This window comes from Brevibacterium sp. 50QC2O2, from assembly GCF_024580675.1.
Lineage (GTDB): Bacteria > Actinomycetota > Actinomycetes > Actinomycetales > Brevibacteriaceae > Brevibacterium > Brevibacterium moorei.
Window position 1 is genome coordinate 1 of sequence record NZ_JANIJZ010000003.1, and the last position, 55,688, is coordinate 55,688.

A 55,688-nucleotide genomic window follows, 5' to 3' on the forward strand; every position below is an offset into this window, starting at 1 on the left:
GAGAGGTAGCGTCCCAGGCCGGTCTGATCGATCGTGTCGGTCAGGACCGTGCCACCGGCTTGGGTGATGGCCGGGATGGGGGAAGTGTCGATGTGCGGGTGCGGGTACAGGCCGGTAGACTTCACTTCGAAGGTGATCTTTCTTCTGCGGGAATTGAACTCTAGACAAGTCCTATTTTCCCAGGTCAGAGGTCACCTTCACCTATTCATCCACACCCCGGACACCCCACACCATGAAAAACCCAGGATAGTGCACTCGGATCGCGGCAGTCAATTCAGGTCACGAAAATTCCAGCAAGCACTGAAGCGGCACAAACTCCGTGGGTCGATGGGCAGAGTCGGGGCGGCTGGCGACAATGCAGCCATGGAAAGCTTCTTTAGCCTCCTGCAAAAGAACGTGCTCGACAGACAATCGTGGCGTACGAGGCGAGAGCTTCGCCTCGCGATCGTGACCTGGGTCGAGGGCAAATATCATCGCAAACGCCGCCAACGAGGTCTCGGGAAACTCACACCGGTGGAATTCGAGGCCATAATGAGAAGTGCAGTCGACTTGGCTGCCTAATTAATGGAAACCCGAGTCAACTAAACCTTCAGCAGACCCGTCGGCGCCGATGACGAAATCGAAACGCTGTGGGCGTGCGCCACGGAACGTGACATTCACGTAGTTCGAACTCTGCGCGAGCTCGGTGATGGTGTCGTTGAAGATCCACTCGATACCGTCACCGAGCTGTTGGTAGAGCAGGTCGACGAGATCGCCGCGGAGGATCTCGATCTCCGAGATGAATCCTTCTCCCGAACGCATCCGTCGGCATGGCGGCGCGTGTCTGGCCGTGTGCGTCGACCCAGGACATGCCCGCCTGCTCGAGGCCGATCGCACGCGCCCCATTGAGCAGCCCCATACGGTCGATGACTGTGCGTCCGGCGCCGCGCAGGTCGACGGCTTGACCGCCGGGCCCTGGGCTGGGAGCGATCTCGACGATCGTGACGGAGAATCCGTGCCTTCGAAGCCAGTAGGCGCATGCCAGTCCTGCGATGCTTGCGCCAGAGATGAGTACTCGTCGTTCATTCATATTCATGACGCCAAACCTAAGGAAGGCCTGAGATGGTGAGCAAGCTCGTACTAGTACAGCGATGCTGAGACCTGCTCCACTGTGACGGAATGGCAAGGTTCTCATCGCTTGCCAACGCTGGTGTTCTAGTACAGGATGGCAAGGGTGGGAACGTCATCTGCGGAGATCGCTGCCGAGCTGCGGGCGCAGATATTTGCTGGAGAATTGCGGCCCGGGGAGATGCTTCCTTCTGCCAGGGAGATCACTGGTACGTGGAATGTCGCAATTGCAACGGCCAGTCGTGTGCACGCACTACTGCGATCCGAGGGACTGGCGACACCGGTGCCCGGTGTCGGAACGGTCGTCGCGACAACGGCACCAGGGGCAAGGGGTGGGCGCAGCTCACGAGACGCACCCCAGCACCCACAACGGCGGCAGCATGTGCAGCGTCCGGTGCCGGAAGCAGATGATGCCGTTGCGGAACGCATCGTAACTGCCGCTGTTTCCATCGCCGATGTCGAGGGTATTGACTCGCTTTCGATGCGGAGGGTCGCGAATGTGGTCCATATGGGGTCGGCCACGCTATATCGGTTCTACCCGAGCCAGGAACATCTGCTTTTCGCGATGATGGATCGTGCGCTTCGCGATTGGTCTGCGGGTGATGAAGTCGGGACCTGGCGTGAAGATCTGATCCGCGGACATCGAGAGCTGTGGCGAGTGTTCCGACGGCATCCGTGGCTTGCTCCGCAGCTTTCCGTCACACGCCCGCAATTAGTGCCCGCAGCACTCGTCTTCGCAGAGTGGGTGATTCGAACACTCACTCGGGCGGGTATCAGTGCCGAAGAAGCGATGGAGACGCACATTCTGCTCTTCACGCAGGCGCGAGGCACGGCAATTTTGCTCGAGCCCGAAACAGAGGCAGAATCTATCACCGGTGTCGATGCAGATACCTGGATCGATGAGCGTATCGACAAACTCGAGCAACTCAGTTCGAATGAGAACCACGCCGCGCTGAAATCCTTGATCGGCTCGGGTTATGCCCTCGATCTTGATCGTGCCTATGAGCGCGGTCTGGCGCTTATGGTGGACGGGATCTTTTCCCGTCTCGCGCGAACCCGCTGAGCGTCGAATGAGGTCACGATTCGCTCGAGGTCAATGACGCTGTGCGGGAGTGAGAGAATCCGTCGATCAGTGCTGTCAGGCCGAAATCGAATTCCCGGTCGCGTTCAGGAACGCTCGCATTGCCGACCTCTGCGGTTTGCTCCTCCAGTACGACACCGACGGTGTATCGGCTGACCGCGATGAGCATGCTGATGGCTGTCTGTTCATCGAATCCCTGAGACACGAGAAGCCCGACTTGCTGACCGGAAGCCTCAGCTCCTTCGTCGGTGTCGTCGCCGGATGGTCTGCGGTGGTGCTCAGCGTGGAGACGCGCACCGTCACGGACCGCGTGTAGTGCGTGGCGGAAACTTCTTGCGTTTCGCAAGAGAAATGCGTCCCATTTCTCGTCGGACTCGGGGAAGGAAGCGTGATGCTCTCGGTCAAGCACGTCGCTCGCCAGCGCTGCGAGGAGTTCGGCCTTCGTGCGGAAGTGCCAGTAGAGGCCGGGCTGCTGTACCTGTAAGTGAGCCGCCAGCGCGCGAGTGGTGAAGCCATCGAGCCCAGTCTCGTCGAGCACCTGCCGGGCCCCGAGCAACACGGACGTGCGGTCGAGACGCTTCCGGTGGTGAGTCATAGTTGCACTTTATCATCGATAACTTTATCTTAGATAAAGTGACTGCTCGCTACTCTCATCGTGGAATCCTGACAGCCGTGCTCATCACGGCGACCCTCGATGCTGCAGGGCTGGGCCTCGTGATGCCGATCTTGCCTACCCTTCTCGACCAGGTCGGTGCCCCCGACGACATGATCCCACTGCACGTCGGACTACTGACAGCGCTCTATGCGATCATGCAGTTTCTTTGCGCCCCGATCCTTGGCCGACTCTCTGACCGTTTCGGACGCCGCCGCGTGCTTGTCGCCTCCCTCGCAGGCGCGACGATCGACTACCTCGTGCTCGCACTGACGGACACGCTGTGGGTCTTTTACCTCGCCCGCGCGGTTGCAGGCATTACCGGCGCCACGAACGCCGTCACCGCGACGGTGATCGCCGACATTACTCCGCCGGATCAGCGCGCAAAACGCTACGGGTGGCTCGGCGCATGCTACGGCGGTGGCATGATCGCGGGTCCCGCCATTGGCGGTCTTTTCGGCGGGGTCTCACCGCATCTGCCATTCCTCGTCGCCGCCGCGCTCGCCGGAATCACCCTCGTACTCAGCGCGAGTCTTCTGCGTGAGACGCGGCCACCGGGCAGCAACGGCTCGCACGCACAGCAACCCGGTACGGCGAAGCGAACCGCAGTGCCGGGGATGCTTATCCTTCTCGCAGTCTTCGGCATCGTGCAGTTCATCGGCCAAGCACCAGGCTCCACCTGGGTGCTCTTCACGCAGCAGCGCCTCGACTGGAACCCCGTCGAAGTCGGCGTTTCGCTATCCATCTTCGGAATGGTGCAAGTATTCGTGCAGGCGGCACTGACCGGACGCATCGTGTCCCGGATCGGCGAGACCCGGGCGATCCTCGTCGGTATCGCCGCAGACGCCATTGGGCTCATCGGCCTTGCCCTCATCGCCAGCACATGGGCGATGCTACCGATCCTCGCAGCGCTCGGACTCGGCAGCATCACGTTGCCCGCACTGCAGACGCTGCTCTCGAGACGCGCGCCCGAGCAGCAGCAGGGACGCCTGCAGGGAACACTTGCAAGCCTGAACAGCCTCACCTCGATCATCGGCCCGGTCACCTTCACCGGCATTTTCGCACTCACCCGAACGAATGCAGACGGCACCCTCTGGATCTGCGCCGCAGCGCTCTACGTTCTCTGCGCCCTCCTGATGATCCGTGAGACATGCGCCTCACGGCGATCTCGATAACCGCGCTAAGGTGCCATCCCGATGCGACGGGATCGCTCTGCCACCAGTCAAGTCTCCCGTAGCCGGTATGAGCTGACAAGCACGGATATGGTGACTCGCTCGGGCAGGTCGTCGTCCGAGACCTCTGCCGGGGTGATGTGCCGCGCACTCGGCGTCATTCCGAGCAGATCGCGAGCCGTTTGCGGTTCAATCTCTGCGATGTAGCCGACGTGTTGATCTCGCTCCTGTTCGAAGAACGGTGCCAGGGCGTCATGCAGGCGTTGCTCCTTGGAAACATCGATAGTCACCGAGTCGGGCACATCGCGGCGCAACTCGGCCAGGTGGTCGACCGTCGGACGCACCACGATCAGGCTGCCGTTCGGGCGGAGGACCCGGTGAAACTCGCCGGGGTTGCGCGGAGCGAACATGTTCAGCACAGCATCCACCGACTGGTCGGCCAACGGATACGGGCGGAACACGTCCCAGCTCGCTGCGGCTGCTCGCTCGTGGACGCGCGCAGCGACCCGCAGCGCACGCACCGAGGAGTCAAGCCCCAGGCCGCGAGCCCCGGTCACTTTGTCGAGCGCACCGGCGAGGTAGTAGCCGGTACCACAGCCAACATCGAGAACTATGCCATCACGAGGGATCGTATGAGACACCATCGTCGAGACGGCCCGGCGTATCGGCTCGTAGGCGCCGGTCGCGAGGAAACGTTCTCGAGCTTGGATCATCGGCGCATCATCCCCGCTGATCGCATTAGTCCCAGACAGTAGGCTGACGTAGCCGTGCCGAGCGATGTTGAAGGTGTGTCGCTGACGACAACGCAGTGCCCCCGGTGTCAGTTCGAGGCGACCGGCGCAGATCGGGCACCGGAGTGAGTCACGGATAGCGCTGAGGCCAGGTGCGGCCAGGGCTGACATGATGGTCTACCTCTCTTCGGTCGAACGACGGTGTCAAAGACGATCTCGGCCTTCTGGGGGCGAGACAACGACTCTCACACAGTCATCGGCGGTCTTGTGGGATCCGGAGTTGGAAAGTTGGTTGAAGTCTTAGGAGCCGTCTTGCACATTTACGGGTACAGGACTGCCTTACACGGGGTATCCGTAGCGAAGTAGCAAGATGATTCCGGACGCAATCGCGAAGACGAGAAACGTCAAAGCAATCCAGGGGCATGCCCAGCGGCTGGTCGCATACGTACCACGCTTCAGAGGTGGAAACATGGTGACGAGACCGGCGACTTGAACAACAGCGAGCACAAGGTAGGACCAGTCTTCGAATATCCATGCCAGGGGAATAAAATGCAACGCCACACATATCCCGATCCACCACCCGTACCAGCGAGTCAATCCCCGCCGGGCGAGAAAAATACATCCGACACCGATGAGCACAGCTTCAGCAAGAACAATGAGACCAAACACCCAATAGCGACCCTCGAGAGCAGTTGGTGTTGTCCAATTGCGCCATACGAGGAGCCCGGCAGCTATCGCGATAAGCATTCCCAGCACTGAACCCGTACCGAGGGCGCCTCGGAGCCGAGGTTTGGGGTCTTCCTGGGACCACCCGAGCCATGCAGCGGCCATCATGGACAACCAGGCGACCGCGAATGCTTGATCTCGTAAGAAATCCGTTAGCATGTATCTCCTCGTACACCACGGCGCCGTGAAATGTCGGTGTATCCAATTGTGTCACACGAAGTTGCCCGATCTCTTGCTCGACCGTCGCGCAGTTCAATTCGGGACAAGCTGATTTAGATATTCGACGAGCCCGTACCCGCGGGCGACTTCGTGCTCTGTTAGATAGTGCGAGGGCGAATAGCTAGCGAGCACGAACACGGTCAGCTGTTTGTGGAATCATTCGCTGGCAAGAGTCGTTCGCGTAGCTGTTCATTCAGCATCACCTCTTTGCGCTTCATCAGCGGCGTGAATGGACAATGTGGCGGCCACATCGACCGATGAGGGACCTCCGGGAAAACCGGCCTGGGAGATGATCACAGCCCCGAAAACGGCGCTCCAAAAGGTTTTCGTGGCGCGGTCGATGTCTTGGTCTATCGTCCAGTGCTGCTCCCATAGCTTTCTTACTAAGAACTGCTCTGACTGGCGAAACAGGACATTGAGTCCAGCTTCAACTTCTGGCTGCAGCGTGGGGTTCCCGCGCGCGAGTGCGAGGGCGCTCACTACAACCGTTATTGACGGCATGGTCAGAGCAGTTCGGGCAAGGACTCGCTTCATGGCATCCGGCGTGCTGGCTCTACGCCCGGCTTTCTGCAGCCGCTCCGTATCTCGCAGAAGCAACCCGAATGCGACATCAACGTACAGTGCATCCTTGGACCCAAAGTGATGAGTGATCTGGTTGGGATACACCCCAGCCGCCTTTGCCAACTCGCTCATTGTGACCTCTACAAACTTGCGGTCTGTGAAGAGCGTCATTGCTGCGGCACGAATTCTACGGCGCGTGCCCGCTCCTCGCACCACTTGCTTGCGCTGGTTCTTATCGCTCACGCATCAATTGTATGTGATACAGTTCAACTTGATCATCATACAAGTTAGGGAGAGTCTTGATGCGAATTGCAATGACGGGGTACGGGGCGGTAACCCCGCTGGGGGCTGATGTAGAAGCCCTGTGGTCCGGGTTGCTTGAGGGGCGCTCTGGCATTTGTGAACTCGACGGCCTCGGCGACACATGGGCCAGTCTCCCGGTGCGTGTCGCCGCTCCGGTAACGACTGATCTCGAAGTGGTGCTCAGTCGCGTTCGCGCACGGCAGCTTGACCGCAGCCAGCAGTTAGCGCTTGCTGCGACCAGAGAGGCATGGCTTGATGCAGGCCTTTGCGACATAGACCCCGAACGTCTGGCTGTCGCAGTGGGCACTGGTGTTGGTGGCGTAGAGACACTCCTTGAGCAGGATGACGTGCTCGAGAGCCGGGGTGCGCGTCGTGTTTCTCCACGCGCCGTGCCCATGCTGATGCCCAACGGTGCCTCGGCTCAGATCAGTATCGAGTACTCCGCGAAGGCCGGTGTGTACACTCCGTCTTCGGCCTGCGCATCCGGAGCCGAGGCTATCGCCTTGGGAGCACGACTCATCGAGGCTGGCGAGGCGGATGCGGTAATTGCAGGTGGTGTTGAAGCGGCAATCACCCCGCTTACTCTGGCGGGCTTCGCGCAAGCGCAAGCGCTCGCGAAGCCCGACGGCGGCGACGTCACGTGTCTTTCCCGCCCATTCGACGCCAACCGTAGAGGCTTCGTGCTGGGTGAGGGTGCCGGGATCGTAATCCTTGAGAGTGAGAGGCACGCTGCCGCACGCGGTGCCCGCGTCCACGCCTGGCTCGCCGGTTGGGGCATCACCGCGGACGCGCACCACATCACCGGCACCGAACCAAGCGGACATGGGCAGGTCCGCGCCATTCGCAAGGCACTCACAGTGGGTGATCTCACGGTGAACGACATTGACCATGTGAATGCCCACGCGACCGGGACAGTCGTCGGGGATCGCGCTGAAGCACAGGCGCTCGTTGAAGTTTTTGGGGAAGACATCAACGTCACCGCCCCGAAGGGTGCGCTCGGGCACTTGGTCGGAGGGGCGGGAGCCGTCGAAGCGATCATCACGGCACGAACCATTGAATCAGGGATCATTCCCGCGACTGCCAACCTTCAAAGTATTGATCCCGAGATTCATCTTGACGTGGTCACGGAGGCTCTCCGCACTCGGGTCGGGGCAGCGGTCAGCAACTCCTTTGGGTTCGGCGGACAGAATGTGACGCTCGCAATCTGCTCAGCATAGAACCATTCCTCCGAGGCAATCTTATGCTTTGCGGGGGCCGCACATGATGGAAGAGAGGTAGCCGATTCCTGCGAGGAGGTGGAGAGCTGCTCCGATGACGCAGAATGCTTGACCGGCGACGCCGAATAGATGGAGGTTCGGGATCGCTCCGAGTCCGACGAGCAGAATGCCTGCCATCAGGACGGCCGTGCGAATCTTTCCGATCCATGACACTTCGGGAGCATGGCTGGGGCGGACCATCAGGTAGGTCACACCCAGCGCTACATCTACCGCTGCGATGCCGAGCGCAACCCAGATGGAAACGTGGCCAGCCATGACAAGTGCCAATGCGATCACGGCCACACCGATACGATCAGCGACCGGGTCGAGCACGGCACCGGTCTTGCTGGTCTGGCCGAGCTTGCGGGCGAGGGCGCCGTCGACCCAATCACTAGCCCCGAAGATCGCCAGGAGTACCACGGCGAGCACTGGTCGCGAGCCGTCCACGAGGAGGACCGCGACCGGGGCGACGAGCGCAAACCGGAGCAGCGTGACGGCGTTGGGGATCGTCGCCCAGTCGCGAGGGCGCTTGCTGTCTGTGGTGCGATTCATGGGTGGACTCTCTTTCGGTAGCGAATAAGCAGCCAGCCCGTCACGACAATGGCGAGGACTGCCAGAGTTGGGAGTGTGAATTGTTCGACGGCGTCAAGGAGGGCGCTCCCGACGGCTCTGTTGCAAAAATCGTGAAGCTTGAGCATGCTTGGCGGAGATTGGACGGACGGAACGATGACGGATTTCAAGTGGCGCCATTTCCAGGGTGATGTGATCCTGTGGGCGGTGCGCTGGTATTGTCGCTATCCGATCAGCTATCGCGACCTTGAGGAAATGCTGGCGGAACGCGGCATTTCGGTCGACCATACGACGATCTATCGCTGGGTCCAGTGCTACGCCCCGGAGATGGAGAAGCGGCTGCGCTGGTTCTGGCGGCGTGGCTTTGATCCGAGCTGGCGCCTGGATGAAACCTACGTCAAGGTGCGGGGCAAGTGGACCTACCTGTACCGGGCAGTCGACAAGCGGGGCGACACGATCGATTTCTACCTGTCGCCGACCCGCAGCGCCAAGGCAGCGAAGCGGTTCCTGGGCAAGGCCCTGCGAGGCCTGAAGCACTGGGAAAAGCCTGCCACGCTCAATACCGACAAAGCGCCGAGCTATGGTGCAGCGATCACCGAATTGAAGCGCGAAGGAAAGCTGGACCGGGAGACGGCCCACCGGCAGGTGAAGTATCTCAATAACGTGATCGAGGCCGATCACGGAAAGCTCAAGATACTGATCAAGCCGGTGCGCGGTTTCAAATCGATCCCCACGGCCTATGCCACGATCAAGGGATTCGAAGTCATGCGAGCCCTGCGCAAAGGACAGGCTCGCCCCTGGTGCCTGCAGCCCGGCATCAGGGGCGAGGTGCGCCTTGTGGAGAGAGCTTTTGGCATTGGGCCCTCGGCGCTGACGGAGGCCATGGGCATGCTCAACCACCATTTCGCAGCAGCCGCCTGATCGGCGCAGAGCGACAGCCTACCTCTGACTGCCGCCAATCTTTGCAACAGAGCCCCTGGCACTGCGCCACCGTTTCGGAGAAGTCGTACATCTGCATGGGCGAGGTCTGGGAATCCGCGGGCAGCAGGGCTCGGGCCCGCCCGGTCTCGCCCGGGACCACCAGGAACACCATGCCGGTCGAGTCGACGGGAATGCGCAGGAAGTGCAGTTTGTCCTTCCCCGCCGAGTACGACAGGCCACGCGCATCCAGGTCCAGATTCTGCACCGTGCTCAGGTACTCCCCGTCCTCCTTGAGGACCGCGACCTTCGCCGAGTTGTCGTCCTCATCATGGAGGTAGAGGATCAGCTCCACCGCGCCCAGGACAGGGTGGTTGAATCGCACGGCGTCCACGATCGTGCACTGCAGATTGCTGCACTGTTCGATCGCGCCGTTGTCCGGCAGGCTCATCGCATACGTTCCCGGGCGCGAGGCCCCGGCCCGGCCCGCCGCATGCCGCTTGGCGGGCGCGCCGCCGGGGTAGGCTGCGGCCGGACCACCGTCGGCGGCGCGTGACGCGTCCTGCCCTGAGTTGTCGGTCGAACCCTGCGCGCTCGCGTCGGCACCGGGCTGCCCGGAGGCCTCGGGCGCGGCGGTGACGTGCGAGCCCCGGCCCGACAGATAGCCGATGCCCGTCGCGGCCAGAAGAAGCACCACCACCCCGGCGAGCGCGGAGACGAGGAGCAGCCTGCGGCGTTTGCGTGGTGCGGGGTCGGCGGGCACCGCGGACGTTGCCGGCACGGTGGTCGCCGTAGGGACGCCGGTCGGAGTTCCCATGCCGGTCGGTTGGAAGGGCCGCTGGGGAGAGCCGGAAGTCGGCGCGGCGGCATGGGGGTGGTCCGGAACCTCATAGTGTTCGGACTCGGACTGGGGCAGCGACCACTGTGGCAGCCCGGACCCGGCCCCCGGCTCTCCCGCAGTGCCGGTGTCGTCGTTATTCGAGGACATACGCCTTACCATTCCAGCGTGCGGTCTGCGAGTTCACCTTCAGCGTGTAATAGCCCCGATCGTCCAAGGGTCCCCACCGCACGTCGGAGTCCTCGTCCAAATCGTCGGCCTCGGGCAACTCGGAGATGTCCAGGGGCTGGAAGTAACCGTTCGCCATGGGGATCAGACCGTCGGCGGTGCCTCCGTCGAGCACGGGGGATTTGATGAACAGCCGTTTCGTGGCGTCGGCGGCGGGGGACAGGAAGTGGAAGGCATTGGCGAGTTCCGCGCCGGTCAGGTCGAAGGTGTTGCCCCACAGGATCGGCACGATCTGCACGGTCTGGTCATCGGCCAGGACCGCGATCCGGCACTTCTCGGAGGGGTCCACGCTCTCGCGCCCGTCGACGTAGAGGACCACGGTCAAGAGGCCCTTGGACTCGTGCTGGTATTCCACCGCATCGGCGAGCTCACAGCTGTCCTCCGTGCACCCCTCGATCGCCGAGGCCGCCGGCGGGTCGACGGGCCGCGCCTGCCCGGCTGTGGCCTCGACCCCGGCGGGACCGGCGACAGAGCTGATGGGCGAGGTCGCGTCGTCGGCACTACCGGTCGAGGCGAATGCACCGCATCCGCCCAGAGCCAGTGCCGGGGCGAGGAGGATGCTGGGCAGGCGGAATGCCCGCGTCGCACGACACAAAGGGTGGGGCTCAGTTCTCGAGGACATATCCATCTCCCTTCCTGTGCCAGATATAGGTCTGTGGATTCTCTTCCTTTGCCACGACCTTGATGCGGTAGTAGCCACGCGAATCGATTCCGTTCCAGTCCATGTCGGCTTCTCCCTCGAACTGGATCTGGTCCCAGTCGATGACGGTGCTGTCCGTCCTGGTGAAGTAGCCGTTCTTCTCCATCTTCAGCGACAGAGCCTGAGTGCCGTCCAAGTGCAGAGACTTTCCGAAGATCCAGCCGGATCTATCCGTTGCGGGGCGCATGAAGCGGAAGTCCTCGGCGACCTCGTCCAGGGGTGAGAAGCTTTCCATCGCCGAACCGGTGTCGCCAGGGTCGACACCGGCGACCTTCCCCTCCGTAGTCATCACCTTGCCCGCGGAGTCGACGACATAGATGGCACCGTAGGAACCATATGGCTCGCCGGCCGGACCCGTGTTGGACCGAGCCACCATCGCCAGCGTCAATGCGCCCTTGGACGGATGCTGCACCTGGATCGCATCGGTGACCCGGCATTTGTCCGCGATCGTGCAGCCGGGGAAGATGCTCACCGGTGGGGGAGCCACGGAGTAGGAGTCGGTGGTCCCGCACAGGCACAGCACGATCTTGGTGATCGTGCCGCTGGGCTTCTGACCCGCCTGGTGGGAATCCGCCCCGTCGAAGTACATGCGGTAGCCCAGGCCGTTGATCGGATCCGCAGCGTAGGTTGCTGCACCATCGGCCACGGGGGTGGGCAGATCGGGATCCTTGTAGAGTTTCTCCGCAGCCGAGATGTCGTCGCCGACCTTCACCCCGTCAAGGGTAGTGGCCTTATCGGTGATGATCTCGCTGAGCTTCCCGTCCACGAAGACCAGGGTGCAGTCACGCCAGACGATCTCCACCCTGCCGGAGCCGGCAACGTCCTCGTCGAAGTCCGCGGCCTGCTTCGCCTGGTCGGCGCTCATGCCCGGGCGTAGTCCACCATATCCATCGGGGGTGAGCTGTTTGGACGTCAGCCCCGGGTTCAGGGTGGCCGCCAGCCGGGTCGTCAACTGGGCGTCGTTGACAGCGTCCCAGCTGGTGCCCTGCGTCGCCTCGGACAGACACGACAGCTGCCTGCTGGTCCGTCCGTCCACCCGGAACCCCACGGTGTGGATGTGCAGGCCGCCGTCGGCGCCCAGGTCCTTGGCCACGGTGCACGGGTTGAGTCTCTCGCCCTGATCGGCGCAGGTGTCGATGCCATCGGACAGCAGCACGATGGAGCGCTCGCCGGAATCGGGCAGCTCCTTCGCCGCGGTCTGCAGTGCCAGGGCGATGGGAGTGTAGCCCGAGGGCTTGATCCCATCGACCTTCGCATCGAAGGCCCTCTTGTCGATCGCCTTGGCCTTCAACAGCGTCGTGACGTCCTTGCAGCCCTTGGCCTGTGCGGAATCCGCGTTCGAGGTCCCCGTCCCGTAGGTCAGCAATGCGGTGCTCTGGCCCTCGGGGATCTTCTCGATCAGTCCGTGCACGGCGCGCTTGGCTGCGGCGAAGCGCTGGCCGGGTGCGTCCTCGGCTTTCATCGAGCCGGATGCGTCGAGCACGATCGCGGTGGGGACCGGCTGGATCTTATCCTGCACGGGCCGGCCCTCGCCGGTTCCCCCGGCCTGGTCAGCGGCCCCATCGGAGGTCTGGCCGCCGGGTGGGAAGGGGAGGAGGGAACAGCCGGTCAGGCCCAGCAGGACGAAGGCCAGCGCTGCGGCGATGACGGCGCTGAGGCCCGCACGCAGGGGTTTGAAGTGAGGGATCACCCCGTGATCGTATTCCACCCCACGGCTGCGCCGACCGGGTTTCCGCCCGCCGGGGCATACTGGTTTTCCAAAGTTTTCAGAATCTTCAAAACCCCAGGTCACAGGCCTGCACAGACCATAGTCGACGGTCGCCCAGCTATTCGGTTACGTACCCATGGCCGTCGTAATGGTATGCGCGGGTCGTGCCATTCGCGGTCGCGTTCAGCACGTAGTGTCCGCTCTGGTCCACATCGCCCAGCGCCAGGGTGTCCCGGTCGAATTGGAAATCTGCGATGTCGGGAACGTCCAGCTCGTAGGTGGTCCCGTACCTGCTGGGTTTCCACATGATGGGGTTCTTCACGCCCGGTGCGCGGAAGAACACGGTGCCGTCGCGGTCGGTTTCGGGGGTGAAGAACTTGAACGAATCGCGGTGCTCGTCGACCTCGGCCGCATCCCAGCGGAAGGCCGGTCCCACTGCCTCCCCGCAACCGCCCTCGGCGTGCGGGTCGCAGTCGGCGACGGAGGCAGCGGGACTGCCCATCGGATCGGTGACCTTGCCATCGGCGTCGACCACCCATAGGAAGCCCGTGGCCGCGGTATCCCCGTACTTCTTCGATGACTGGTTGTAGACCATCATCATCGTCAGTGTCAGCGGACCCTTCTCCGGGTGCCTGACCTGGACTGCGTCCACGGTGCGGCAGGTGTCGCCCGTGAGGTGTTCGCATCCGGGGAACATCCGCAGGGGCGGAGGGGCGACGGAGTAGGAGTCGTTCGTGGCGCAATCGCACAGGGTGATCGAGGTGATCTTGCCGCTCGGATTGGCGCCCGGAGTGTGCGCATCGGCACCGGTGAAGGCGATGCGGTAGCCGGTCCCGGTGATGGCATCGGCGGTGTAGCGCGCGGACCCGTCGACCACCTGGGTGGGCAGGTGCGGGTTCTTATACGTCGACTCCGCCTGCGAGATATCGTCTCCGGGGGCGAGGCCGTCGATGGTGCGGGCGGTCGACGTGGTGATCTCGCGCAGTTTTCCGTCCTCGAACACGACTGTGGCCCCATGGTAGGCCAGTTCGGCGCGGCCGGTGGCAGGTATTTCGCCTTCCAGCCCTGCGGCTGTGGCCGCCTGTGCGGTCATCCCCGGTGTCAATCCGTGGTACCCGGCGGGCGAGAGCCTGGTGTCGGCCAGCGGACGATTCAGCGCGGCGGCCATGCGCGCGCTCAGCTGTGGGCCATTGAGCGCATTCTGGCTGCTCCCACCGGTCTCATCGGCCAGGCAGGTCAGCTGCTTGCTCGTCGGTCCATCGGCCCGGAAGCCCACCGCATGAATGTGCAGGTCTCCGTCGGCGCCCAGCTCCTGGGCGACCCGGCAGGGGTCGAGGCCCTCGGCGTCGTCGGAGCAGGTGTCCACTCCGTCGGTCAGCAGCACGATCTGTCTGGGTCCGCTGCCCGGCAGCTGTGCCGCGGCCTGTTTGAGCGAGTAGGCGATCGGGGTGTAACCGGCCGGTTTCAGGTCGGTGATGGCGCGTTTGACCCTGCCCTTGTCCACCCGGCCGAATTTCGCCAGGGTCTTGACGTCCCGGCAGCCGGCTGTCTTCTGCGCGAAGGAACTGTCGGTGCCGGTGCCGTAGGCCAGCACTGCCGCCTGTTGTTCCGGTGGCAGGGAGTCGATCAGTTTGGTCACGGCACGCTGCGCGGCGGTGAAGCGCACCCCCGGCGCATCGTCGGCCTTCATCGAGCCCGAGGCGTCGAGCACGATGGCAGTGGGGATCGGCTCGGGCGGCGGGGCGGTCTCCTCCTGCGCCGAGGTTCCCGCCTGCTCGTCCGCCGAGTCGCCGGATCCTCCGCCGCCGAAGGGCAGGAACGCGCAACCGGTTAACCCGCAGATCAGGATGAGGATGAGGGCTGCGGTAACGGTGGCTGAGAGGCCCGCGTGCCGCGTCGTTGAGTCGGGGGTCACATGATGATTCTATTCGGTCGGCCGGGACCAGCGGTCCGAACCGTTCACTGCGCCGCCGGTACGCAGAGGATACTGCCGGCCGGGCGGAGCTCGCCGTCGACGGTGACGCTGCCCAGACCGCACACCTGCTGTTCGGTGCCGGTCATCACCAACATGGGGGAGGTCACCTTCCGCCTGTTCTCCACCTTCCGTTCGAGCGCACGGGCATCGGTGGAGTTCGCTCCGGGGAAGATGCGCATGATCACCCGCTGGCCCGTTTTCATCCCGATCTGATCGAACCGTTCCACGGTGCCCCAGTAGGCGTGGCAGGCGGCCGAGTGCACGAGCTTCACCTCGACCTGTTCCTCATACGCGGACTGCCTCTTCACGACCACGGCATCGCCACTGCACGTGGTCATGCTCGGATCGGCGCCATCCTTGGGGTCGATGTGCCGGGTGAGGCCGACGGCCTCCGAGTGCTCGTCCGAATCCCGGGCAGTCCCGGGGCTCAGTGTCATGGCGGTGATTCCGCCGATCGTGGCCGCGGTGACCAGCCCGGCGGCGATCGCGGTGCCGAACAGGAGCCTCGACCGCGGTCTGCGCCCGTGTGGTTCGGGCTCTGCCGGTTCCGGCGGTGTCTTCGGCAACCCGTTGCCCTGCGCACCGTCGCCGGTGTGCTGGGCCGGTGCCGGACCGGTCGGCTGGGCCGGCGGCGCAGTGGCCGGGTCGATACCCGGCTGGACACCTTCGGCATCCGTCTGCCGGGTCCGTCCCTCTGCGGCCAGGATTCGGGCGCGTTTGCGCAACAGTGGTTGTGGACTCACCTCGAAGTACCGGGCAAGTCGGTAGAGCGTCTTCTCCGAAGGCAGGGAACTACCGTTGAACGCAGCGGAGAGCGTGGCGTTCGACAGCTCGACCTTGGTCGCGATCTTCGCGAGTACGGGGTCGCCGCCCCTCATCCGCAGCACGCGCAGGTCGTAGGCCAGCGAGGCTCGGTCGTCTCTGCTCGCCTCTGGGGTATCCGGGGTCGAAGGTCGTTGCTGTGTCATCGCGGAGGTCCTTGGGCCTGAAAGTGGTCGGGGTGGATGGGGTGAGTAGGGGTTCAGGCGCATACAGGGGGCCCGAGTTCCACCTTCTTCCCCGCGATCCCCACCGTGGCGACACCACAGACCGTCCGGTCGATCTCCGGTTCGACGATCATCGGGGTGTAGACGCTCTGGGCGTTGTCGAAGCGCCTGGTCTGGGCGCGGTCGCTTGTGGGATCCCCCTGCGGGTAGATCGTCATCTCGACGAAGTTCCCACCCGACTTGCCGTCGTAACGGGTGACCCGGCCCCACATGGCCATGCACTGATTCGAGTAGAGCATTTCGATCAGAAAATCCTCGCCGCGCCGCTTCTCCGACAGGGCGATGATCTTGTCGTCCTTGCACCTGGTGGCCATGGGGTCGGCCCCATTGGCGCGTTCCAACAGTGGGTCCGTCGGAGCGAACAGATTCGTCCCGGGGCTCGGCGCGGAGACCAGGCGGCTGCCCAGGACCGAACCCCCGACGGACAGGACTATGGTGAGGATCAATGCGAGGAGCGCCGGACCCGCTGTCAGGGGACGGCGGTACCACTTGGTGGGGGCCGGGTGCGCGGCTGCGGGTACCGGCCCGGCCGAGTGCGCGGGCCCGGCCGGCGGGGTCGGCCGGGCCCGGGACTCCGGCGGGACTTCGGTACCCGTGCTATCGCGTTTGCGCCGCAGGTCATCGTAATCGGCGTTGAAGTACTCGACCAGACGGTAGAGGGTGTTGTCGGAGACACTGCCCTTGCCGTTGAAGGTGTCGGACAGGACGGTACGGGACAGCCCGGTGGCCTGCGCGATGTCATCGAGCCGGGGATTGCCCTTACTCAGCCGCAGTTCTCGCAACTCGCGTGCCAGGTCTTTGTGAGTAGATGGCTCTGTCATGGTGCGTCCTGGTTATGCGTTGCTGTTAGGAAGTTCGAAATATCCGAACCTAACCGATTATTCCGGATTCTGTTCCCTTCGTCATCTCCCCAGTTCCGGGGATTGTGCTGGGCAGGGCAGCACACCGTCCTGGACTGCGCGCTGGTAGAGGGCCACCTTGTCGTGTGCCGGCCGCCCGGCCTCGCGGTATTTTCTCCGAATGTGTTTGACATGGTCGGAGACCGTCCCCTCGGAGATACTCAGCGTATGGGCGATCCAGGCTGCGGTGTGTCCCAGCGCGTAGTGGGCGAGGACCTCGGTCTCCCTGGGGGACAGCCCCGCCCGGGGCCAGCGCTCGTCCGGAGCCGGCGGACGCGGGGCACGTGCGTCTTCGCGGCTGTCGGTCGAGGCCGCCCTCTGCAGGGCAAGGGTCAGTGCGGTCACGGGTTCGGCCTTGCTCACCACCCCGATCAGATCGCAATCGCGAAGCGCACGCCGCCGGTAGGGATCCTCATCGCCGATCAGTGCGATGACCACTGCGCCGGCCCGCCGCAGTCTGCTCACATTGTCCTGCGGCAGGATTTCGTCGTTGACATTCAAACCGAGGACCACGATGCCAGGGCACGGGGAACCGGCCAGGAGTTCGGCCACGGTGGGGAAGCCACCGATGAAGGTCAGCTGCGGGAGCTCGCCGGCGGCGGCAACGACGGCTGCGCGGATATACGAATGGTGGGTGTCGACGAGTGCGATGTCCATGGTGGCCTCTCGGAGGTGGTGCCGCTCCTGCCAGGACGGTGGAGACTGCGAGTAGTGCTGGTGTAGGGCCAGTGTGTACCCGGTCGAGTGCTGGAACGCCTGAATCCGCTTCGAATCGGAAAAACCGAAACTATTGAAACTGCGAACGGGGATATATGTGGATCGTTCGTTAAGCTGAGGACATGAATGATGCTCGTGCGGATGCGCACCCCCTTGACCGGGTCATCGGGACGTCGGACGTCGATGTCGATACTGTCCGGGCAGCCACTGATCCAGCGTTTGCGAACATGGTCGGACCCTATGGCGGAGCGACCGCGGCCACCGTCGTCGCGGCCATCGAACGTGATCAGCGGGTCCACGGCAGACCGGTCGCGCTGACCCTGAACTACGCGGCGCCCGTCGCCGATGGCTCCTACGAGCTGCATCGGACGCCCGTGCGCACGAACAACTCGAACCAGCACTGGACGTGCACGGTCGAACAGAACGGGTCCACCGTGCTCACCGGCTCCGCTCTGACCGCTGTCGAACGGGGTGGCTGGACGGACTTGGAGGTAACCGGACCGGTGGCACCGGCGCCCGCGGAGGTCCCCGTGGCGAAGCCCGTGCGCGGCCTCGCCTGGCTGGACAACTACGAGATGCGCTTCGTAACGGGAGCGTTCCCCGTCGACGGCGCCGAGGCCTCGCCCGATTCGACCACCACCGTCTGGGTGCGCCACGCCCGTCCACGGGGCTGGGACTATCCGGCCCTGGCCTCGGCCTGCGATATCTTCGGACCCCGGATCTTCAACCGTCTGGGCCGCGCGGTCCCCGCCGGCACCGTCACCCTGACCAGTTACTTCCATGCGGGCCCGGACGTGCTGGCAGAGCAGGGGGAGTATCTGCTGTGCACGGTGCGGGCCACCCAATTCTTCTCCGGCCTGGCCGATCAGCGCGCGCAGATCTGGGGAGCCGACGGCAGCCTGCTGGCGACCACTACTCAACTGTGCTACTACAAGGCCTGAAGAACCCACGGGCTTGGCGCGGCCCCCGGGTATCCACGGTGGCCTCGCGCACATAAGGGGAACGGCCAAGTAGGCTGGGGCCATGACCGCTTCCGCTTCGAACTCGCAGGCCTCACCCGAATCGACTACGGATGCGCCCTTCGCCCGTCGGGCGAGGTTGTCTGCGTGGGCCTCCTTTGCGCTCGCAGTGGTCTTCGTCGCGCTGGGCATCGGGTGGGCGGTGATGGCCAGGCCGACGGCAGCGCCCAGTTCAGTCGAGGTGGTCGAACAGGCTGATGCAGCGGATCCCACCCTGCTCAAGGAAGAGGTCGGGAAGCTGCGATTCCACCGGCCGGTTCGTGTGGTCGTCTGGTTCCGCACGGGGGATTATGCGGACAAGCTCAACGAGGAGACCCTGAAGTGGGCCCGCTCCAATCCCGATATGAATCTGCTGTCACCGGACGGGAGGAAGTGGGCGGACGGCACCTTCATCCTCACCGTTTCGGTGGAGAGCAATGAGGTGACCGGCTCCGGCCAGGTCGGGACCTACTTCGGCGAGGACGTTCGGGTGGAGTCGGGCGACGGGCACGATCGGGAGAAGAAGATTCAGCAGGCCGGATCGGATGCCTTCAAGCGGATGGACTGGACCGAGGGCGCCGTGCAGGTCACCAGGGCGGCAGCGGACTTGATGGCCCGGCCCTGGTATAAGACGCCACTGTTGGCCCTCATCATCCCGGGTATCTTCGTCGTCGCCTTCGCCCTCAACGGTGCGGGCACGCTGCTGTTGCGCAAGGGCTTCGTGATGGCGGCCGGGAAGTTCGACTCCACCACGGTCGGGGTCAACGACCGGGTCACCGCCGCGCAGGAGATCCCCGACGTCGGCCTGGGGGAGAAGATCCGCGCCACCGCCGGGGAGGTTCTGCGCATCTACGATGACAGCCTGAGCCAGCGCACGGCACTCAACTCCTTCGCCTGGCCCGTGATCAGTCCCGTCAACGGCCGGATGACCTCGCGGCTGAAGGATTTCGCCGGAAACGTCGACACCATCGTGGATGCCACGCATATGCTCCAGAACGCCATCGTGCTCTACAACCGCGACTCCAGCTGGGAACAGATCTGGACCGAGGAGATCAACGAGACGGGCCGGGCCCTGCGCGGTTTCGCCGATCCGCGGTTGGCCAACCGCGTCGGCGTGCAGCGGGCGGAGGAGTTCAAACGCTTCGGAGCCGCCGGCGAGGCCGAACTCGAGGACATCAGACGCTCCGGAATAGAAGGGGGCGGCGAGAACATCGTGCAGTGCCTGGACCGGATCGCGGATCTGCGGAAGCGCTTGAGCGCACAGACCCAGGAACTACAGGCGCGGGGCACCGCATATGCGGGAGGGGCCGGCCGCTACATCTCGAAGGCGATCGACAAGGAGCAGAGCCGGGCAAATGGGGCCTCGCGGTCGATCACCGGCTATTACGACCGTCCATACTTCTCCACCCCCACTGCCTTCATGATCGGCTACGTCAACGGTCAGCACAACTATCAGCGCGCGCAGCAGAGCTCGTCGTCCTCATCGGGTTCGTCAACCGGCTACGGCTCCTCCGGCGGCGGTTTCTCCGGTTCCGGCAGTTCTTCGAGGTTCTGAGCACAGTGCGGGGAATGAGAAGGGGTGCCGCGGCGGTGGCCGTGCTGGTCCTGGCAGTGCTGACCGGCTGCGCGGGTTCCGGTGAGCCCGGTTCCGGGCGAACGGGGGCGGGGGAGTCCACGGCTGCATCGACTCGGGCATCGTCCGCGCCGGCCACGCCCACCGCCGCGGCCCCGACGCCCGTTGCCGCGCCGAAGATCCCGGCCCACGGCAGCGGCAAATGGCAGGCGGTGCACAAGGGCTCCAAGGCCAGGGGGAAGGGTCGCCGGGTCGATGTGGCCGTCCGCGTGGAGTCGAATCTGCCGATCGACGGGGCCGAGGCCACCGGCTTCATCATGGCCACCCTGCGCGATAAGCGGAGCTGGCAGCAGCTGGACGGAGTGCGCTTCGCCCTGGTGCCCAAGGCGGCAACAGCCGATGTCGTGGTCAATATCGCCAGTCCCGACACCACCGACCGGATGTGCCTGCCATTGAATACGGTGGGCAAGCTGTCGTGTCGCAACGGCCGCAATGTCATCTTCAACGCGCGCCGGTGGGTTGGAGCCGCAAAGGGGTTCGGCTCCTTGACCCAGTACCGGCAGTATCTGGTCAATCACGAGGTCGGCCACGCCCTGGGACATGGCCACGCCTATTGCGGAGGCAAGGGCCGGACCGCGCCGTTGATGATGCAGCAGACCAAGGGGCTACACGGATGCAAGCCGAACGGCTGGCCCGCAGTGAAGTAGGAGAAACCTGTGGTGCAGGAGGCGGAAATGAAAATGGGCCCGGTTCCGAAGAACCGGGCCCATCGTGAAATGGCGACCCTGAAGGGACTTGAACCCTCGACCTCCGCCGTGACAGGGCGGCGCGCTAACCAACTGCGCCACAGGGCCATTATTCACTTGTGCCCACAAGGGGCGATTGCTTCGAAGAAGCAGTGGCTCCGACCGGCGTCGATCCGGTGACCTTTCGATTTTCAGTCGAACGCTCTACCAACTGAGCTACAGAGCCATATTCAATTTTCTCGTGAAAACGAGCTCTTCTGAAGAAGAACCACGTCTTCGCGACCCTGAAGGGACTTGAACCCTCGACCTCCGCCGTGACAGGGCGGCGCGCTAACCAACTGCGCCACAGGGCCATTATTCTATTGTCTGGAACTTCCGTTCCAGTCGTACCCCCAACGGGATTTGAACCCGTGTCGCCGCCGTGAAAGGGCGGTGTCCTAGGCCGCTAGACGATGGGGGCCCGGATTTCTCCTGTTCGAGCTAACCAGGCATTTACGCCCTGTTCGCTTGAACCTCCGTAAGCTTATCCCGAAACGAACCGCTAATGCAAAATCGATCGGGGGTGAGCTCTGTCACCACTCGTGTAGGGGTGTTTCAGGCATCAGGTGAGTGCCGCCCGTAGACTGATCGGATGGATCTTGACGCCGTCTCCGATGAGCTCTTCGACGACCTGGTGGCCCACGCCATGGATCGCCTGCCGGCGGAGGTCGCAGCGCATATGGACAATGTCGCCCTGTTCGTCGCCGACGATGCTCCGCCCGAGGACCCCGAGCTGCTGGGCCTTTATGACGGCATCGCCCTCACGGAGCGGACGGGCGATTACGGGTTCATGCCGCCGGACACCATCAGCCTGTTCAAGAACAACCTGGTCGCGATGTGTGCCGACGAGGGAGAACTGGCCGATGAAATCTTCATTACCATCGTCCACGAGATCGCCCATCACTTCGGTGTCGACGAAGACCGCCTGCACGAGCTGGGTTGGGGCTAATACACCGAATGACGCGATTTTGTCCGTGTCCGCCACGTCGCTTAGAGTTTCAAGCAGCTAGGAAACGAGTGATTCTACATTCGGGCCGAAAACCGGATCGCCGAGGCGGCCGAGTAATCCGAGCCCGAAGCGGAGGTAGCCAGTGACTGCAACACGATCCCGCGGGGGAGCCACACCCGCTCTGCGCATTCTCAATGCCTCGGGAATGGCCTATGAGGTGCATGAGTTCGAGCACGATCCGAATGTGCGCCAGTACGGGCCGGAAGCCGCTCATGCGCTGGGCGTGTCCGCCGATCGCGTGTTCAAAACGCTGGTCATCTCCGTCGACGGCGCACTGGTCAACGCGATCGTGCCGGTGTCGGGTCAGCTCGACCTCAAGGCCCTGGCCCAGGCGGCCGGCGGCAAGCGCGCAGAACTGGCGGGTCTGGCCGAGGCCGAAAGGACCACCGGCTATGTGGCGGGCGGGGTCAGCCCGCTGGGCCAACGCAAGCAGCTGCTGGTGGTGGCCGACCACACGATCAAGGACCATGAGACGATCTTCGTGTCCGGGGGCCGGCGCGGCCTGGACATCGAACTGACCCCGACGGCCTTCCTGGAGATCACCAACGCGACCTGCGCGAAGATCGCCACGCTCGACTAGGGCCTGGCACAGCCTCGCTCGAGCTCAGGGCTCCTCGCCCTCCAGATGGGCCAGTAGGTCGTCGAGTGAGTCGAAGACCAGGGTGTCGTCTTCGTCCTCGTCCTTCTCATCGAGCATCGCCGCGAAGACGTCGAGGTCCTCGTCCAGCTGCACCCGCACCCAATGATCCGGGAGGGTTTCCTCCGCGGCGAACTCGAGCAGCACCGCCTCGTGGAGCACCGCCACGCTGGTCAGCTCCATATCGTCGCGCAGGGCCGCCATCAGGTCCTCGTCCTGCGCGGATTCCTCTTCGAATTCCTCGGCTTCGATCAGTTCGTCGATCGTGGCCTCGACGATGGCCTGCCAATCCTCCGGGGTCTGGGCCAACAGCCCCTTGATGTGTCCGATGAGCACCGCGGAGTCGATTTGCGCTGCGGTGCGCTCTTCCAATTCCGGGTCCACATTGACGATCAGCTGTGCGTCGACGGCGGCTAGATCGGCCAGGCCGAACACGATTCCATCCGCTGCGTGCACATTGCTCAGTGCACCGGACGACTCGAGCGCCGTGCGCAGCGGTTCGAGGGACGGTGATTCGAGGGGATCTGCGGCGTTGTCGGCTGCGTTCATGTTCCCCAGTCTAGGGGAGTGGAGCCGGCTTGTGTGGGTCTGCGCGCGATCGGTTCAGAGCCAATCGGCCCGGCCCTCCACGGGCTCGATGCGCCCGGCCGACAAATCGGCCACCGCGGCCCTGGCGTCGGGGACCGCATCCCGCGGTACGGCGAAGGTCAGGGTCACCTCGGCGGCGAACCGCTGGTCGAGCACCCGCCAGCCGGCCTGCCCGATGCGGGCGCGCAGCAGCTCGGCCAGGGCGTAGGGGACGGTGACGGTCAGCGGGACCAGCAGGTCCCTGGTGGTGATCACCGCGTCCTCGAGTGCGGCCGAGACCGCCCCGCCGTAGGCGCGGACCAGACCGCCTGCGCCCAACAGGGTCCCACCGAAGTAGCGGGTGACAACGGCGACCACATCGGTCAGTTCACGGCCCACCAACACATCGAGCATCGGGATGCCGGCAGTACCTGAGGGCTCCCCGTCGTCGCTGGACCGGCGCACCTGCGGTGCGGGGCCCAGGACGAAGGCCGAGCAGTGGTGGCGCGCCTTCGGATGGTCCGCGCGCGCCGCTGCGACGACGGCCCTGGCGGCGGGCTCGTCGGCCACCGGCGCGACCACGGTCAAGAAGCGGGAGCGCTTGATCTCCAGTTCGGCTGCAACGGGTTCGGCCAGGCTGTACAGGGGCATACCGGCCAGCCTAGCGGGTGCACACGGACAGGATGCGGACAGGGCTTCACGCTGCCCGGCGCTGTGATCTACGATGTCCTCGACGGTGGTTCTGTGAGCCGCGTCGCAAACCCCGCCCTTTCCACCAGAAGGAAAAAGATAGTGTGACCGCTATGCCCGCCAACGCCCCGGAACTGTCTCCGGAGGAAACCGCAGCCATCGTCGCAGAATCCCAGCGCGCCTATGAGCTGGACCGTGCACATGTGTTCCACTCATGGTCGGCCCAGCAGCAGATCACCCCCATGGTCGTCTCCCGCGCACAGGGCTCCTATGTCTTCGACGGCGACGGCAAGCGCTACCTGGACTTCACCAGTCAGCTGGTCAACACGAACATCGGCCACCAGCACCCGGCAGTCGTCCAGGCGATCAAGGACCAGGCGGACCTGTTGTGCACCATCAACCCGGCCCACGCCAATGCCGCCCGCTCCGAGGCCGCCCGGCTCATCACCGAACGCACCCCCGCCGGGCTCGACCACGTGTTCTTCACCAATGCCGGCGCGGACGCCAATGAGCACGCGATCCGGATGGCCCGCCAGTTCACCGGCCGGCGCAAGGTGCTCTCGCGCTACCACAGCTACCACGGTGGGACCGACCTGGCCGTCAACGTCACCGGCGACCCCCGCCGGATCCCCAGCGACACCGCCGACTCGGGCGTTGTGCACTTCTTCGGCCCATTCCTCTACCGCTCCGAATTCGATGCGCAGACCGAGGAACAGGAGACCCGCCGGGCCCTGCACCATCTGGAACGGACCATCCAGCTGGAGGGCCCGGAGACCATCGCCGCCATCATCCTGGAGTCGATTCCCGGCACCGCCGGCATCATGATCCCCAGTGACGAGTACATGCAGGGCGTGCGCGAACTGGCCACGAAGTACGGCATCGTCTACATCGCCGACGAGGTGATGGCCGGGTTCGGCCGCGCCGGCAGCTGGTTCGCCTTCGAACGCTTTGGCATCGTGCCCGACGTCATCACCTTCGCCAAGGGCGTGAACTCCGGTTACGTGCCCCTGGGCGGAGTCGTGATGAACGATGCGATCTACTCCCACTTCGGCCAGCGCTCATACCCCGGCGGCCTGACCTACTCGGGCCACCCGCTGGCCTGCGCCGCCGCCGTGGCGACCATCAACGCGATGGCCGACGAGGGCATGGTGGACAATGCGGCCAGACTGGGCGAGGAGATCGTGGGCCCGCGCCTGGAGAAGATCGCCGCGAACGCCAAGCACGTGGGCGAGGTCCGTGGCACCGGCATGTTCTGGGCGATCGAGCTGGTCAAGGACCAGGAATCGCGCGAACCGCTGGCACCCTACGGCGGCGGCTCGCCGGAAGTCGCGGACATCCTGGCCAAGATCAAGGCCGCGGGCGTCCTACCATTCAACAACTTCAACCGGATCCACGTGGTTCCGCCGCTGAACGTCACGGAGGAGGAGCTCAACGCCGGCCTGGACGTCATCGAAGAGGTCCTGACCCAGGCGGACTACTCCGTCTGAGCCGATTCCGAGCCCGCTGCTCCGCAGGCTCTGGACAGCCGAGGCCCCGGCCCGGATCCGTATGTGCGGAACCGGGCCGGGGCCTCGGCTGTGTCGGGCGTCAGCGTGTGGGCAGCGGGACCGTTTCGAATGCCGCAGCAGCATGGCCGGCCCGCACGACCACGAGGAGCTCCGGATGCACGCGCCTGCGCGTCAGGGAGATCCGACCGCTGAAGGTGCCCGGCGAGCCGGCCACCGGGCGCAGGATGTGCCCGTCGGCCCACACCTGCGCGGTCCCGGCAGCAGGGGCCCCGGCCACAGTCACAGTGATGAGCCAGGAGCGCTCATCGGAGTCGATCGACACCGCGAAGTCCGGTGCGCCCGCCGGTTCCGGTCCGGTCGTGCCCGGTGCTGTTTCGGCCGCCGCGATCACATTGCCGGGCAGACTGGGCGTGAGGAAGGCCGGCACACGCCGGTGGGTTGCGGTCTCGAAAGCATGGGCTAAGTCCAAGAGGGCATCGTCTGTGTAGGCGGGCCCGGCAAAGGTCACATTGACCGGCATCGAGGTGTCGGCGATGAGGCCCATCGGCACTGACACCGTGGGGATGCCCAGGTGCCTGAACACGCGGTTGCCATTGGAGTACACGACGCCATTGCGCGATGCATCGGCGTGGCTCTCCGGCCGGGTGAACAGATCGTCGCGGCCCACGTCCCCGGCGGCGGGGAATGCGATGGCGTCCAGGGCGAGCCCGTCCATCCAGTCCTCCAGATCGACCCGGCGCACGGCTTCGAGTCCGCGGAGGACCTCCGCCAGCTGCGGCACCTCGTCATAGGATTCCGGGAGTCCTGCTTTGACGAGTTCGGCTAGGCGCTGGAAATCGTAGCCGCCGCGGGCCATTGTGATCCACACGGGTATGAGTGGGTCCTGGGCGGGGAACACGTCATCGCCGTCCACATCGGCCCAGCTGGTCAGGGCCGGGTCGCCATTGACGGCCAGGAACTGATCGAAGGCCATCGCGGCCACGGTACCGGTTTCGATTGCACGCCAGTCCGGGGGCACCAGGCCGCGCTCGGCCATGCCCCTGGCGCTCGGCCGGTCCTCCTCATAGTTCGAAACAACGGGGAAGTCGACTGCCACGACGGTGGCGCCGAGCCCTCGCAGATCGGCAGCTGCGCGGTCCCACAGGGCGCGCACCGCGGGGTTGATGACCGGTGGCACTTCCGCGGTGGGGTCCTCGCCGATGTACATCTTCGGCACACCGATGCGCAGGCCGTCCAAGCGTGCGGGCCGAACCCGTTCGCGCGGGGCCGGCAGCACGGTCGCCGGTGCGGGGAGTTCGACGGCGCTCTGCTGGCGCCAGAAGTCGCCGGTGGTCTGCGGGTCGTCCACCGCCAACACCTCGAGCAGCCGCAGCAGGTCGTCCACCCCACGGGTGTGCGGGACGACGACATCGCAGGTGGGGCGCAGGGGCCAATTGCCGCGAATGGACAACACCCCGCGCGAGGGAGTGTAGGCCACGAGCGCGTTGTTCGAGGCCGGCGAGCGGCCCGAGGAGACCGTCTCCTCTGCCATGCCGAAGGCGGCGAAGCTCGCCGCGGTGCTCGTGCCGGAGCCGTTGGACGAGCCCGAGCCGTAGGCCGCGGTCAGATAATCGGGGTTGTACGGGCTGCGCGCGTAATCGTAGAGCCCCGGCTGCACACCGCCGGCGGCCATCGGCGGCATATTCGTCTTGCCGATGAGCACGGCGCCTGCGGCACGCAGCAGTTCGACCGCGCGGGCGTCCTGTCCGGCCACCAGGTCGGCCAGCGCGGGCGACCCCGAGGCCACGGTGAGGCCGGCGACCTTGTAGCTGTCCTTGACGGTGAACGGAACGCCCTCGAGCGGTCCCACGGTGCCGGCGGCCCGCCGGGCATCGGAGGCGCGCGCCTCCTCCAGGCACTCGGGGTTGAGGACGGGGACGGCCTTGAGACACAGTCCTGTGCGGTCGTAGTACCCGATGCGGTTGAGATAGGCGCACACCAGGTCGACGCTTGTGACCCGGCCCGCTGCGAGCGCCTCCAGCAGCTGGCCGATCGACTTCTCGACGACGTCGAATCCTGTGCTCATGACTTCTGCTTCCTCCAACTTTCCGATTGTCCACGCGATCCGCCCCGGCCGGAGCCGGGGCGGATCAGCGGTTCTGTGGTGTTCTCGATTGCGCTCGATCAGAGCGTCGTGTGGGTCTCCACACCGCCCACGAAGGTCGCCAGCACTTCCGTGGCGGCGATCGTCGTGGGATCGACGGTCAGCGGATCGGCGCCCAGCACGACGAAGTCCGCCAACTTGCCCGGTGTCAGGGTGCCCTTGAGGTGGCCCTGGCCCGAGGCCTGTGCTGCGATCGTCGTGTAGGCCTGGACGGCCTGCAGTGGGCTCAGCTTCTCCGCTGCGGATCCCATCACCGCGCCGGAGCGGGTGGCGCGGTCCACGAAGGCCTGGATGCCGCGCAGCACATTGCCGTTGGCACACGGCCGGTCGGAGGAACCGGGCAGCAGGATGCCGGCGTCGAAGAAGGCCTTGGCGCGGTACAGCTGGGCGGTGCGCGGATGGTCCGCGCCTCCCAGCACCGTGTTCATAGAGTCGCCGATGTTGTCGGCGAAGGCCGACTGCGGGGTCACCGCGATGCCGTACTCCTTGATCCGCGGCAGCAGCGCATCGGGCACGATGGCGGCGTGTTCGATCCGGTTGGGCACGGGGTGGGCGTTGAGTGCCGAGGCCCGGCCGCCGGCGGCGGCACCGCCGTGGCCGGGTGCACCGTAGGTGTCCACGGCCTCGGCGATGATGTCCACTGCGCCCTTGACCGCCAGGTCGCCGATCGCATGGATCGCCAGCGACCAGCCGGACCGGTAGGCGGCCAGTGCCTGGGCGCGCAGCACCTCGAACTCGTCCTGCAGATAGCCCTTGGTGTCGCGGCCGGCGTAGTTCTCGCTCATCGCCGCGGTCTCGCCGGACAGGGCCCCGTCCATGAACATCTTGGTCGGGCCGATCGACAGGTAGTCGTCGCCGAAGCCGGTGACCATGCCCAGATCCAGTCCCGTGCCGAAATCATCGGCGGAGTTCGCCGTGATCGGGTGCAGGGTCTGGATGGCGGGCAGCAGCTGGGCGCGGGCCTTGAGCGCACCCGAGGTCCGTGCCCGCATATAGGCGCTGACCTCGACGGGGGAGTGGCCGATCCAGCCGCCGCAGATCCCCGCCTCGCCGAAGCTGGTGATGCCCTCGCGGGCGTATTCCGCGGTGGCCAGGCCCAGGACCTTCTCGATCTGGGCCTGCGAATAGGGCCGGATCAGGTCCTGGACGAGGTTCTGGGCGGTCTCCTCGACAAGTCCGGTGGGCCGGCCGGAGGAATCGCGGACCACCAGGCCGCCCTCGGGGTCGGTGAACCCTGGCGCGAGCATCCCGGCCTTGTCCATCGCCAGGGTGTTGGCGATTGCGGCGTGCCCGGAGACCTTGCGCAGGAACAGCGGGTGGTCGCCGCAGATCCGGTCCAGGATCTCCAAGTCCGGGTACTGGTCGGCGTAATCCTGCTGGGCGAAGCCGGTGGCGTTGATCCATTCGCCCGCGGGCAGGCGGCGCGCCTCGGCCTCGAGCTTGGAGTACAGCTCGTCCATGCCTCCGGGCAGGTTCTCCACGTCGACACTGTCGAGCGTCAGACCGAACCAGGTGGTGTGGCAGTGGACGTCGTTGAAGCCGGGCAGCACGGTCGCCCCGCCCAAGTCCAGCGTGCGGGCGGCCGGCAAGCCGGCCACGTCCTCGTCCAAGCCGATGATCCGCCCGCCCCATACGCCGATGGTGTGTGCAGTGGGCCGGGCCGGGTCCATGGTCTGGACGCGGGCCCCGGTGATGAGCAGATCGAGTTTCATCAGTATTTGTATCCTTCCACTTTGACACTGAACTTCGGCGCCAACGCCGAGCAGATCAGGGTGATCGCACCGAAGACGATGAGCATGATGGGCGCGGGCCACCAGGCCTCACCCGATGCATGGAGTAGCGCGGTGGCGATCATCGGCGTGAAGCCGGAGACGATGGAGCCCAGGTTGGCGGCGATCGCGACCCCGGACAGGCGGTGGGCCGGCGGGAACAGAGCGGTCATCAGGGCGCCGTTGGCGGCGTAGGGCACCGACAGGCAGGCGACGCCGAAGGCCACGCCCAGGATCACCAGCACCGGATTGGTGGTATCGACCATGAGGAAGACGGGGAAGGCGCACAGGATGGTCAGCACCCCGCCGATCACGGACACGCGGGCAGGGCCGTACTTCTGGCCGAGCTTGCCGCCGTAGACCAGCACCAGGATCTCCAGGGCCGCGCCCACCAGGGTGGCAGCCAGCAGCAGGTTCTTGTTCATGCCCAACTGCTGGGTGCCGTATGACACGACGAAGGTGGTGACCAGGAAGAAGCCGGCACCGCCGGTCAGATTGGCGCCGAAGCCGATGAGCACCTGCAGGGGCGAGTGCTTGAAGACCTGGATGATAGGGGCCGATTCCTTGGCCGATTCCTCTTCCAGCTCCTGGAACACCGGGGTTTCCTCCAGGTGCTTTCGGATGTAGACGGAGACCAGCAGCAGTGGGATGGCCAGCAGGAACGGGATGCGCCAGCCCCACATGTTGAAGTGCTCGTCATTGGTGATGATGATGCCGACCAGGAAGAAGAAACCGGAGGACAAGATGGTGCCGATGGGCGAGCCGATCTGGGGGAAGGCGGCATACCAGGCGCGCTTGTGCGCCGGCGCGGATTCCACCGCGGCCGTCACAGCGCCGCCCCATTCGCCGCCCACGGCCAGGCCCTGGAAGACGCGCAGGATGATGAGCAGGACCGGGGCGGCCATGCCGATCGCGTGGCGGTCAGGCAGCAGGCCGATCAGGCCGGTGGCGGTGCCGATGCCCACCACGGTGATCATCAGGACGGTCTTGCGGCCGATCTTATCGCCCAGGTGGCCGAAGATCAGGCCGCCGATCGGGCGGGCCACGAAGCCAACGGCCATGGTGGCGAAGGACGCCATGGTGGCCAGGAAGGGGTCGGAGGAATCGAAGTAGAGCACATTGAAGATCAGTGCGCTGGCGGTGGTGAACAGGAAGAAGTCGTACCACTCCATGGCGGTGCCCACCAGGGCCGCGATCGCGGCCTTCTTGGCGGTCTGTTCATCGACGTGGTGGGTGGTCTCCACCTTTTCGCGCATTCCGGGCGCGGTTGAGTCGCTCAAGGGTCTCCTTAGTCGCTATTCCTGGGCCCGCGAACGGGGCCGAGGCCGTGGCCGCGGCGGTGGCCGGGCTCACGAAGGGGAACAGGGACATGTTACATGCGGCACTGTGATGCCTAGAACACGAATGCCCGGAAGGCGAGCCTTCCGGGCATTCGTTCACACAGGTTTTACATGGGCCGAGGTGCGCCCCCGGGTTTCAGGACCCGCTCAGCGGGCCGGTCAGGACCGGGGCTCCGTGGGGTGCAGGACGCGGGACAGGAAGCTCCTGGTGCGCTCGTGCTGCGGATCGCCGATCACCGCCGAGGGCGGCCCGGCCTCGACCACCACGCCGCCGTCCATGAAGACGACCCGGTCGGCGACCTCGCGGGCGAATTCGATCTCGTGGGTCACCACGATCATCGTCATCCCCTCATCGGCCAGATCGCGCATCACGCCCAGCACATCGCCCACGGTCTCCGGATCCAGGGCCGAGGTGGGCTCGTCGAACAGCATCAGGCTGGGGTTCATCGCCAGGGACCTGGCGATGGCCACGCGCTGCTGCTGTCCGCCGGAGAGCTGTTCCGGTTTGGCGTCGAGCTTGTCGGTCAGCCCGACCAGGGCGATCTGCTTCTGGGCCTCCGCGTCAGCCTGTTCCGCTGTGCGCTTGAGGACCTTGCGCTGGGCCACGGTGAGGTTCTCCCGCACGCTTAAGTGCGAGAACAGGTTGAAGCCCTGGAAGACCATGCCGATGCGCCGCCGTGCGGCGTCGATGTCGAGGTCCGGATCCGTTATGTCCATTCCGTCGACCACGATGGAGCCGTGGCTGGGCGTCTCCAGTAGGTTGATGCAGCGCAGCATCGTCGACTTACCCGAACCGGAGGGGCCGATGACGCACACGACCTCGCCCCTGGTGATCTCCAGGTTGATATCGCGCAGCACCTCGTTGTCTCCGAAGGATTTGCCCAGGTTCGTGATCGAGACGATCGGTGTTTCCTCTGACGTGCTCATCTCATGCCCCCATTCCCGCGGATCCGTACTTGCGTTCGAGCCTGCGCGAAAGATATGACAGCGGCAGGGTGATGATCAGATAGCACACGGCGATCACCAGGAACGGCGTCAGACTCGCCGATGACACGATTTCGGAGCGGGCCAGCATGGCCAGTTCGCGTTCCGTCACGGACGCGCCCAGGATGTAGGCCAGGGACGAGTCCTTGGTCAGCAGGATCAGCTCGTTGGTCAGCGGCGGCAGGATGATCCGGAAGGCCTGCGGCAGCACGATCGTGATGGTGGTCCTGGTGTGGGACATGCCCAGGGACCTGGCGGCCTCGATCTGTCCGCGCGGGACCGCCTGGATGCCGGCACGGATCGTCTCCGCCATATAGGCCGAGGACACCAGCCCCAGGGCGATCGTGATCGACACGAGCCGCGGGATCTGCGCATCCGGGAAGGCCGCCGGCAGGCCGAACCCCATGGCCAGGAAGACGACCAGGGCCGGCAGGCCGCGGAAGAACTCGATATAGGCGAACGAGATCCCCCGGTAGACGGCCACCGAGGACAGCCGCATGAGCGCCAGGACGATGGCCGCCGCCAGACCCACGACGAAGCCCAGCAGGGTGAAGATCACCGTGTTCTTCAACGCGACCGTGATGACCTGCGGGAACATCCCGGCGGCCACCTTGGGGTCGGCGAAGGTCTCCAGCAGGGTCCGCCAGTCGGCCGCGAAGGCCAGGACGATGACGATGACGATCAGGATCGCGTACTGGATCCCGCGTGAGAGTCGTTGTTTCTGACGTCTCTTCATGGGTGTCACTTATCGGTCGCGGCAGCCGAGGCCGCGGCGGTGGGCGCGTCCACGCCGAACCACTTCTTGTAGATCTCGTTGTAGGTGCCGTCGGACTTCAGTTCGGCCAGGACCTCGTTCGTGGTCTTGAGCAGTTCGGCATCGCCCTTCTTCACGGCGATTCCGTAGTGTTCGCCGGTGGCGATGTCGAAGGCGACGTTGAAGCCCGAGTTCTGTTTGGCGTAGTCGTAGAGCACGCCGTTGTCGTTGACCACGGCGTCGACCTGGCCGTTCTTCAGGGCCTCCAGGGACAGGGGCAGATCCTCGTAGGTGGTGTTGGTCGAGTCCTTGAAGTTCTCATTGGCGTACATCTCACCGGTCGTGCCCTGCTGGACCGCGATCTTCATGCCCTTGAGGTCGGCTTCCGCCGCCGGCTTCTTGTCCTTGACGAGGACCGCCTGGTTCGCGTCGAAGTAGGAATCGGAGAAGTCGACCTTGCCCTTGCGCTCATCGGTGACCGTGGTGCCGGCCGCCGAGATATCGCAGGTCTTCTGGTTGAAGGCCGCACCGGTCGTGATGGTCTCGAAGGGGGTGTCGACGACCTCCTGCTCCAGGCCCAACTTCTCGGCGACCTTGGCGACGATGTCGACATCGAAGCCGACGATCTCCCCACCCTTCTCGTACTCGAAGGGCTGGTAGGACAGGTGGGTGCAGTTGGTCAGCTTGCCCTCGTTGATCGGGGTGAAGCCGTCGGCCGACTGGGAATCCTTCTCCGAGGCCGAACCGCCGCAGGCGGACAGGGTCAGGACGACGGCGGCCAGTGCCGCCGCGATGGGGAGTGCTTTCACGGGTATGTTCCTCCTGGGTGTCTCCGGTCACGTAACCGGGGGTGGAAGGAACTATACCGACAATATGAGAAGAACGTGTAACGCACGTAACAGGTATCGAAAAGGCCTGTGGCCCCGCTGCATTGCAGCGGGGCCACAGACGGGATCTGCGGGCGGGTCAGTCGTCGACCAGGACCACGTCCAGGGTGCGGGGGCCGTGCACGCCGGCCACCCGCTCCAGTTCGATGTCCACGGTGGCCGACGGCCCCGACACCCAGGTCTGGGGCCAGGTGGCGAGCTCGCGTTCGATGAGGATCCCCACGGCCTCGGGCACCAGCTGCACGATGTCGGAGACGAACACCAGGCAGATGTGGTGATCGGGCACCAGGGTGATCGCGCGGCGCCCGCAGCCGGGGCCGGACAGGCAGATCGTGCCGGTGTCGGCGATCGCCACCTGGGAACCGGTGACCACTGCGTCGATCACCGTGTTCAGCTCCTCCTTGGGCGTGGGATCCGAACCGGAATCCTGGCGCACCTCGGCGGTGACCTCGGACAGCAGGGCGTCGTCCAGATCATCGGGCACCACGATCCGCTTGGCATCCCCGAGCAGGCGCGCCACGGTCGCCGGGACCTCGGCCTCGGACACGCGGGTGACACCGGCGTCGTAGTCGACCAGCCGGTCGGTCAGCAGCGCGACCAGACCCTCGCGGTCCAGCTCGCCGGTCACGGACTGGTGCGCCGGGATCTCCGGCGGTTCGTGATCGGCCGGTACGAAGCCCTGCTCGCCCACGGTGCCCTCGCGGCCCAGGGCCGCGGAGATCCTGGCCAGGACTTCGGAGCGGGCGTCGGGGAAGGACGGCTGCGGTTCCGTTTCCGGGTCGGCGGCCGGTTTGGTGCCCAGCATCCTCTTGAGCGGATTCGAGGTCATTTCGCATCTCCGTTCCCACGGGCGGAATTCCCGCGTTCCCTGGCCCACCACGTCCGGAACGATTCCTTGGGCGGCTGGGGGACCGTGCGAGTCTTCGTCCACTTGCCCGCCACGCCTGGGGCCTTCTTCAGGCCCTCGGGGGAGACCATCAGCTTCGCCAGCGGCAGGCCCTTCTCGACCGCGGCCATGCGCTTGCCGTCCGACATCATCCAGGAGGCCGCGGTCAGTGCCGCGTCCAGCTGGCTGTGCGGCAGCTTGCCCAGCACACCGGCCTTCTGCTCTGCCTTGCGCTCCTTGTTCTCCACGTCCTCGGCGCGCAGGCGCACCAGCATCTCCGGGATGTTGATCTTCACGGGGCAGGCGTCGTAGCAGGAGCCGCACAGGCTCGAGGCGTACGGCAGGCTGCCGTTCTCGCTCTCGTCCACACCGGTCAGCAGCGGGGTCAGGATCGCACCGATCGGGCCGGGGTAGACAGAGCCGTAGGCGTGCCCGCCGGTGCGCTCGTAGACGGGGCAGACGTTCATGCAGGCAGAGCAGCGGATGCAGTGCAGGGCCTGGCGGCCGTGCTCATCTGCCAGCGCCCTGGTCCGCCCGTTGTCCAGCAGCACGATGTGCACGTTCTGCGGACCGTCGCCCTCGCTCACGCCCGTCCAGTAGGAGGTGTACGGGTTCATCCGCTCGCCGGTGGACGAACGCGGCAGCAGCTGCATGAAGGTGCCGAGGTCCTCGAACTTCGGCAGCAGCTTCTCGATGCCCATGACGGTGATGAGGGTCTCCGGCAGGGTCACACACATCCGGCCGTTGCCCTCGGACTCGACCACGCCCAGGGTGCCGGTTTCGGCGATGCCGAAGTTGGCGCCGGAGATCGCGACCTTGGTGGACATGAACTTCTTGCGCAGGTGCTTGCGGCTGGCCTCGGCCAGATCCTGCGGATTGTTCGACAGGTTCGGGTCGGCATCGTCCATCTCGCGCAGGAAGATCTCGCGGATCTCGTCGCGGTTGCGGTGGATGGCCGGCACCAGGATGTGGCTGGGGCGGTCGTGGCCCAGCTGGACGATGAGTTCGGCCAGGTCGGTTTCGAAGGCGTCGATGCCGTGGGGCTCGAGGTATTCGTTCAGGCCGATCTCCTGGGTGGCCATCGACTTGACCTTGATGACCTCGCGCCGGCCGTTGTCCAGCACGGGTGCGTTCTGCTTGACCAGGTCCTCGACGATCCTGTTGGCCTCGTCTGCGTTGCGCGCCCAGTGGACGTGGCCGCCGCGGGCGGTGAAGGCGGCTTCGAACTGGGTCAGCAGTTCGGGCAGCCGGTCCATCACATAGGACTTCACGCCCGAGCCGTTGTCGCGCAGGTCCTCCCAGTCGGGGCGTTCGGCCACGCGCAGTGCCCGCTTGCCGCGGATCGTGGTGGTGGCCTTCGTCAGGTTGGTGCGCAGCTGGACATTGCTCAGTTCGTGTTCGGCGACCTGCGGGAAGGGCGCGCCCTCCTTCAGGAAGCCCTGGCCGGCGACCGGCCGCAGGGTCACGCCGTCCTTGCCGAGGACCATGGGGGTTCCGATGTTGACGGCGGTCATCGCAGGGCACCTCCGCTCACGAGCTCTTCGTCGAGGACCAGCGGGTTCTCCTTGGTCGAGGCCAGGATCCGGGCCAGGTGGACCGTGGCGGGCACGCTGCCCTGGGCCGGCAGCAGTTCCGAGGTGCGCGAGAGGCCGCCGCCGATGTGCATGAGGCAGCTGGCGTCGCCGCCGGAGCACACCTGTGCGCCGGTTCCGATGATCGCGTCGACCTTGTCCGAGAGCATCGCCGAGGACACCTGCGGGTTCTTCACGGAGAAGGTGCCGCCGAAGCCGCAGCAGGAATCCCAGTTATCGGCCTTGACCACTGTGGCGCCCTCGACGGTCTCCAAGAGGCGCTGCTGCCGGTCGCCCAGGCGCAGCAGCCGCATCCCGTGGCAGGAGGGGTGGTAGGCGATCTTGTACGGGAAGTACGAGCCCAACTGTTCGGCGGCATCGGTGATGCCCTCGACATCGGTGAGGAACTGCGCCAGTTCCATGGTGCGCCCGGCGATGTCGGTGGCGCGCTTGGACAGCTCGTCGTCGTTGTTGTATTCGGCGATCATGGGGTGCTGGTGGCCCAGTGAGGCCACGCAGGAACCACTGGGGGCCACGGCATAGTCCCAGGATTCGGCCTCGAATGCCCGCACGTGGTTCTCCACGACCGGGTAGGCCTGCTTGAACTTGCCGGAGTTGATGTGCATCTGACCGCAGCAGGCCTGGCCGGCGGGGAAGATGACCTCATGCCCCAGTCGTTCCAGAATGCTGACGGTCGCGCGTGCCACCTCCGGGTACATCGCATCGACGATGCACGTAGCGAAAAGCGCGATTCTCACGGTGTCTCCCAATAATCCGCAGTGTGTCGATTGGCAGGCCGGTCGGGTTCAGCGGTTTCCGCCTGCCGCTGGAACTACCGTACGCACGATGGGCCGTCCCGGCTCGGCGGCTGGCCCGACCGTGTTCTGCGCAACGTCGTGACGCCGGTTATCCAGGCCACGACACCCCTGACCTGCGATGTTTTAAGATCGGCTGGGATGAAATCGCAAAGCTGTCCTTGCGTTAAGGTGAGCGCTCACACGGGCACTACGTCGCGGGCCCGGGTCCGTCGGCGCCGGTAGCCGATCACGGCGGCCAGGATGAAGCAGAAGCCGATTGCGGTCAGCCCGACCCCGGTGAAGGCCGGCGCCCGGTAGCCCAGTCCCGCGTCGATCACGACCCCGCCGAGGAACGCGCCCAGGGCATTGGCCAGATTGAACGCCGATTGATTCATCGCGGCGGACATGCTGGGGGCGTCGTGGGTTTCGCGCATCAGGCGCACCTGCAGGCCCGTGGTGAAGATGGAACCGCCGATGCCCAGGAGCACCATGCACACCACGATCGCCGGGAACAGGTGGGCCAGGGTGCCGAAGGCGGCCAGGACGATGCCCAGGCCCGCCACTCCGATGATGACGGCGCGTTCGATCGACTTGTCGATCAGCGGGCCTGCGATCAGCGAGCCCAGGGTCATCCCGACTCCATAGGCCACCAGCACCCAGGGGACCACGGAGTCCGCGGCACCGGCCAGATCGGTCACCGTCGGCGCGATATAGGTGTAGACGGCGAACATGCCGCCGAACCCCAGGGAGCCGGCCAGCAGGGTCAGCACCACCTGTGGGCGGGCCAGGGTGCGCAGCTCGGCCCGGGTCGAGGGCCGCTGGGCCGGGGCGGGGTCCCCCGTGGCAGTGTTCGTCCCCGTGGCTCCGACGGCGGGCACGAACAGGGCCACCGCCAGGAAGTTGACCACTCCGACGGCTGCGAAGACGAAATAGGAGGTGCGCCAGCCCAGCTGGGCGCCCAGCACGGTGGCCGCCGGTACGCCGACGATGTTCGCGATCGTCATGCCCAGCATCACCCGCGCCACGGCCGTCCCCGAGCGCTCAGGGCGGGTTAGGCGGGCTGCGACGATTCCGGCGACTCCCAGGTAGACGCCGTGGGGCAGCCCGGAGACGACGCGGGCGATGAGCAGCATCGACATACTGGGGCTGGTCGCCACCAGCAGGTTGCCCAGGATGAACAGGCACACCATGGCCAGCAGCAGCGGCTTGCGCGGGACACGGGAGGTCAGGGCGGTGATGAGGGGTGCGCCCACCACCACGCCCAGGGCGTAGGCGGAGACCGCATGGCCGGCCTCGGTGATGCTCACTCCCAGGTCCGCGGCGAACTGGGGCATCAGCCCCATGGTGGCGAATTCCGTCAGGCCCAGTCCGAAGGCACCGATGGCCAAACAGGCATAGGACACGGGGACGGGCAGTGAATGGCGGCCAGTGGGAAGCAGTGGGAGAGCGGGCACGGGGTGTAAGCCTAGTGGCTGGGAGGCGACCCGCATAACGGTACTGGGGTGTGCTTTTCAGTTTCGTATAGTGAGTCACATGGATCTCATTAAATGAGATTTCGTGAGATTTTCCCTTGTCCTCGGGCGTACTGTCTTCTTTGCGCGAGTGCCACAGCAATCGCGCAAAGAACACTCAGGCTCACCCATGGCCCGGCCGTTCGCCGTTTCACCATTCGGAATCAAGAATCAAGGGATCATGTCCACCCACACCAGTAATGCCGCGGCAGGCGCGGCTCATGGCGGTCAGGCGGTCGACAACATCGCACTGGCCCGCAAGACGAACACCCGCGGCAAAGTCCTGACGGCGTCGATGATCGGTACGACGATCGAGTTCTTCGACTTCTACTCGTACGCGACCGCATCCTCGCTGGTCTTCCCCGCTCTGTTCTTCCCGCACCAGACCTCGACGACGCAGCTGCTGAGCTCCTTCGCCGTGTTCGGCGTCGCCTTCGTCGCGCGCCCGATCGGCTCGGTCCTCTTCGGCCACTTCGGCGACCGGATCGGCCGTAAGAAGACCCTGATCGCCTCGCTGCTCATCATGGGCATCGGCACCTTCCTGATCGGTCTGCTGCCCACGGCGGAGACCCCCGGATGGATGATCCTGGCCCCGCTGTTCCTGGTGCTGCTGCGTTTCTGCCAGGGTGTGGGCCTGGGCGGTGAGTGGTCCGGCGCGGCACTGCTGGCGACCGAGAACGCTCCGCAGGGCAAACGGGCCATCTGGGGCACGTTCCCCCAGCTGGGCGCCCCGGTGGGCTTCATCATCGCAAACCTGTTGTTCGTGGGAATCAGCTACGGGATCTCGCCCGAGGCCTTCCTGAACTGGGGCTGGCGCATCCCGTTCCTGCTGTCGGCCATCCTGGTGGCCGTGGGCCTGTGGGTCCGCATGTCCCTGATGGAGACCCCGGCCTTCCAGCTGGTGGAACAGAAGCAGCAGATCGCCAAGGCCCCCATCGCCACGGTCTTCAGGACCAGCTGGTGGCAGATGGTCCTGGGCACCTTCATCATGTTGGCGACCTATGTGCTGTTCTACTTCATGACCGCCTTCACCCTGACCTACGGCACCTCGCCCGACACCACCGATAAGGCGGCTGCCGCTGCGGCCAAGGCCGGCAAGGCCTTCGATCCGGCGACCTTCGTGCCCGGCCTGGGCTACACCAAGAACGAATTCCTGGTCTACCTCATCATCGGCGTGATCTTCTTCGGCGTCTTCACCGTGGTCTCCGGACCGCTGGCGGAGAAAATGGGCCGGCGCAAGATGCTGAGCATCGTCACCGTGCTGATCGGGGTCTACGGCCTGTGCCTGCAGCCCCTGTTCACCGCCGGCACCGCAGGGGTGTTGGCCGGTCTGATCATCGGCTTCACCCTGATGGGCCTGACCTTCGGGCCGATGGCGGCCTATCTGCCTGAGCTGTTCCCCGCGAACGTCCGGTACACGGGTTCGGCGATCTCGTACAACATGTCCTCGGTCATCGGCGCGGGTCCCGCCCCGTTCGCCATGGTCGCGCTGTGGCAGCACTCGAACGGCGGTTCGATCTTCACCGTCGGCCTGTACATGCTGGTCGGTGCGGTGCTCACGGTGATCGCCCTGCTCCTGGCCAAGGACACCACGCACGTCGATATGGAAGCCGAACTCGCCTGACCCCGGGCGGGTGCCGGCAGCGCATCCCCGCAATACACGAGGGCGGCGCCCGCGGAGATCATCCGCGGGCGCCGCCCTCGTGTGTGGTTCCGGTGTCTAACTCACTTGCGATCCGACAGTGCCCATGCGGCACCCGCGGCCACAGCGGTGACGACGCCCACGGCGGGCCAGGCGCCGAGCTTCTTGGCAAGCGGATGTGACAGGCCGAAGCCCAGCAGGTACGTCGCGGCCAGCGCCGAGGTGGTGGCCGGGTTGGTCTTCTTCAGCCAGCTGCGGCCGGCGTAGGCGCCGGCGGCGGCCAGGACGACTCCGCCGAGGGGGCGGATAAGGGTTTCGCGGGCGGTCAGATAGCCGCCCACCAGGCCCGCGGCGACGACGGCTGCGGTGTTCACTTCTTCAGCTGCTTTCATGTGTGCGATCCTACTCCGCGGGTCTTCGGCGGTCTCACCGGCGGCCTCGGACCAGGCCGGCGAGGACCAGCACCACAAGCGAACCTCCCACGGCGAACAGCCAGGTGCTCCAGGAGAAGAACGCCAGGTTGGGGTTGAAGCCCAGGGCACGGCCGATGAAGCCGCCGACGATCGCACCGACGACGCCCAACAACAGGTTGCTGAAGAAACCACCGCCGTGGTCCCCCGGCAGCAGGAAACGGGCGATGGCACCGGCCACCAGCCCCACGATGATCCACGCCAAGATACTCATGTGGTCAGCCTAACAAGCATCGGTGGAACCGGGCTGGGAAGAGACAGGGCGAATGATGGGCCAGGAGCCGGGGCAGAGGGGACCCACACTACCACGACCAGGTGCCTTGCCGGTATCCTGGTGAGTCCGGATGCCGAAGAGGCGACCTACCCGGTGAGGAACCGGGCAATGAACGAGGAAGACGGAGGCCCTGTGTCCCAGGAGTCGGACGAGTCGAGTACCGAGTCGAGGAAATGGCCGCGCACCCTGCGAGCCCTGCGTGTGGCGGGCCGCTGGAGCGCGCGGATCGGTGGTTGGCTGCTGGTCTGGGTGGGCCTGACGCTGTTGGCCGCCGGATGGAACATCCGCCAGGTCTGGGGCGATATCACCGTCGACCAGATGCTGACGAACATCACCGGCGTCCGCCGTGACGGCGGGGGCGGCGACCTGGCTATCCAGGCCGTCTGGTGGATCGGCGTCGTACCGCTGGTCGCCACGGTACTGCTGGCCGTCATCGTCTATCTGCTGCGCCGCCCCGGCCGCAAGCGTGCGGGCCGCACGTCCAAGGCCACGGGCGTCCGCCGGATCGCGGCCGTGCAGAGCCCCACCGGGAGGGGACTGCGGCGCTTCGGTGCAGTGGTGCCGATCGCGCTCGTCACGGCCATCGCCGTGACCGGCACGGCGACGTTCTCCTCGGCTGTGAGCATGCCGGACTACATCCGTGCGGTGCGCTCGAACCTGGACCTGGGGCCCTATTATGCGCAGCCCACGGTTGACAGGGCCGCTGCGAAGAAGGTCGCCGGGGGCAAGAAGAACCTGGTGTTGATCTACCTGGAGTCTGGGGAGGCGACGCTGGGCGATGACAGCGTGTTCGAGAAGGACATGCTGGCACCTGCCAAGGAGGCCACGCAGGGCTGGGCCGGGATCGACGGCCTGCAGCAGTACCACGGCGGGGGCTGGACCATGGCCGGAATCGTCTCCAGCCAGTGCGGCATCCCCCTGCGCGGCAAGAGCGCTGCGACCGGCGACAAGATCATGAACGAGCTGGGAACGGAACTGGACAGCTTCATGTCAGGGCAGACCTGCCTGGGCGATGTGCTGGCCGACAACGGGTACACGAACACCTTCATAGGCGGGGCGAACGCGGACTTCGCGGCCAAGGGAACGTTCCTGCGCACCCACGGTTACGACACCATCAAGGACCTCAAGACCTGGCGGGCCGCCGGCGAGGCCTCCAAGGACATCCGCAGCGACTGGGGCCTGAGCGATAAGCGGCTGATGGAGCACGCGAAGGACGAGGTCGACCAGCTGCACAAGAAGTCGCAGAAGACCGGCAAGCCGTTCAACCTGTCGATGCTGACGCTGGACACGCACGAACCCGTGCACGTCTACGACTCCTGCAAGGTCGACACCCAGGATCAGCTGGCCTCCGTGTTCTCCTGCTCTATGGCCACCGTCGCGGGCTTCCTCGACCACATGAAGGACAAGGGGTACCTCGACGATACGACCGTCGTCGTAATGGGCGACCACCTCAAGCACATGGCCGGGTGGAACGCCTACCACGAGGAACTCGACGGCCGTGACGACCGCACCGTGTTCAATCGCATCTGGGTGCCGGGGACGAAGAACGGTAAAACACCGTTGGGCACCCCGCGCGCAGGCGTGGACCAGCTCAACTGGCTGCCCACGATCATGGACGCCGTCGGAGTGCCGGCCACCGGTTCCCGGGCGGGCCTGGGCGTTTCGGCCTTCGCGCCGGAAATCCCGGCAGAGTCCGCGCAGGCGTTGGATGAGAACAAGTACAAGGAACTCCTGGATGCCAGGTCCGGCGACTTCTACGCCAGGGCCTGGGGCGAGGCGAAGTGAGGCGTGCGGATTTTTCCAAACCCACCGACAGGCGTTAGGATGTTCGGGTGTGTGGCGGTCGCATGATCTCCCACGCACGGGCCTCTAGCTCAGTTGGTAGAGCAGCGGACTTTTAATCCGCGGGTCGAGGGTTCGATCCCCTCGGGGCCCACCAGAAGTTGGTTGTTCAAACCGCCGACATTTCCGGTTTGACCTGCGTGGACTGCCGTCTCCCCGTCTGGGGAGGCGGCAGTTTGCTGTACTCCGGGGTCGAACAGGATGTGGAACGGCTCCCCTGCCTGGCCGTCGATGCCGTCGTTTGTGACGAGCAGGCGTTCGAAGAACGCCTGGTTCGCGATGCGACGCAGGGAGTCGTCCACGCTCATGTAGATCTTGTGCGCGTTGCCTGCCAGGGCAAGGCAGTCGTCCAGGTGGGCGCGGGCCTGTTCGTACTCGACGGAGCTGGCTTCGATGCGGGCGTCGAGGAACCCGATCTGTCGGGCGATGCGGTCCTGCTCCGACTTGAGCAGGTCGATGGGCACGGCTCCGGCGTAGTGGGCTTGCAGGAGCTTGTGGCGCTCGTCATGCAGCCGGTCGCGTTCGGCGATCTGGCTCTTGCGCTCGCTCTTCGCGGTGGCGTAGAGCCGGTCGAACTCGGCGTGGATGAGCTTGCGCAGCGGCTCGATGACGTGGGCGGGGATCTGCACGCTGCGGTAGTAGTCTTCGACGGCGGCTTCGACGTCGGGCACGTACATGGCCTTACGGTCGCAGGCGGTGCGCTTCTTGTGCCGGCCGGAGCAGATGAAGTACGGGTAGATCACCCCACGGCCGCTCTTGGCGTTGGTGAGGATCAGCCGCGACCCGCACGTACCGCAGAAGATGCTGCCCTTGAGGTAGTGGTCGTGGGCCTGGGTCTTCTCCCCGGAGATGCGGTGCGAGGCGAGCACGGTCTGCACCCGGTACCAGACCTCGGGAGCGACGAGGGGTTCGTGCAGGCCGTCGTACATCGCGCCTTTGAACAGCACGTTGCCCTTGTAGTACGGGCTGGCGAGCAGCTGCTGGATCGTGGACAGCCCGGGCGCCTTCTCGGGTCGCTTCGGCGTCGGCACGGTCGTCAGGCCGCGGTCGATGAGTTCTTCGCGGAGGGTGATGGTCGAGTAGTTCCCCGTCGCGTACGCCTCGAACGCCCACTTGATGAGCGGGCCGCGCTTCGGGTCGACTTCGATGCTGCGCACCTCCCGGCCCAGTTCGTCGCGGTGGGTGGCGTTGAGGTAGCCGATCGGGGCCTTGCCGTTGGTGCCGCCGGTGATGGCCTTCTGGGTCATGCCCTTGGAGACCTCGTTGGCGAGGTTGCGGGAGTAGAACTCCGCGATCGTGGACATGATGCCGTGCAGCAGCATCCCCGACGGGGTCTCATCGATGTTCTCCGTCGCGGACACCAGCAGCACCCCGGCCTCTTTGAGCGCGAGGTGGATCGCGACATCATCGGCACGGTTGCGGGCGAGGCGGTCGACCTTGTGGACGATGCAGTACGCGACCGGGTGGGTCTTGACGTACTCGATCATCTCCATCAGCGCGGGGCGATCGGCCTTGCGGGCGGACTCGCCCGCATCGACGAACTCCTCGATCACGACCGCGCCGAGGTCTTGGGCCTTGCGGAGGTTCGCCTCGCGCTGCGCGGGGATCGAGAAGCCCTCGTCCCGTCCGCCCTTGGAGGCCTGCTCCTTGGTGGACACGCGCAGGTAGGACACGGCGAGCGTGGTGGTCTCGCCGATCTGGCTCAGGTCGAACGATGGCGGCCCCGCCGGGGCCAGGCAGTCAGTGTCTCCGGGCGTGCCGGAGAACGTATTCGCAGTGGACACGGGTCGTGTTTCCTTCCCCACAGGTGGGGCCAACACGAGCTGGAGAAACCTGCTCGTGCGGTGCGACAGTAAGGAAACAACAAGACCCGGAAACCACCCTTGCGGGTGGTGATAGGTAGTGCCCCGAAGGGCTCAGCAAGAAGGTCGTACCACGGCGATCCGGTACCCGGTCCGCCGCTGGCGACGTACATCGATTCTACCTCGGAGCTCCGGACTCGTCACGGGCACCGGACGGCCGGTCGGCGAGCCCCGGCGACTCCGCAGCCGTGCTGCCCGGGTCTGGGGCGCTATGAGCGGTGTGGGCGTCGCGGGCGCGGGCCTGGGCCATCCCGATGAACAGCCGCGCGAGCTGGTGCAGGTCCGGGCTCTGTCGTGGTTCGGCTTGCACCCGGTGGTTCTTCATGCGCGGCGGCGGGGTGCTGGAGCGGGTCACTGCTCGTCTCCTTCCGCATAATCGATCCCGGCGAAGAAGGAGTCCTCGGCGGCTTTGCTGCGGGCGACCTGCTCGATCACGTACTGCACGAAGTCGGCGCGACGGTCCTCGATCGGGGTGTCCTCGACGGTCGGGGCGGGTGGTTCGCCGGGCCAGGCGGTCTGTCGGGAGGGCCGGTCGCGGTCCAGTCGGGTGCCGGATGCGGCGACCCAGTCGCGCAGCCGCTGGCGAGCGGCAGCGAAGTCGCGGTGCCAGCCGATCGGGGCGCTGGCGTTCTGCTCGGGGTCGTAGGCGGCGAGCCAGTGCAGGTGCAGCGCGGACAGCTCCCAGAGCAGTTCGGGGTGGCGGTGCCACAGCGGCGGGATCACCGAGGCCGGCAGGGCGTAGGTGTGACGGAGCCATTCGACCCACCGGTTCAGGGCGAGCCATTCCTGCTCCAGGTCGTGTGAGAGCAGCAGGTTCCAGTTCACCGGCCGCGGCGGCCCAGGCACGTCATCGCCCGCGCCTGCCGGGTCGAATGCGTCGTCCAGGTCGTCCCAGTCCTCCGGCTCCACCGGATCAGCAGGTGTCGTGGTGTCGTCGTTCATGATGTCCGCCCCTTCTCACAGGGCCCGGGCGGGCTGCACGGTCTTGGGCTGTTCGGGTTCCGGGGCGCTGAACTCGACGGCGCGTTCGGGCCCGGCCTGCTTCGGGGGCTCCATCTGCGACAGCCGGCGCGACGTGCCGACCTCGGTGTTCATGCGGGAGGCGTCATGTCCGAGCCGGTTCGCGATGAACTCGTTCGACTCGACGCCGGTCTTCGGGTTGGTGCTCGGCTTGAGGGTGCCGTGTGCGATGAACCAGTCCTGCTTGGCGAGCTTCGCGTACCCGGCCTCGGCCGCGCCCCGGAAGGCGACGACGTCGTGGAAGGTGGTCGGCAGCTTGATCCGCGACCCGTCCGGGGCATACTCGTGGTGCTCCTGCCCGGCCTTGAAGTACAGGCGTGGCACCCCGTCGTGGTACGTCCGCTTCGGGGTCGAGGCGACGAACCCGTAGAACGCTTGCCCGAGTTCCGGATCCGGCTGCTGAGACTGCTGCTGCTCGTCCATCGTGTGCTCCCGTAGGTCTGCTCAGGCCGCGCACCTCTGACGTGGGCGGCTTCAGCAGGCAGGTGCACTCACCCGACCCTGCGAGCTCCGCGACGGAATCAGCTCTGGTGGACGTTGTGGAGGAGCTGTTCGACCTCGGCCCGATCCGCAGCGAGCTGTGTCCCGTCGGGGCGGGTGGGCCAGCCGCGCAGATCGGTGATGATCGGCGGCGCGGATCGGAGCAGCGTGACGGCGGTGCCGAACGGGAGCGTCCTGATCCGGTCCGGGGGCAGGATCAGCACCCGGCGGATCGAGCGCTGGTTGGAGCGGGAGCCATAGTCGCCGACCGTGGTGGAGTCGGTCAGCTCGTCGCGTTCCCCGATCAGCGTGGACAGGTCTTGGAGATCACGACTGTTGGAGGCGCCGCCGAGGAGGACTTTCACGATGGAGGCATCCCAGATCGCGCCGGCCTGGTGCTCGTTCCACTTGTCCCGGGCTTGGGCGAGGGACTGGAGCACCGCGAGGGTGGTGATCCCGGTGCCGCCGCCTTCGGCCATCAACGTCGGCAGCGACGGCAGCGGGGCGAGGTTGCCGATCTCGTCCAGGGCCAGCAGCATCGGCGGGTCGAGCCTGGCCCCGGTGGAGCGGGCGGCGAGTCGGCGGGCGGTCTCGATCAGATCCTCCACCAGCGCGGCGACCAGCGCGGCACTGTTGCCCGCTCCGGCACCGGTCGCGAGGAGGAACAACGTGCCGCGGTCGCGGATGAAGGCTTCTGGGTCGAACTCCTCGCCCTCTGCCGGGGAGACCGCATCGAGCACCCGCGGGTCTGCGAGGGCAGCCAGGGAGAGGGAGACGCCTTGCAGATCGAGTCTCGGGTGCGCGGATCGGAGTCGATCATCGAGGCGAGCGAGTCCGCCCACCCGGTCGCGGCCTGCGGGTGGTTGGTGAGGATCGCGACCGCATCCGCCGCGCTCGTGGGGTCGAGCGTCCACCGGAACAGCTCGACCGGCGACCGGCCATCCAGGGCGGCGGCGTGCAGCAGGGCTTGGAGTGCTGCCCGGGTCTTGCCTTCCCAGAAGTCGCCGCCCTCGACCCCGCCTGAAGAAAGGCCGGTGGCGGAGGCGAGGCCGGCGGCGCGGATCATCGCGGTCTGCGGGGACTCGCAGCCCCGGATCGGTGACCACCGCAGCCCGGCGGGGAGGCCTTCGGCGAGGTGCTGCGGGTCGAACACCGCGACCGGGCCGACACGCTTTCTCGCGCGCAGGCAGGCGGTGAGGTTGTCCGGGCGGGTGCTGGTGGTGACGACGGCGCCGGGAGCGTCGAGGATCGCGGGGATCACCAGGTGCAGGCCCTTCCCGGAGCGGGGCGGGCCGATCAGCAGGATCGAGTCCTCCACGCTCGCCCACACCTCGCACCGCCGCGACTGCCCCAACCGGTACCCGACATCCACCGGACGCGGATCATCAAGCGCGGGTCGGAGGGTGCTGGCGCGGCGCATCAACGCCCGCGCCGACGCCGTCTGGGCGACCTCGTGCCCGGTCGCGACGCCTGCCTGCCGGTGCGGGTCGGCGGCGGCCTGCCGCGTCATCCTCCGGAACAGTCGCGATGCCCAGATGCCGGCCGCGGCGAGGGCGCCGAGCATGACGGTGGTGACGATCCAGTAGACGACCGGGTTCAGGTCGTCAGCGCCGAGCTGCCCGCCCGGATCACCGGGATCGAAGAACACGGCAATGCCGCCGGTCGCGCCTGCGGTCGGTTGGTCGGTGCCGGTGAGGAATGCCGCCACGCTGCCGGCGGCGCGCAGCACGAACGCGACCCCGATGATTCCGCCGATGGCGATGAGGACGAGGTTGGTCAGCTCGTCTCCCATCGCCCCGCTCCCGGGGCGGGTCTGGGGGCCGGTCACGACAGGCCCCGGATCGCAATCGCACCCGAGACTCGCCCGACCAGCACCACCTCGCCCGCTTTCACAGCGGCGATGGTCCTGGGATCCAGGAGCGCGCGGACGTGCCCTTCGTAGGTGGCGTCGGTGCGGGCGATGATCAGCGCGACCGCCACGTCTTCTCCGGCGATGAACCCGTCACCACCGTCGACCTCAACCAGTGCTGCGGGCCGGCCCCGACGCCGCGACGGCCGCGCGGATTCCGGGGCCGGGTCGGGCTGCACGACCGGGCGATGGGCGGCAGGGAGGATGTCGGTGAACCTGGTGCCGTCGCTCTCGTGGACGGTCACCCGCACCGGGAACGCCCGCTCCATCGTGGCCAGGTCAACGATCTGCCCGAACATCCCCCGCCGCCACGCCTCCACCCCATCCGGCGGAGCCAGCTCCTGCCCATCGAGCCGCGCGGTCAGCGTGCCATCGGACTGGACGTCGAGTACGAGCAGCGGCACCGACACCGGCACGACTGCCGCGGAGGAGCGATCGGGGGCATCAGGAAGAGGTCTCATACCCGCAGGTGCGCCCGCCCGCCCGTGCCAGGCCCGGCTTCATCGACGCGCTACACGCTGGCCTGAGACGAAGAACCCCTACCTGCTCGTTACCACCCAGACCGCGCCCCGTCTCTCGCCGCCCAGCCGGAACTTCCCCTGGAAGAAAGCCGGTGTCACCGCCCAGGCGCTGCGCACCGACCGGATTCTCTACGAAGTCGAGCAGACCGGCGGCGACATCCGACGCATCTGCGACCTCTTCGGCATCAGCGTCGAGGGAGCCCTGCGCTACACCGTCACCGATCAAGGCACTCTTGAGGCCAGCCCGATCGATCATCTGCCCGAGCGTGCGGCGAGGTGAACACCGGGCAAACACTTCGCGGCGGGCGACGATCCCACTTGCGGGCTGATTCGATGAGTGTGAATATAGAAGCATGTCGATGCAACAGGTAGTGATTGTCGGGTCTGGTCCGGCGGGGTATACGGCCGCGGTGTACGCGGCTCGGGCGGGGCTTGCGCCGGTGGTGATCGCGGGGTCGGTGTCGGCGGGTGGTTCGCTGATGACGACGACCGAGGTGGAGAACTTCCCGGGGTTCACGGACGGGGTGCAGGGTCCGGATCTGATGGAGTCGATGCGGGCGCAGGCCGAGCGCTTCGGCGCCCGCATCCTCCTCGATGACGCGACCCGCATCGACCTGGCTGGCGCCGTCAAGAGGATCGAGACGGGTGCGGGCGAGACCTTCGAGGCGCGCAGTGTGATCCTCACCACCGGCTCCGCCTACCGCAAGCTCGGGCTGCCCGAAGAGGAGCGGCTGTCGGGGCACGGCTTGTCGTGGTGCGCGACCTGTGACGGATTCTTCTTCCGCGACCAGGAGATCGCCGTCATCGGCGGCGGGGACTCCGCGATGGAGGAAGCCTTGTTCCTGACCCGCTTCGCGTCGAAGGTGACGATCGTGCACCGGCGTGAGGCGTTCCGGGCGTCGAAGATCATGGCCGAGCGGGTGCTCGCGGATCCGAAGATCGAGGTCTCCTGGAACAGCGAGGTCGCGGGCATCCTTGGCGAGACCCGCGTCGAGGGCCTCCGGTTGCGCGACACCGGCACCGGCGAGGAGCGCGTCCTGCCCGTGACCGGGGTGTTCGTCGCGATCGGACACGACCCGCGCTCGGAGCTGCTGACCGGCCAGGTCGACCTCGACGACGACGGCTACGTGCTCGTCGAGCACCCCACGACCGCGACGAACCTGCCGGGCGTGTTCGCCGCCGGGGATCTCGTCGACCGCCGTTACCGGCAGGCGATCACCGCCGCGGGGACCGGGTGCGCTGCCGCCCTCGACGCGCAGCACTTCCTCGCCGGCCTGCCTGCCGAGGACCTTGATTCTGAACTTCTGGAGGTGTCCGCATGAGCGCGACCATGACCGTGACCGATGCCACGTTCGAGGCCGAGGTGATCCAGTCCGATCTCCCTGTGGTGGTCGATATCTGGGCGGCCTGGTGCGGGCCGTGCAAGGCGATCGCCCCGATCCTGGAAGACCTCGCCGGCGAGTACGACGGCCGGGTGAAGATCGTCAAGCTCGACGCCGACCAGAACCCCGATGCCGTGATGGCGGCGGGGGTGACGTCGATCCCGACGCTCGGCTTCTACCGGGATGGTGAGCGCGTGGACGTGCTCATCGGCGCGCACCCGAAGCCCGTCATCGCAGGCAAGATCGAGAGCCTGATCGCATGAGTACCGCAACTACTGTTCGCGTCAAGCCCGCGCGCCTCTCCACCCTCGACCGGTGGCTGCCTGTGTGGATCGGCCTCGCCATGGTCGCGGGCCTCCTGCTCGGCCGCTTCATCCCGGCACTCTCCGAGATGCTCGCCCGCATGGAGGTCGGCGGCATCTCGGTGCCGATCGGGCTCGGCCTGCTCGTCATGATGTACCCGGTGCTCGCGAAGGTCCGCTACGACAAGGTCGCCGCCGTCACCGGCGATAAGAAGCTCCTCGTCTCCTCCCTGATCTTGAACTGGCTGGTCGGCCCGGCCGTGATGTTCGCGCTCGCGTGGGTCTTCCTCCCGGATCTGCCCGAGTACCGCACCGGCCTCATCATCGTCGGCCTGGCCCGCTGCATCGCGATGGTGGTGATCTGGAACGACCTCGCCTGCGGCGACCGCGAAGCGACCGCCGTGCTGGTGTTCATCAACTCGGTGTTCCAGGTGATCGCGTTCTCGCTGCTCGGCTGGTTCTACCTCACCATCCTGCCGGGCTGGCTCGGCCTCGACACCCAGGGACTGGACGTCTCGGTCGGGCAGATCGCGCTCAACGTGCTCGTCTTCCTCGGCGTCCCGCTCCTGGCGGGGTTCCTCACCCGCTACTTCGGCGAGCAGGCGAAGGGGCGCGACTGGTACGAGGGGAAGTTCATCCCCGTGATCGGCCCGTTCGCGCTCTATGGTCTCCTTTTCACGATCGTGCTGCTGTTCGCCCTGCAGGGCGAGGCGATCACGTCGCAGCCGTGGGATGTCGCACGGATCGCGCTGCCACTGCTGGCGTACTTCGCGATCATGTGGTTCGCAGGACTCCTGCTCGGCAAGGGCATCGGCCTGAACTACGCCCGCTCGACCACGCTCGCGTTCACCGCAGCGGGCAACAACTTCGAGCTCGCGATCGCGGTCGCCATCGGCACCTTCGGTGCGACCAGCGGGCAGGCCCTCGCCGGTGTCGTCGGCCCGCTGATCGAGGTGCCCGTGCTCGTCGGCCTCGTCTACGTCTCCCTGTGGGCCGCCCGCAGCTGGTTCCACACCGATCCCTACGCCGTGGAGGCACGCTCATGACCGACACCCTCGCAGCCGGTGACGAGGTTTGCGCGCCCAGCGCCGCACCGGCCATCGGCGCCGAGATCGCGCAGGCTCTCGCGGGCACGCTCAAAGCCCTCGCCGATCCGCTGCGGCTGCGGATGCTCTCGGCGATCGCGACCGATCCGCGCGGCGAGTCCTGCGTGTGCGATCTCGCCGAACTCGCCGACGTCTCCCAGCCCACCGTCTCCCACCATCTGAAGGTCCTCAAGACCGTGGGGCTGCTCGATTCCGAACGGCGCGGCACCTGGGTCTGGTACTCCATCCCCGTCGATCGGCGCGGGGCGGTGACCGCGCTGCTGGAGGCCTTCGCCCCCGCAGTGGTCGCCCCCGCCTCGACGACTCCGTCTGCGGACTTCGGGGAGTTCGCCGACATGGATGCGCACATCACCCATCTCGCCGCGGATCTCGCCGCCCGCACCCCGGAACTGCCGGCGGCGACGGTGACCGGGATCGTGCGCGACTCCTTCACCGCGCTGGCGAGGTCGGCGAAGATCACCCGCTACCTCGTCCCGCTGACCGAGCGGTTCGCCAAGCAACGCCTCGCCGACCTCACGAGAGACCGGGCGACCGCGCCGCCGCAGGTGCTGTTCGTGTGCGTGGCGAACGCCGGCCGCTCCCAGCTCGCCGCCGCCCTCACCCGGCAGCTCTCGGGAGGGCGGGTCGTGGCCCGCTCGGCCGGGTCGACCCCGGCCGCCGGCATCCACCCGCACGTGCGGGACCTCATCACCGAGATCACCGGCACCGGAACCGAGGCAGAAGAAGCGTTCCCGAAGCCGCTCACCGACGACGCGATCCGCGCCGCCGACGTGGTGATCACGATGGGATGCGGCGACGTCTGCCCGGTCGTGCCCGGCGTCCGCTACGAGGACTGGCCGGTCGCCGACCCCGCACTGGCATCCCCGGACGGGGTGCTCGCGATCCGCGACGACATCGCCGCCCGCGTCCGCACCCTCATCGACTCCCTCCTCACCGACTGAAAGCAGAGACCTGCCATGACTGATCCCAAGCCCTCCGTGCTGTTCGTGTGCGTGCACAACGCGGGCCGCTCCCAAATGGTCGCCGGCTACCTCCGCCACTACGCCACCGGTCGCATCGAAGTCCGATCCGCCGGGTCGATGCCCGCCGAGCAGATCAACCCCGTCGCCGTCGAAGCGATGCGGGAGGACGGCATCGACATCACCGCGGAGCAGCCCAAGGTGCTCACGACCGAGGCCGTGCAGGCCTCCGACGTGGTCATCACCATGGGGTGCGGCGACGCCTGCCCGTTCTTCCCCGGCAAGCGCTACGAGGACTGGAAGCTCGACGACCCCGCAGGCCAGGGCATCGACGCCGTCCGCCCCATCCGCGACGACATCAAGGCACGCATCCGAGCCCTGGTCGCCGAGCTGCTGGGTGAGGAGCAGGTGGCGTCTGCGTGATCGATGTCGTCGTCATCGGCGGCGGTCAGGCCGGGCTCGCCGCGGGCTTCTACCTGCGGCGGTCCGGCCTGGACTTCGTCATCCTCGACGCCCAGACCGGGCCGGGCGGGGCGTGGCGGCACGGATGGGAGTCCCTGCGGCTGTTCTCCCCGGCCCAGTACAGCCCGCTCCCGGGCTGGCCGATGCCACCCCAGCCCGGGGAGACGTTCCCGACCGCCGCACACGTCGCCCAATACCTCGCCGACTACGAAGCACGCTACGAGCTCCCCGTTCACCGGCCCGTCCGCGTCCACCAGGTCCGCTGGGATGCGGGAGCCTTCGTGGTGGGCACTGACCGGGGCGAATGGGTGGCGCGGGCGGTGATCAGCGCCACCGGTACCTGGCAGAGCCCCCATGTTCCCGCCTATCCGGGGCAGGACGCGTTCACCGGCCCGCAGTTGCACACCGTTGACTATCGGACGCCGGAGCGGTTTTCCGGGCAGCGGGTCGTGGTCGTCGGCGGAGGGAACTCCGCCGCGCAGATCCTCGCCGAAGTCTCCACTGTCGCCGACACCCTCTGGGTCACGGCGCGCCCGCCGCGGTTCATGCCCGACGACGTCGACGGGCGGGTGCTCTTCGACGTCGCCACCGCCCGCGCCGCCGCCCAGCGCGCCGGGGTCCGCCATGACGGGGTGGCCGGGCTCGGCGACATCGTCATGGTGCCCCCGGTGCGCGAGGCCCGCGACCGTGGCGTCCTCCACGCGGTCCCGATGTTCGACCGGCTCACCTCGACGGGCGTGGCGTGGAGTAGCGGGCGCGAGTATGCGTGCGACGCGGTCATCTGGTGCACCGGGTTCGCCCCGCACCTCGATCACCTCGCCCCGCTCGGCCTCACCCTCACCGGCGGGCACCCGGCCACCGCGGGAACCCGCTCGGTCGATCATCCCGGCCTGCATCTGCTCGGATACGGCGACTGGACCGGATTCGCATCGGCAACCCTCATCGGCGCCGGACGCACCGCGAAACTCGCGGTCACCGAACTCCGCACCCACCTCGCCCCCGGAAGCCGGTAGGATGCCGCCGCCGCGCCCCGTCCATGATCCGCGGTCGCGAGGGGGTCGTCTCAGGCCGTGGCCGGCTCGGCCCGGGTTGCCTCGGGTTGCCTGGCAGGGTGCGGGCGGGCGCTCAGCAGGAGCAGGACGGTGCCGACTGCGGCGAGGCCTGCCAGCACGGCGAATCCGGTCGCGTAGCTGCCCGTCGCCCAGGCCAGGAACGTGCCCGCCCAGGGCGCGATCGCCGTGGCCAGCAGCACCGCGACGCCCATCACCGCGGACAGGTGCCCGTAGGCGCGCGGCCCCCACCGGTCGGTGATCGCCGTGGCCTGCAGCAGCGTCGCGATGCCCCGCCCGACGCCGGCGAGGATCAACAGAGGCCGAAGCGCTTCCCACCTTGGCCGAGCAGGGAATCTCATCCGACTCGGTCGCGGAGCGGATGCGGCTGTGGCGAGGTGACTTGACCGTTCTGCGAGCTGATGCGATCGTGAATGCCGCGAACGACCGCATGCTGGGATGCTTCGTTCCAGGCCATGTCTGCATCGACAACGTGATCCATGCCGCAGCCGGTCCGGCGTTGCGCGAAGAGTGCGCCGAACACATGCGACGTCAGGGACACGCGGAACCCACCGGCAGCGCGACACTGACCGCCGCGTATCACCTGCCGGCCTCGTATCTGATCCACACTATCGGTCCGATCGTGCCGAGCCACCGGCCCACAGCTGCGGATGAAGCCGCATTGGCGTCTTGCTATCGCTCGATCCTCGACGCCGCGGAGGCGCAACGGCGGCATTCGTACCGTCGGGTTCTGCTCCATCTCCACCGGGGTGTTCGGCTACCCGAAGGACGCCGGGGCAGGCGTCGCAATCCGCACCATCCGCGACTGGCTCACCAACCACCCGGAGAGCCGCATCGAACCCCTCGTTTCTGCATTCACGCCCACAGATGAAGCCGTCTACCTCGACGCCATCACGGAGGTACTGACATGACGGACATGCGCGACGCCGCTTCGTGGATTGCCGACGCTGATCGGGTACTCGTCACCGCCGGCGCGGGACTCTCCGCTGCAGCCGGGTTCGACTACACCGACCAGGAGCGTTTCGCGGAGCTGTTCCCCGTGCTCCACCAGGCCGGGCTACGAGCGCGCTACGAGATGATCGGCCGCGACCTGCCGCCCGAGTACCTCTGGGGATTCTGGGCCGTGCACACGAGCGACATTCGGTTCAACTCCGCACCGTCACCGCTATACCAGCAACTACGGGGCATGGTTGGCGACCGCGACTACTTCGTGATGACCTCGAATGTCGACCAGCTCTTCTCGCGCAACGGGTTCGACACCGATCGTATGTACACCCCGCAAGGCGACTACGGACTGTACCAATGCCTCACTCCCTGCACCCGCGAAGTCTGGCCATCCGAGCCCATCATCCGTGCCGCCCTTGACGCCTATGACCCGGGGACGGGGAAGGTCGCTCCCGAGGCGATCTCGACCTGCCCGAACTGCGGCGGCCAGGTGTTCCTCAACGTGTACGCCGGAGCCTGGTACATCAACGATCACTTCCAGCCCGGTCTCGGCCGCCTCAACGACTGGCTCGCCGAAACACGGGAGAGTGGGGACTCCCTTGCCATCGTGGAAATCGGTGCTGGTTTCAACACGCCCGGCGTGATCCGCTGGCCCAGTGAACAGCTCGCTCGTGCCCTGCCGAACGCCAGACTCATCCGCATCAACCGCGATCACGCAGACCTACCCGACGATCTTGTCGGTCGAGCCTTCCCCATCCCCGCTAATGCCGGAGACGCCATCGCCCAGATCACTTCACTCTCAGGAGCCTTCGAATGACCCTTCCCCCTCGTGCTGTCGCAGCGGCACGAGCACGGCCAGCGGTGAGACTGTTCCCCGCGTGAAACCCGGCGGTGGATGCTGCCGGCGCCTGCGTGGCGAGGCACCGCTGGAGTCCTCGGAGCATGGGGACGTCGCACCGACCTGACCTGCGTCCGCGGACATGCCCGGCGGGTTCCGATGCTCGTGGTCGGCGTCGGTCCGGTCTCCTGATGGACTCCGGCCGATCCTCGAGCCGTCAGCGCCGCATGCCCTCCTCGACGAGCCGGATCGCCGTGGTGAGCCCGTCCGCCGCCTGTGCGTGGTCGATGCGCGCGAGGGCGAACGCCGCGACGACCAGTCCTGTCACCGCGTCGACGAGGCGCGCCCGGTCCGCGGGATCGCCCTCCGGCTCGTGTGCGGCGATGCCGCGAGAGATCGCCGTGTGCAGCTCGGTGCGGTACTCGGCGATGGTGCGGGCGATCTGCTCGTCGTGGGCGATGGATGCGCCGGCCGCGTTGATGAGCAGGCAGCCGTTGGCGGCGGGCATCGAATCCCTTCGCCGGAACGCGTCGCGGAGCCCGGTGAGGTACGCGAGGATCGCATCCCGATCGACGGGATCGGTCTGCAGCGGGCGAAGCCGCGGGCGGACGATGTCGTCGAGATAGCTCTGCACCGCCGCGTCGAAGAGTCCCCGCTTGGATCCGAAAGTGTTGTAGATGCTGGATCGGCTCAGTCCGGTGGCGTGTTCGAGCGCGGGGATGGATGCGTCCTCGTAGCCGCATTGCCAGAACAGCGTCCGCGCGGCGTGCACGACCGCATCCCGATCG

At 66.3% G+C, this 55,688-nt stretch carries 52 protein-coding genes, 5 tRNA genes and 4 pseudogenes (1 of these 61 running past the window's edge); 23 read left to right on the plus strand and 38 right to left on the minus strand.

Annotated elements, in window-relative coordinates:
- Nucleotides 1-246: 246 nt before the first annotated feature.
- Nucleotides 247-561 (plus strand): annotated as a pseudogene (locus NQ038_RS03070) (transposase); the annotation flags it as partial.
- 157 nt (nt 562-718) lie between these two features.
- On the opposite strand, the gene NQ038_RS03075 reads toward NQ038_RS03070, so the two are convergent.
- On the minus strand, nt 719-1,174 hold the full coding sequence (locus NQ038_RS03075; protein ID WP_083078715.1) for an NAD(P)-binding protein: 456 nt from the start codon (nt 1,172-1,174) through the stop codon (nt 719-721).
- A 30-nt stretch (nt 1,175-1,204) separates the two neighbouring features.
- Here NQ038_RS03075 and NQ038_RS15550 point away from each other — a divergent pair.
- Nucleotides 1,205-1,402, plus strand: a pseudogene (locus NQ038_RS15550) (GntR family transcriptional regulator); the annotation flags it as partial.
- A gap of 87 nt (nt 1,403-1,489) precedes the next feature.
- Nucleotides 1,490-2,170: a TetR/AcrR family transcriptional regulator gene (locus tag NQ038_RS03080; protein WP_049620402.1), complete on the plus strand. Its 681-nt coding sequence runs from the start codon at nt 1,490-1,492 to the stop codon at nt 2,168-2,170.
- Between the two features lie 13 nt (nt 2,171-2,183).
- On the opposite strand, the gene NQ038_RS03085 is transcribed toward NQ038_RS03080, so the two are convergent.
- Nucleotides 2,184-2,783 (minus strand): TetR/AcrR family transcriptional regulator C-terminal domain-containing protein, encoded by a 600-nt coding sequence (locus NQ038_RS03085; protein WP_010889966.1) that lies wholly within the window; start codon nt 2,781-2,783, stop codon nt 2,184-2,186.
- A gap of 38 nt (nt 2,784-2,821) precedes the next feature.
- Here NQ038_RS03085 and tet(Z) point away from each other — a divergent pair, with 38 nt between their 5' ends.
- Nucleotides 2,822-4,015, plus strand: coding sequence for a tetracycline efflux MFS transporter Tet(Z) (gene tet(Z), locus NQ038_RS03090; RefSeq protein WP_114950139.1), 1,194 nt, complete (start codon nt 2,822-2,824; stop codon nt 4,013-4,015).
- A 47-nt stretch (nt 4,016-4,062) separates the two neighbouring features.
- On the opposite strand, the gene NQ038_RS03095 is transcribed toward tet(Z), so the two are convergent.
- Nucleotides 4,063-4,914, minus strand: coding sequence for a putative RNA methyltransferase (locus tag NQ038_RS03095; protein WP_010889964.1), 852 nt, complete (start codon nt 4,912-4,914; stop codon nt 4,063-4,065).
- A gap of 963 nt (nt 4,915-5,877) precedes the next feature.
- Entirely contained in the window at nt 5,878-6,492 is a 615-nt protein-coding gene (locus tag NQ038_RS15555) for a TetR/AcrR family transcriptional regulator C-terminal domain-containing protein (protein ID WP_049620400.1), read from the minus strand.
- Nucleotides 6,493-6,551: 59 nt separating this feature from the next.
- On the opposite strand from NQ038_RS15555, the gene NQ038_RS03105 reads away from it, so the two are divergent.
- On the plus strand, nt 6,552-7,769 hold the full coding sequence (locus NQ038_RS03105) for a beta-ketoacyl synthase (RefSeq protein ID WP_197077862.1): 1,218 nt from the start codon (nt 6,552-6,554) through the stop codon (nt 7,767-7,769).
- A gap of 21 nt (nt 7,770-7,790) precedes the next feature.
- Here the strand turns inward: NQ038_RS03105 and NQ038_RS03110 are convergent, their stop codons facing one another.
- Nucleotides 7,791-8,360: a CDP-alcohol phosphatidyltransferase family protein gene (locus tag NQ038_RS03110; protein ID WP_092919881.1), complete on the minus strand. Its 570-nt coding sequence runs from the start codon at nt 8,358-8,360 to the stop codon at nt 7,791-7,793.
- 174 nt (nt 8,361-8,534) lie between these two features.
- On the opposite strand from NQ038_RS03110, the gene NQ038_RS03115 reads away from it, so the two are divergent.
- Nucleotides 8,535-9,299: an IS6-like element IS6100 family transposase gene (locus tag NQ038_RS03115; RefSeq protein ID WP_001389365.1), complete on the plus strand. Its 765-nt coding sequence runs from the start codon at nt 8,535-8,537 to the stop codon at nt 9,297-9,299.
- Here the strand turns inward: NQ038_RS03115 and NQ038_RS03120 are convergent.
- The 7 genes from NQ038_RS03120 to NQ038_RS03150 form a co-directional block, all read right to left on the minus strand.
- Nucleotides 9,271-10,284 carry a hypothetical protein gene (locus NQ038_RS03120; protein ID WP_257048877.1) on the minus strand — a complete coding sequence of 338 codons (1,014 nt, stop codon included), beginning with the start codon at nt 10,282-10,284 and terminating at the stop codon, nt 9,271-9,273. The genes NQ038_RS03115 and NQ038_RS03120 overlap by 29 nt on opposite strands.
- A complete protein-coding gene (locus tag NQ038_RS03125) occupies nt 10,271-10,984 on the minus strand; it encodes a hypothetical protein (RefSeq protein WP_257048876.1) in 714 nt (237 codons plus the stop codon). Before NQ038_RS03125 ends, NQ038_RS03120 begins: the two co-directional genes overlap by 14 nt.
- Nucleotides 10,968-12,752 (minus strand): VWA domain-containing protein, encoded by a 1,785-nt coding sequence (locus tag NQ038_RS03130; protein ID WP_257048875.1) that lies wholly within the window; start codon nt 12,750-12,752, stop codon nt 10,968-10,970. Before NQ038_RS03130 ends, NQ038_RS03125 begins: the two co-directional genes overlap by 17 nt.
- 136 nt (nt 12,753-12,888) lie before the next feature.
- Complete coding sequence (locus tag NQ038_RS03135; RefSeq protein WP_257061848.1) at nt 12,889-14,685, minus strand: VWA domain-containing protein; 1,797 nt, start codon at nt 14,683-14,685, stop codon at nt 12,889-12,891.
- 44 nt (nt 14,686-14,729) lie between these two features.
- The gene (locus tag NQ038_RS03140; protein ID WP_257061853.1) at nt 14,730-15,713 is read right to left on the minus strand and encodes a helix-turn-helix transcriptional regulator; all 984 of its coding nucleotides are present in this window, start codon (nt 15,711-15,713) and stop codon (nt 14,730-14,732) included.
- Between the two features lie 53 nt (nt 15,714-15,766).
- Nucleotides 15,767-16,612 (minus strand): helix-turn-helix domain-containing protein, encoded by an 846-nt coding sequence (locus NQ038_RS03145; protein WP_257061855.1) that lies wholly within the window; start codon nt 16,610-16,612, stop codon nt 15,767-15,769.
- A gap of 81 nt (nt 16,613-16,693) precedes the next feature.
- Nucleotides 16,694-17,347 carry a LuxR C-terminal-related transcriptional regulator gene (locus NQ038_RS03150; protein ID WP_257061856.1) on the minus strand — a complete coding sequence of 218 codons (654 nt, stop codon included), beginning with the start codon at nt 17,345-17,347 and terminating at the stop codon, nt 16,694-16,696.
- 287 nt (nt 17,348-17,634) lie between these two features.
- Between NQ038_RS03150 and NQ038_RS03155 the strand changes: the two genes are divergently transcribed.
- From NQ038_RS03155 to NQ038_RS03165, 3 genes are all read left to right on the plus strand, one after another.
- Complete coding sequence (locus NQ038_RS03155) at nt 17,635-18,348, plus strand: acyl-CoA thioesterase (protein WP_373456771.1); 714 nt, start codon at nt 17,635-17,637, stop codon at nt 18,346-18,348.
- A gap of 82 nt (nt 18,349-18,430) precedes the next feature.
- Nucleotides 18,431-19,960, plus strand: a complete 1,530-nt coding sequence (locus NQ038_RS03160; RefSeq protein ID WP_257061858.1) for a DUF5129 domain-containing protein — start codon at nt 18,431-18,433, stop codon at nt 19,958-19,960.
- A 14-nt stretch (nt 19,961-19,974) separates the two neighbouring features.
- On the plus strand, nt 19,975-20,685 hold the full coding sequence (locus tag NQ038_RS03165; protein WP_257048868.1) for a DUF3152 domain-containing protein: 711 nt from the start codon (nt 19,975-19,977) through the stop codon (nt 20,683-20,685).
- A gap of 70 nt (nt 20,686-20,755) precedes the next feature.
- On the opposite strand, the gene NQ038_RS03170 is transcribed toward NQ038_RS03165, so the two are convergent.
- From NQ038_RS03170 to NQ038_RS03185, 4 genes are all read right to left on the minus strand, one after another.
- Nucleotides 20,756-20,832 (minus strand) — tRNA-Asp (locus NQ038_RS03170).
- Nucleotides 20,833-20,877: 45 nt separating this feature from the next.
- Nucleotides 20,878-20,950: transfer RNA gene (locus NQ038_RS03175), tRNA-Phe, on the minus strand.
- A gap of 53 nt (nt 20,951-21,003) precedes the next feature.
- Nucleotides 21,004-21,077 (minus strand) — tRNA-Asp (locus tag NQ038_RS03180).
- 34 nt (nt 21,078-21,111) lie between these two features.
- Nucleotides 21,112-21,184 (minus strand) — tRNA-Glu (locus NQ038_RS03185).
- A gap of 171 nt (nt 21,185-21,355) precedes the next feature.
- Here NQ038_RS03185 and NQ038_RS03190 point away from each other — a divergent pair.
- Both NQ038_RS03190 and ybaK read left to right on the plus strand, forming a co-directional pair.
- Nucleotides 21,356-21,712: a metallopeptidase family protein gene (locus NQ038_RS03190; RefSeq protein WP_257048867.1), complete on the plus strand. Its 357-nt coding sequence runs from the start codon at nt 21,356-21,358 to the stop codon at nt 21,710-21,712.
- Nucleotides 21,713-21,854: 142 nt separating this feature from the next.
- Entirely contained in the window at nt 21,855-22,352 is a 498-nt protein-coding gene (gene ybaK, locus NQ038_RS03195; protein WP_257048865.1) for a Cys-tRNA(Pro) deacylase, read from the plus strand.
- Nucleotides 22,353-22,376: 24 nt separating this feature from the next.
- Here the strand turns inward: ybaK and NQ038_RS03200 are convergent, their stop codons facing one another.
- Nucleotides 22,377-22,958, minus strand: a complete 582-nt coding sequence (locus NQ038_RS03200) for a hypothetical protein (protein ID WP_257048864.1) — start codon at nt 22,956-22,958, stop codon at nt 22,377-22,379.
- A 54-nt stretch (nt 22,959-23,012) separates the two neighbouring features.
- On the minus strand, nt 23,013-23,627 hold the full coding sequence (locus NQ038_RS03205) for a YigZ family protein (RefSeq protein ID WP_257048863.1): 615 nt from the start codon (nt 23,625-23,627) through the stop codon (nt 23,013-23,015).
- 152 nt (nt 23,628-23,779) lie between these two features.
- Here NQ038_RS03205 and NQ038_RS03210 point away from each other — a divergent pair, with 152 nt between their 5' ends.
- The gene (locus tag NQ038_RS03210; RefSeq protein WP_257048881.1) at nt 23,780-25,153 is read left to right on the plus strand and encodes an aspartate aminotransferase family protein; all 1,374 of its coding nucleotides are present in this window, start codon (nt 23,780-23,782) and stop codon (nt 25,151-25,153) included.
- A 100-nt stretch (nt 25,154-25,253) separates the two neighbouring features.
- On the opposite strand, the gene NQ038_RS03215 is transcribed toward NQ038_RS03210, so the two are convergent.
- The 10 genes from NQ038_RS03215 to NQ038_RS03260 all read right to left on the minus strand — a co-directional run bounded on the left by NQ038_RS03215 (nt 25,254) and on the right by NQ038_RS03260 (nt 37,759).
- The gene (locus NQ038_RS03215; RefSeq protein WP_257048861.1) at nt 25,254-27,239 is read right to left on the minus strand and encodes an amidase; all 1,986 of its coding nucleotides are present in this window, start codon (nt 27,237-27,239) and stop codon (nt 25,254-25,256) included.
- Nucleotides 27,240-27,337: 98 nt separating this feature from the next.
- Nucleotides 27,338-29,029 (minus strand): amidohydrolase, encoded by a 1,692-nt coding sequence (locus NQ038_RS03220; RefSeq protein ID WP_257048859.1) that lies wholly within the window; start codon nt 29,027-29,029, stop codon nt 27,338-27,340.
- Nucleotides 29,029-30,366: an MFS transporter gene (locus NQ038_RS03225; RefSeq protein ID WP_257048857.1), complete on the minus strand. Its 1,338-nt coding sequence runs from the start codon at nt 30,364-30,366 to the stop codon at nt 29,029-29,031. Before NQ038_RS03225 ends, NQ038_RS03220 begins: the two co-directional genes overlap by 1 nt.
- Before the next feature lie 219 nt (nt 30,367-30,585).
- Nucleotides 30,586-31,353, minus strand: a complete 768-nt coding sequence (locus NQ038_RS03230; RefSeq protein ID WP_306427695.1) for an amino acid ABC transporter ATP-binding protein — start codon at nt 31,351-31,353, stop codon at nt 30,586-30,588.
- Between the two features lies 1 nt (nt 31,354).
- A complete protein-coding gene (locus tag NQ038_RS03235) occupies nt 31,355-32,146 on the minus strand; it encodes an amino acid ABC transporter permease (protein ID WP_257048855.1) in 792 nt (263 codons plus the stop codon).
- A 5-nt stretch (nt 32,147-32,151) separates the two neighbouring features.
- The gene (locus tag NQ038_RS03240) at nt 32,152-32,973 is read right to left on the minus strand and encodes a basic amino acid ABC transporter substrate-binding protein (protein ID WP_257048854.1); all 822 of its coding nucleotides are present in this window, start codon (nt 32,971-32,973) and stop codon (nt 32,152-32,154) included.
- A gap of 157 nt (nt 32,974-33,130) precedes the next feature.
- The gene (locus NQ038_RS03245) at nt 33,131-33,880 is read right to left on the minus strand and encodes an LUD domain-containing protein (protein WP_257048853.1); all 750 of its coding nucleotides are present in this window, start codon (nt 33,878-33,880) and stop codon (nt 33,131-33,133) included.
- Nucleotides 33,877-35,451: a lactate utilization protein B gene (locus NQ038_RS03250; protein ID WP_257048852.1), complete on the minus strand. Its 1,575-nt coding sequence runs from the start codon at nt 35,449-35,451 to the stop codon at nt 33,877-33,879. The genes NQ038_RS03245 and NQ038_RS03250 overlap by 4 nt, the downstream gene beginning before the upstream one ends.
- Nucleotides 35,448-36,266, minus strand: coding sequence for a (Fe-S)-binding protein (locus NQ038_RS03255; RefSeq protein ID WP_257048851.1), 819 nt, complete (start codon nt 36,264-36,266; stop codon nt 35,448-35,450). Before NQ038_RS03255 ends, NQ038_RS03250 begins: the two co-directional genes overlap by 4 nt.
- A gap of 236 nt (nt 36,267-36,502) precedes the next feature.
- On the minus strand, nt 36,503-37,759 hold the full coding sequence (locus tag NQ038_RS03260; protein WP_257048850.1) for an MFS transporter: 1,257 nt from the start codon (nt 37,757-37,759) through the stop codon (nt 36,503-36,505).
- 238 nt (nt 37,760-37,997) lie between these two features.
- Between NQ038_RS03260 and NQ038_RS03265 the strand changes: the two genes are divergently transcribed.
- Entirely contained in the window at nt 37,998-39,440 is a 1,443-nt protein-coding gene (locus tag NQ038_RS03265; RefSeq protein ID WP_257061859.1) for an MFS transporter, read from the plus strand.
- A 101-nt stretch (nt 39,441-39,541) separates the two neighbouring features.
- Here the strand turns inward: NQ038_RS03265 and NQ038_RS03270 are convergent, their stop codons facing one another.
- Together NQ038_RS03270 and NQ038_RS03275 are read right to left on the minus strand one after the other, a co-directional pair.
- Nucleotides 39,542-39,850 carry a hypothetical protein gene (locus tag NQ038_RS03270; RefSeq protein ID WP_257048846.1) on the minus strand — a complete coding sequence of 103 codons (309 nt, stop codon included), beginning with the start codon at nt 39,848-39,850 and terminating at the stop codon, nt 39,542-39,544.
- A gap of 34 nt (nt 39,851-39,884) precedes the next feature.
- Nucleotides 39,885-40,142, minus strand: a complete 258-nt coding sequence (locus tag NQ038_RS03275) for a GlsB/YeaQ/YmgE family stress response membrane protein (RefSeq protein WP_257048844.1) — start codon at nt 40,140-40,142, stop codon at nt 39,885-39,887.
- Between the two features lie 168 nt (nt 40,143-40,310).
- Here NQ038_RS03275 and NQ038_RS03280 point away from each other — a divergent pair, with 168 nt between their 5' ends.
- Both NQ038_RS03280 and NQ038_RS03285 read left to right on the plus strand, forming a co-directional pair.
- Complete coding sequence (locus tag NQ038_RS03280) at nt 40,311-41,987, plus strand: sulfatase-like hydrolase/transferase (RefSeq protein WP_257048843.1); 1,677 nt, start codon at nt 40,311-40,313, stop codon at nt 41,985-41,987.
- A gap of 78 nt (nt 41,988-42,065) precedes the next feature.
- A tRNA-Lys gene (locus NQ038_RS03285) sits at nt 42,066-42,141 on the plus strand.
- A 595-nt stretch (nt 42,142-42,736) separates the two neighbouring features.
- On the opposite strand, the pseudogene NQ038_RS15560 reads toward NQ038_RS03285, so the two are convergent.
- From NQ038_RS15560 to NQ038_RS03315, 6 genes and pseudogenes are all read right to left on the minus strand, one after another.
- A pseudogene (locus NQ038_RS15560) lies at nt 42,737-43,864 on the minus strand (recombinase family protein); the annotation flags it as partial.
- Nucleotides 43,865-44,024: 160 nt separating this feature from the next.
- A complete protein-coding gene (locus NQ038_RS03295) occupies nt 44,025-44,261 on the minus strand; it encodes a hypothetical protein (RefSeq protein WP_257059126.1) in 237 nt (78 codons plus the stop codon).
- A complete protein-coding gene (locus NQ038_RS03300) occupies nt 44,258-44,848 on the minus strand; it encodes a hypothetical protein (RefSeq protein ID WP_257048840.1) in 591 nt (196 codons plus the stop codon). Before NQ038_RS03300 ends, NQ038_RS03295 begins: the two co-directional genes overlap by 4 nt.
- Before the next feature lie 15 nt (nt 44,849-44,863).
- Complete coding sequence (locus NQ038_RS03305) at nt 44,864-45,349, minus strand: hypothetical protein (RefSeq protein ID WP_257048838.1); 486 nt, start codon at nt 45,347-45,349, stop codon at nt 44,864-44,866.
- 98 nt (nt 45,350-45,447) lie between these two features.
- A pseudogene (locus tag NQ038_RS03310) lies at nt 45,448-47,198 on the minus strand (type IV secretory system conjugative DNA transfer family protein).
- 32 nt (nt 47,199-47,230) lie between these two features.
- Entirely contained in the window at nt 47,231-47,776 is a 546-nt protein-coding gene (locus NQ038_RS03315; protein WP_257048836.1) for a hypothetical protein, read from the minus strand.
- A 413-nt stretch (nt 47,777-48,189) separates the two neighbouring features.
- Here NQ038_RS03315 and trxB point away from each other — a divergent pair, with 413 nt between their 5' ends.
- Genes trxB through NQ038_RS03345 form a run of 6 tightly spaced genes read left to right on the plus strand, consistent with a single transcriptional unit; the run spans nt 48,190 to nt 53,060 of the window.
- The gene (gene trxB / locus NQ038_RS03320; protein WP_257048835.1) at nt 48,190-49,158 is read left to right on the plus strand and encodes a thioredoxin-disulfide reductase; all 969 of its coding nucleotides are present in this window, start codon (nt 48,190-48,192) and stop codon (nt 49,156-49,158) included.
- Nucleotides 49,155-49,481, plus strand: coding sequence for a thioredoxin (gene trxA, locus NQ038_RS03325; protein ID WP_257048833.1), 327 nt, complete (start codon nt 49,155-49,157; stop codon nt 49,479-49,481). Before trxB ends, trxA begins: the two co-directional genes overlap by 4 nt.
- Nucleotides 49,478-50,566, plus strand: a complete 1,089-nt coding sequence (gene arsB, locus NQ038_RS03330; protein WP_257048832.1) for an ACR3 family arsenite efflux transporter — start codon at nt 49,478-49,480, stop codon at nt 50,564-50,566. Before trxA ends, arsB begins: the two co-directional genes overlap by 4 nt.
- Complete coding sequence (locus NQ038_RS03335) at nt 50,563-51,567, plus strand: metalloregulator ArsR/SmtB family transcription factor (protein ID WP_257048831.1); 1,005 nt, start codon at nt 50,563-50,565, stop codon at nt 51,565-51,567. The genes arsB and NQ038_RS03335 overlap by 4 nt, the downstream gene beginning before the upstream one ends.
- Nucleotides 51,568-51,582: 15 nt before the next feature.
- Nucleotides 51,583-52,008, plus strand: a complete 426-nt coding sequence (locus NQ038_RS03340) for an arsenate reductase ArsC (protein ID WP_257048830.1) — start codon at nt 51,583-51,585, stop codon at nt 52,006-52,008.
- Nucleotides 52,005-53,060 carry an ArsO family NAD(P)H-dependent flavin-containing monooxygenase gene (locus tag NQ038_RS03345; protein ID WP_257048829.1) on the plus strand — a complete coding sequence of 352 codons (1,056 nt, stop codon included), beginning with the start codon at nt 52,005-52,007 and terminating at the stop codon, nt 53,058-53,060. Before NQ038_RS03340 ends, NQ038_RS03345 begins: the two co-directional genes overlap by 4 nt.
- Before the next feature lie 50 nt (nt 53,061-53,110).
- Here NQ038_RS03345 and NQ038_RS03350 read toward each other — a convergent pair whose 3' ends face one another.
- Nucleotides 53,111-53,458: an MFS transporter gene (locus NQ038_RS03350; protein WP_257048828.1), complete on the minus strand. Its 348-nt coding sequence runs from the start codon at nt 53,456-53,458 to the stop codon at nt 53,111-53,113.
- Between the two features lie 89 nt (nt 53,459-53,547).
- Between NQ038_RS03350 and NQ038_RS15565 the strand changes: the two genes are divergently transcribed.
- Together NQ038_RS15565 and NQ038_RS03360 are read left to right on the plus strand one after the other, a co-directional pair.
- Complete coding sequence (locus NQ038_RS15565; RefSeq protein WP_373456779.1) at nt 53,548-53,988, plus strand: macro domain-containing protein; 441 nt, start codon at nt 53,548-53,550, stop codon at nt 53,986-53,988.
- 36 nt (nt 53,989-54,024) lie between these two features.
- Nucleotides 54,025-54,879, plus strand: coding sequence for a hypothetical protein (locus NQ038_RS03360; protein WP_257048826.1), 855 nt, complete (start codon nt 54,025-54,027; stop codon nt 54,877-54,879).
- Between the two features lie 238 nt (nt 54,880-55,117).
- Here NQ038_RS03360 and NQ038_RS03365 read toward each other — a convergent pair whose 3' ends face one another.
- Nucleotides 55,118-55,688, minus strand: the 3' portion of a protein-coding gene (locus NQ038_RS03365) for a TetR/AcrR family transcriptional regulator (protein ID WP_257048825.1). The gene runs 20 nt beyond the window's last position; 571 of the gene's 591 nt are visible here — the last part of the coding sequence; the start codon falls outside the window, past its right edge; its stop codon occupies nt 55,118-55,120.

Excerpts from the sequence above, each read along its gene's own strand:
- NQ038_RS03075 (WP_083078715.1), bottom strand. The coding sequence starts at position 1,174 with ATGAGAACCTTGCCATTCCGTCACAGTGGAGCAGGTCTCAGCATCGCT.
- NQ038_RS03085 (WP_010889966.1), bottom strand. The coding sequence starts at position 2,783 with ATGACTCACCACCGGAAGCGTCTCGACCGCACGTCCGTGTTGCTCGGG.
- NQ038_RS03095 (WP_010889964.1), bottom strand. The coding sequence starts at position 4,914 with ATGTCAGCCCTGGCCGCACCTGGCCTCAGCGCTATCCGTGACTCACTC.
- NQ038_RS03105 (WP_197077862.1), top strand. The coding sequence starts at position 6,552 with ATGCGAATTGCAATGACGGGGTACGGGGCGGTAACCCCGCTGGGGGCT.
- NQ038_RS03110 (WP_092919881.1), bottom strand. The coding sequence starts at position 8,360 with ATGAATCGCACCACAGACAGCAAGCGCCCTCGCGACTGGGCGACGATC.
- NQ038_RS03115 (WP_001389365.1), top strand. The coding sequence starts at position 8,535 with ATGACGGATTTCAAGTGGCGCCATTTCCAGGGTGATGTGATCCTGTGG.
- NQ038_RS03120 (WP_257048877.1), bottom strand. The coding sequence starts at position 10,284 with ATGTCCTCGAATAACGACGACACCGGCACTGCGGGAGAGCCGGGGGCC.
- NQ038_RS03125 (WP_257048876.1), bottom strand. The coding sequence starts at position 10,984 with ATGTCCTCGAGAACTGAGCCCCACCCTTTGTGTCGTGCGACGCGGGCA.
- NQ038_RS03140 (WP_257061853.1), bottom strand. The coding sequence starts at position 15,713 with ATGACACAGCAACGACCTTCGACCCCGGATACCCCAGAGGCGAGCAGA.
- NQ038_RS03145 (WP_257061855.1), bottom strand. The coding sequence starts at position 16,612 with ATGACAGAGCCATCTACTCACAAAGACCTGGCACGCGAGTTGCGAGAA.
- NQ038_RS03150 (WP_257061856.1), bottom strand. The coding sequence starts at position 17,347 with ATGGACATCGCACTCGTCGACACCCACCATTCGTATATCCGCGCAGCC.
- NQ038_RS03155 (WP_373456771.1), top strand. The coding sequence starts at position 17,635 with ATGGTCGGACCCTATGGCGGAGCGACCGCGGCCACCGTCGTCGCGGCC.
- NQ038_RS03160 (WP_257061858.1), top strand. The coding sequence starts at position 18,431 with ATGACCGCTTCCGCTTCGAACTCGCAGGCCTCACCCGAATCGACTACG.
- NQ038_RS03165 (WP_257048868.1), top strand. The coding sequence starts at position 19,975 with ATGAGAAGGGGTGCCGCGGCGGTGGCCGTGCTGGTCCTGGCAGTGCTG.
- NQ038_RS03190 (WP_257048867.1), top strand. The coding sequence starts at position 21,356 with ATGGATCTTGACGCCGTCTCCGATGAGCTCTTCGACGACCTGGTGGCC.
- NQ038_RS03200 (WP_257048864.1), bottom strand. The coding sequence starts at position 22,958 with ATGAACGCAGCCGACAACGCCGCAGATCCCCTCGAATCACCGTCCCTC.
- NQ038_RS03205 (WP_257048863.1), bottom strand. The coding sequence starts at position 23,627 with ATGCCCCTGTACAGCCTGGCCGAACCCGTTGCAGCCGAACTGGAGATC.
- NQ038_RS03210 (WP_257048881.1), top strand. The coding sequence starts at position 23,780 with ATGCCCGCCAACGCCCCGGAACTGTCTCCGGAGGAAACCGCAGCCATC.
- NQ038_RS03215 (WP_257048861.1), bottom strand. The coding sequence starts at position 27,239 with ATGAGCACAGGATTCGACGTCGTCGAGAAGTCGATCGGCCAGCTGCTG.
- NQ038_RS03220 (WP_257048859.1), bottom strand. The coding sequence starts at position 29,029 with ATGAAACTCGATCTGCTCATCACCGGGGCCCGCGTCCAGACCATGGAC.
- NQ038_RS03230 (WP_306427695.1), bottom strand. The coding sequence starts at position 31,353 with ATGAGCACGTCAGAGGAAACACCGATCGTCTCGATCACGAACCTGGGC.
- NQ038_RS03235 (WP_257048855.1), bottom strand. The coding sequence starts at position 32,146 with ATGAAGAGACGTCAGAAACAACGACTCTCACGCGGGATCCAGTACGCG.
- NQ038_RS03245 (WP_257048853.1), bottom strand. The coding sequence starts at position 33,880 with ATGACCTCGAATCCGCTCAAGAGGATGCTGGGCACCAAACCGGCCGCC.
- NQ038_RS03250 (WP_257048852.1), bottom strand. The coding sequence starts at position 35,451 with ATGACCGCCGTCAACATCGGAACCCCCATGGTCCTCGGCAAGGACGGC.
- NQ038_RS03265 (WP_257061859.1), top strand. The coding sequence starts at position 37,998 with ATGTCCACCCACACCAGTAATGCCGCGGCAGGCGCGGCTCATGGCGGT.
- NQ038_RS03270 (WP_257048846.1), bottom strand. The coding sequence starts at position 39,850 with ATGAAAGCAGCTGAAGAAGTGAACACCGCAGCCGTCGTCGCCGCGGGC.
- NQ038_RS03275 (WP_257048844.1), bottom strand. The coding sequence starts at position 40,142 with ATGAGTATCTTGGCGTGGATCATCGTGGGGCTGGTGGCCGGTGCCATC.
- NQ038_RS03280 (WP_257048843.1), top strand. The coding sequence starts at position 40,311 with ATGAACGAGGAAGACGGAGGCCCTGTGTCCCAGGAGTCGGACGAGTCG.
- NQ038_RS03300 (WP_257048840.1), bottom strand. The coding sequence starts at position 44,848 with ATGAACGACGACACCACGACACCTGCTGATCCGGTGGAGCCGGAGGAC.
- NQ038_RS03305 (WP_257048838.1), bottom strand. The coding sequence starts at position 45,349 with ATGGACGAGCAGCAGCAGTCTCAGCAGCCGGATCCGGAACTCGGGCAA.
- NQ038_RS03315 (WP_257048836.1), bottom strand. The coding sequence starts at position 47,776 with ATGAGACCTCTTCCTGATGCCCCCGATCGCTCCTCCGCGGCAGTCGTG.
- trxB (WP_257048835.1), top strand. The coding sequence starts at position 48,190 with ATGTCGATGCAACAGGTAGTGATTGTCGGGTCTGGTCCGGCGGGGTAT.
- trxA (WP_257048833.1), top strand. The coding sequence starts at position 49,155 with ATGAGCGCGACCATGACCGTGACCGATGCCACGTTCGAGGCCGAGGTG.
- arsB (WP_257048832.1), top strand. The coding sequence starts at position 49,478 with ATGAGTACCGCAACTACTGTTCGCGTCAAGCCCGCGCGCCTCTCCACC.
- NQ038_RS03335 (WP_257048831.1), top strand. The coding sequence starts at position 50,563 with ATGACCGACACCCTCGCAGCCGGTGACGAGGTTTGCGCGCCCAGCGCC.
- NQ038_RS03340 (WP_257048830.1), top strand. The coding sequence starts at position 51,583 with ATGACTGATCCCAAGCCCTCCGTGCTGTTCGTGTGCGTGCACAACGCG.
- NQ038_RS03350 (WP_257048828.1), bottom strand. The coding sequence starts at position 53,458 with ATGAGATTCCCTGCTCGGCCAAGGTGGGAAGCGCTTCGGCCTCTGTTG.
- NQ038_RS15565 (WP_373456779.1), top strand. The coding sequence starts at position 53,548 with ATGCTGGGATGCTTCGTTCCAGGCCATGTCTGCATCGACAACGTGATC.
- NQ038_RS03360 (WP_257048826.1), top strand. The coding sequence starts at position 54,025 with ATGACGGACATGCGCGACGCCGCTTCGTGGATTGCCGACGCTGATCGG.